At 59.0% G+C, this 54,142-nt stretch carries 43 protein-coding genes; 21 read left to right on the plus strand and 22 right to left on the minus strand.

Going from position 1 to position 54,142, the window contains the following annotated elements; genetic code table 11:
* Positions 1-97: 97 nt before the first annotated feature.
* From ACVWXE_RS06915 to ureC, 3 genes are read right to left on the minus strand one after another with little or no spacing between them, the layout of a single operon-like run.
* Positions 98-1,357, minus strand: coding sequence for an ABC transporter substrate-binding protein (locus ACVWXE_RS06915; protein WP_457489908.1), 1,260 nt, complete (start codon positions 1,355-1,357; stop codon positions 98-100).
* A 45-nt stretch (positions 1,358-1,402) separates the two neighbouring features.
* Positions 1,403-2,509, minus strand: coding sequence for an ABC transporter ATP-binding protein (locus tag ACVWXE_RS06920; RefSeq protein WP_457489909.1), 1,107 nt, complete (start codon positions 2,507-2,509; stop codon positions 1,403-1,405).
* 50 nt (positions 2,510-2,559) lie between these two features.
* Positions 2,560-4,278, minus strand: coding sequence for an urease subunit alpha (gene ureC / locus ACVWXE_RS06925; RefSeq protein WP_414357699.1), 1,719 nt, complete (start codon positions 4,276-4,278; stop codon positions 2,560-2,562).
* A 327-nt stretch (positions 4,279-4,605) separates the two neighbouring features.
* On the opposite strand from ureC, the gene psaA reads away from it, so the two are divergent.
* From psaA to ACVWXE_RS06945, 4 genes are all read left to right on the plus strand, one after another.
* Positions 4,606-6,873, plus strand: a complete 2,268-nt coding sequence (gene psaA / locus ACVWXE_RS06930) for a photosystem I core protein PsaA (protein ID WP_457489910.1) — start codon at positions 4,606-4,608, stop codon at positions 6,871-6,873.
* Between the two features lie 21 nt (positions 6,874-6,894).
* Entirely contained in the window at positions 6,895-9,129 is a 2,235-nt protein-coding gene (psaB, locus tag ACVWXE_RS06935) for a photosystem I core protein PsaB (RefSeq protein ID WP_457489911.1), read from the plus strand.
* 107 nt (positions 9,130-9,236) lie between these two features.
* Positions 9,237-9,818 carry a Uma2 family endonuclease gene (locus ACVWXE_RS06940; protein ID WP_457489912.1) on the plus strand — a complete coding sequence of 194 codons (582 nt, stop codon included), beginning with the start codon at positions 9,237-9,239 and terminating at the stop codon, positions 9,816-9,818.
* Positions 9,819-9,848: 30 nt separating this feature from the next.
* A complete protein-coding gene (locus ACVWXE_RS06945) occupies positions 9,849-11,456 on the plus strand; it encodes a phytoene desaturase family protein (RefSeq protein WP_457489913.1) in 1,608 nt (535 codons plus the stop codon).
* Positions 11,457-11,515: 59 nt separating this feature from the next.
* On the opposite strand, the gene ACVWXE_RS06950 is transcribed toward ACVWXE_RS06945, so the two are convergent.
* The gene (locus ACVWXE_RS06950; RefSeq protein ID WP_457489914.1) at positions 11,516-12,913 is read right to left on the minus strand and encodes a hypothetical protein; all 1,398 of its coding nucleotides are present in this window, start codon (positions 12,911-12,913) and stop codon (positions 11,516-11,518) included.
* Between the two features lie 322 nt (positions 12,914-13,235).
* Here ACVWXE_RS06950 and ACVWXE_RS06955 point away from each other — a divergent pair, with 322 nt between their 5' ends.
* Both ACVWXE_RS06955 and ACVWXE_RS06960 read left to right on the plus strand, forming a co-directional pair.
* Positions 13,236-13,862, plus strand: a complete 627-nt coding sequence (locus tag ACVWXE_RS06955) for a hypothetical protein (RefSeq protein WP_457489915.1) — start codon at positions 13,236-13,238, stop codon at positions 13,860-13,862.
* Between the two features lie 66 nt (positions 13,863-13,928).
* Positions 13,929-14,648, plus strand: a complete 720-nt coding sequence (locus ACVWXE_RS06960) for a DUF7933 domain-containing protein (RefSeq protein WP_457489916.1) — start codon at positions 13,929-13,931, stop codon at positions 14,646-14,648.
* Positions 14,649-14,869: 221 nt separating this feature from the next.
* Here ACVWXE_RS06960 and ACVWXE_RS06965 read toward each other — a convergent pair whose 3' ends face one another.
* Complete coding sequence (locus ACVWXE_RS06965) at positions 14,870-16,273, minus strand: phosphoglucomutase/phosphomannomutase family protein (protein WP_457489917.1); 1,404 nt, start codon at positions 16,271-16,273, stop codon at positions 14,870-14,872.
* Between the two features lie 198 nt (positions 16,274-16,471).
* On the opposite strand from ACVWXE_RS06965, the gene ACVWXE_RS06970 reads away from it, so the two are divergent.
* The gene (locus ACVWXE_RS06970; protein WP_457489918.1) at positions 16,472-18,997 is read left to right on the plus strand and encodes a DNA gyrase/topoisomerase IV subunit A; all 2,526 of its coding nucleotides are present in this window, start codon (positions 16,472-16,474) and stop codon (positions 18,995-18,997) included.
* A gap of 22 nt (positions 18,998-19,019) precedes the next feature.
* Here the strand turns inward: ACVWXE_RS06970 and ACVWXE_RS06975 are convergent, their stop codons facing one another.
* A complete protein-coding gene (locus tag ACVWXE_RS06975) occupies positions 19,020-19,607 on the minus strand; it encodes a hypothetical protein (RefSeq protein WP_457489919.1) in 588 nt (195 codons plus the stop codon).
* 226 nt (positions 19,608-19,833) lie between these two features.
* Between ACVWXE_RS06975 and ACVWXE_RS06980 the strand changes: the two genes are divergently transcribed.
* The 3 genes from ACVWXE_RS06980 (at position 19,834) to ACVWXE_RS06990 (ending at position 23,697) form a co-directional block, all read left to right on the plus strand.
* Positions 19,834-20,709: an SDR family NAD(P)-dependent oxidoreductase gene (locus tag ACVWXE_RS06980; RefSeq protein ID WP_457489920.1), complete on the plus strand. Its 876-nt coding sequence runs from the start codon at positions 19,834-19,836 to the stop codon at positions 20,707-20,709.
* Positions 20,710-20,845: 136 nt separating this feature from the next.
* A complete protein-coding gene (ftsH, locus tag ACVWXE_RS06985; RefSeq protein WP_414418620.1) occupies positions 20,846-22,768 on the plus strand; it encodes an ATP-dependent zinc metalloprotease FtsH in 1,923 nt (640 codons plus the stop codon).
* 107 nt (positions 22,769-22,875) lie between these two features.
* Positions 22,876-23,697: a class I SAM-dependent methyltransferase gene (locus ACVWXE_RS06990; RefSeq protein WP_457489921.1), complete on the plus strand. Its 822-nt coding sequence runs from the start codon at positions 22,876-22,878 to the stop codon at positions 23,695-23,697.
* Between the two features lie 122 nt (positions 23,698-23,819).
* Here ACVWXE_RS06990 and ACVWXE_RS06995 read toward each other — a convergent pair whose 3' ends face one another.
* Both ACVWXE_RS06995 and dnaA read right to left on the minus strand, forming a co-directional pair.
* On the minus strand, positions 23,820-24,503 hold the full coding sequence (locus tag ACVWXE_RS06995; protein WP_457489922.1) for a hypothetical protein: 684 nt from the start codon (positions 24,501-24,503) through the stop codon (positions 23,820-23,822).
* 155 nt (positions 24,504-24,658) lie between these two features.
* Positions 24,659-26,062 (minus strand): chromosomal replication initiator protein DnaA, encoded by a 1,404-nt coding sequence (gene dnaA / locus ACVWXE_RS07000; protein WP_457489923.1) that lies wholly within the window; start codon positions 26,060-26,062, stop codon positions 24,659-24,661.
* 226 nt (positions 26,063-26,288) lie between these two features.
* Between dnaA and rpmH the strand changes: the two genes are divergently transcribed.
* The 5 genes from rpmH to ACVWXE_RS07025 all read left to right on the plus strand — a co-directional run bounded on the left by rpmH (position 26,289) and on the right by ACVWXE_RS07025 (position 32,025).
* Positions 26,289-26,429, plus strand: coding sequence for a 50S ribosomal protein L34 (rpmH, locus tag ACVWXE_RS07005; RefSeq protein WP_011434477.1), 141 nt, complete (start codon positions 26,289-26,291; stop codon positions 26,427-26,429).
* Positions 26,430-26,522: 93 nt separating this feature from the next.
* The gene (gene rnpA / locus ACVWXE_RS07010; RefSeq protein WP_414355543.1) at positions 26,523-26,924 is read left to right on the plus strand and encodes a ribonuclease P protein component; all 402 of its coding nucleotides are present in this window, start codon (positions 26,523-26,525) and stop codon (positions 26,922-26,924) included.
* 83 nt (positions 26,925-27,007) lie between these two features.
* Positions 27,008-30,592, plus strand: a complete 3,585-nt coding sequence (smc, locus tag ACVWXE_RS07015) for a chromosome segregation protein SMC (RefSeq protein ID WP_457489924.1) — start codon at positions 27,008-27,010, stop codon at positions 30,590-30,592.
* Positions 30,593-30,680: 88 nt separating this feature from the next.
* Complete coding sequence (locus ACVWXE_RS07020; RefSeq protein ID WP_457489925.1) at positions 30,681-31,262, plus strand: Uma2 family endonuclease; 582 nt, start codon at positions 30,681-30,683, stop codon at positions 31,260-31,262.
* Between the two features lie 181 nt (positions 31,263-31,443).
* Entirely contained in the window at positions 31,444-32,025 is a 582-nt protein-coding gene (locus ACVWXE_RS07025) for a Uma2 family endonuclease (protein WP_457489926.1), read from the plus strand.
* A gap of 237 nt (positions 32,026-32,262) precedes the next feature.
* Here ACVWXE_RS07025 and rsgA read toward each other — a convergent pair whose 3' ends face one another.
* The 12 genes from rsgA to ACVWXE_RS07085 form a co-directional block, all read right to left on the minus strand.
* Positions 32,263-33,306 (minus strand): ribosome small subunit-dependent GTPase A, encoded by a 1,044-nt coding sequence (gene rsgA, locus ACVWXE_RS07030; protein ID WP_457489927.1) that lies wholly within the window; start codon positions 33,304-33,306, stop codon positions 32,263-32,265.
* Positions 33,303-33,572 carry a sulfurtransferase TusA family protein gene (locus ACVWXE_RS07035; RefSeq protein ID WP_457489928.1) on the minus strand — a complete coding sequence of 90 codons (270 nt, stop codon included), beginning with the start codon at positions 33,570-33,572 and terminating at the stop codon, positions 33,303-33,305. Before ACVWXE_RS07035 ends, rsgA begins: the two co-directional genes overlap by 4 nt.
* Entirely contained in the window at positions 33,569-34,753 is a 1,185-nt protein-coding gene (dnaJ, locus tag ACVWXE_RS07040; RefSeq protein ID WP_011434470.1) for a molecular chaperone DnaJ, read from the minus strand. Before dnaJ ends, ACVWXE_RS07035 begins: the two co-directional genes overlap by 4 nt.
* Positions 34,754-34,883: 130 nt before the next feature.
* Positions 34,884-36,692, minus strand: coding sequence for a molecular chaperone DnaK (gene dnaK, locus ACVWXE_RS07045; protein WP_414329166.1), 1,809 nt, complete (start codon positions 36,690-36,692; stop codon positions 34,884-34,886).
* 179 nt (positions 36,693-36,871) lie between these two features.
* Positions 36,872-37,609: a nucleotide exchange factor GrpE gene (gene grpE / locus ACVWXE_RS07050; RefSeq protein WP_414407151.1), complete on the minus strand. Its 738-nt coding sequence runs from the start codon at positions 37,607-37,609 to the stop codon at positions 36,872-36,874.
* Positions 37,610-37,765: 156 nt separating this feature from the next.
* The gene (locus ACVWXE_RS07055) at positions 37,766-39,427 is read right to left on the minus strand and encodes a bifunctional metallophosphatase/5'-nucleotidase (protein WP_457489929.1); all 1,662 of its coding nucleotides are present in this window, start codon (positions 39,425-39,427) and stop codon (positions 37,766-37,768) included.
* A gap of 40 nt (positions 39,428-39,467) precedes the next feature.
* A complete protein-coding gene (locus tag ACVWXE_RS07060) occupies positions 39,468-40,688 on the minus strand; it encodes a DUF445 domain-containing protein (RefSeq protein WP_011434466.1) in 1,221 nt (406 codons plus the stop codon).
* A gap of 66 nt (positions 40,689-40,754) precedes the next feature.
* Positions 40,755-41,681, minus strand: a complete 927-nt coding sequence (locus tag ACVWXE_RS07065) for a hypothetical protein (RefSeq protein ID WP_457440262.1) — start codon at positions 41,679-41,681, stop codon at positions 40,755-40,757.
* Between the two features lie 134 nt (positions 41,682-41,815).
* Positions 41,816-41,992 carry a hypothetical protein gene (locus ACVWXE_RS07070; RefSeq protein WP_414424808.1) on the minus strand — a complete coding sequence of 59 codons (177 nt, stop codon included), beginning with the start codon at positions 41,990-41,992 and terminating at the stop codon, positions 41,816-41,818.
* 276 nt (positions 41,993-42,268) lie between these two features.
* On the minus strand, positions 42,269-43,855 hold the full coding sequence (locus ACVWXE_RS07075) for an S-layer homology domain-containing protein (protein ID WP_457489930.1): 1,587 nt from the start codon (positions 43,853-43,855) through the stop codon (positions 42,269-42,271).
* A 172-nt stretch (positions 43,856-44,027) separates the two neighbouring features.
* Positions 44,028-45,068, minus strand: a complete 1,041-nt coding sequence (locus ACVWXE_RS07080; protein ID WP_457489931.1) for an NADP(H)-dependent aldo-keto reductase — start codon at positions 45,066-45,068, stop codon at positions 44,028-44,030.
* 85 nt (positions 45,069-45,153) lie between these two features.
* The gene (locus ACVWXE_RS07085; RefSeq protein ID WP_457403958.1) at positions 45,154-46,908 is read right to left on the minus strand and encodes a hypothetical protein; all 1,755 of its coding nucleotides are present in this window, start codon (positions 46,906-46,908) and stop codon (positions 45,154-45,156) included.
* 443 nt (positions 46,909-47,351) lie between these two features.
* Between ACVWXE_RS07085 and ACVWXE_RS07090 the strand changes: the two genes are divergently transcribed.
* The 5 genes from ACVWXE_RS07090 (at position 47,352) to ACVWXE_RS07110 (ending at position 50,795) form a co-directional block, all read left to right on the plus strand.
* On the plus strand, positions 47,352-48,473 hold the full coding sequence (locus ACVWXE_RS07090; protein WP_457403957.1) for a PP2C family protein-serine/threonine phosphatase: 1,122 nt from the start codon (positions 47,352-47,354) through the stop codon (positions 48,471-48,473).
* A gap of 180 nt (positions 48,474-48,653) precedes the next feature.
* Positions 48,654-49,991 carry an RNA-guided endonuclease InsQ/TnpB family protein gene (locus ACVWXE_RS07095; protein WP_457489932.1) on the plus strand — a complete coding sequence of 446 codons (1,338 nt, stop codon included), beginning with the start codon at positions 48,654-48,656 and terminating at the stop codon, positions 49,989-49,991.
* Positions 49,984-50,151, plus strand: coding sequence for a hypothetical protein (locus tag ACVWXE_RS07100; protein WP_457404261.1), 168 nt, complete (start codon positions 49,984-49,986; stop codon positions 50,149-50,151). Before ACVWXE_RS07095 ends, ACVWXE_RS07100 begins: the two co-directional genes overlap by 8 nt.
* Before the next feature lie 169 nt (positions 50,152-50,320).
* Positions 50,321-50,527: a hypothetical protein gene (locus ACVWXE_RS07105; RefSeq protein ID WP_011432020.1), complete on the plus strand. Its 207-nt coding sequence runs from the start codon at positions 50,321-50,323 to the stop codon at positions 50,525-50,527.
* A 40-nt stretch (positions 50,528-50,567) separates the two neighbouring features.
* The gene (locus ACVWXE_RS07110) at positions 50,568-50,795 is read left to right on the plus strand and encodes a hypothetical protein (RefSeq protein ID WP_457489933.1); all 228 of its coding nucleotides are present in this window, start codon (positions 50,568-50,570) and stop codon (positions 50,793-50,795) included.
* A 152-nt stretch (positions 50,796-50,947) separates the two neighbouring features.
* Here ACVWXE_RS07110 and fba read toward each other — a convergent pair whose 3' ends face one another.
* Positions 50,948-52,027 carry a class II fructose-bisphosphate aldolase gene (gene fba / locus ACVWXE_RS07115; RefSeq protein WP_011432022.1) on the minus strand — a complete coding sequence of 360 codons (1,080 nt, stop codon included), beginning with the start codon at positions 52,025-52,027 and terminating at the stop codon, positions 50,948-50,950.
* A gap of 407 nt (positions 52,028-52,434) precedes the next feature.
* Between fba and ACVWXE_RS07120 the strand changes: the two genes are divergently transcribed.
* Complete coding sequence (locus tag ACVWXE_RS07120; protein WP_414416955.1) at positions 52,435-53,010, plus strand: hypothetical protein; 576 nt, start codon at positions 52,435-52,437, stop codon at positions 53,008-53,010.
* Between the two features lie 36 nt (positions 53,011-53,046).
* Here ACVWXE_RS07120 and murI read toward each other — a convergent pair whose 3' ends face one another.
* A complete protein-coding gene (gene murI / locus ACVWXE_RS07125) occupies positions 53,047-53,925 on the minus strand; it encodes a glutamate racemase (protein WP_457445564.1) in 879 nt (292 codons plus the stop codon).
* Between the last annotated feature and the right edge of the window lie 217 nt (positions 53,926-54,142).

The following is a 54,142-nucleotide window of genomic DNA, read 5'->3' on the forward strand; positions in this document are numbered from 1 at the left end:
TCAGGACTTGGGTCATGGTTCTATCATAACTTCCGCATTCCTCCCGACACTGACCCTACGGGTACAGTGCGGGGCTCCTGCGATTTCTAGCTGACCCCTATCCCGGCAAGACTTGTTGCTGCCAGAGGGCCTCCAGTTGCACCGTGTATTCGGAGTTCACGATGGGCACTGCCCCAGCAATGGCCTCTTGAATGGGGATCCCGGCAGCAGCCTCCAGCTGGGCAAAAGCTGTTTGGTAGTCGGCAGACAACCGGCTGACATCAATGAGCGGCAGATCCCCCCAGACCTCCGGCTTGAACTTTTCCAGCTGCCCCTCCGGGCTGGCCAAGACCTCTGCCAGGACCATTGCCCCCCAAGGATTGGCCGCATTAATGGGAATGGCTGTAAACGAGGGATCGATCAAGCTGGTGCCCGGGATCCCATAGGGGGTGGTGCTGGGGGGAAATTGGCCGTTGCCCTTGCGTAAGATCACCTGATCGATAAAGGTGGGGATGAGCCACACTTCGCCGTTGGCAAAAAGCTCCGCCAGGCGGGCAAAGGTGGGCGGGTAGGTTTGGCCCTGTCTCCACAGGAAGGGATCCAGCTTTCTCAGGTATTCCACCAGGGCAGGGGATTGTCGCGACCAGAGATCGGCATCGAAGTCCGGCCCGCTGTACTGGGCATAGCCCCCGGTCACACCATAGAAGGCGCTCAACAAAAAGCGGCTGCCATGAAAATCCGGCGGGGCCACGTAGGTAAATCGCCCTGGATTGGCCTCTGCCCAAGCCAACAGTTCGGCGTAGCTCTGGGGGGGATTGGGTACCCGCTCGGCATCATAGGCCATTAAAAAGTAGTTGCCGGTGTAGGGTGCAGAATAGCCCTCGGTGGGCAGGCCAAAATCCGTTGCAATATCGGCGGGATCGTAGAAGGGCAAGCTGGGCAATTTCTCAGCAAAAGGGCCGAAGAGCAAATTCCCCTGCTTGAGGGTGCGGAAGTTGTTGCCGTTGATCCAGATGAGATCGATGCTGCCGCCGCTGAGCAGCCCGGCCTGTACCTCCCCAATCACTTTGTTGACTGCTTCAACGGTATCCGTGAGCGGGATCCGGTTCAAGCGAATGCCATAACGCTCCTGCAACTGGCTTTTCACCCAGCCATCCACGAAGCCGTTGATGGCCTCGCTGCCGCTCCACATGGCCCAGTTGACAGAGCTGCCCCGCGCCCGCTCCAGAATATCCGCCCAGCTCAAGGATCCCAGATCCACCATGTTCTGGGGGGCATTCTGGGCCAACGGAGAGCCTTGACCCAACACCCAAGCCCCCAGGGATCCCAGGCCGGCCAACACCTGCCGCCGCTTCCAGATAACGCTTTTGGGTTGCATAGCCTTGCCACCATCCCCATCCAACTTTCAGGTTCCAGATTCAACTTAAACTCTCCCCTCCTCCTTTGGGAAAAGGGCCGGGGGTGAGGGATCCCCGCCAATCTCCACAGGCCACAGAGCCTCTGTCGGCAAGTGGATCCACACCGTCTGCCCCGGCGCAAACACTTGGTGGGGAGCCACCCAAGCCTGCAGACTGCCCCAAGGGGTTTGTAAGGTCAGCCGTCGCTGGGTGCCCGCAAAGCGTTCCGCCATCACCTGGGCCAAGAAAACATTGTCGGCCAAGCCGGGCGGCTGGGGAAGCACCTGCACCTGTTCCGGACGCACCGTCAGCCGCACCTGACCTTGAAGTGGCACGGCGCTTTTCAAGCGGATCCCGTTGTTGAGGCGAAGTTGGTGACCCTCCGCCTGCGCATCGAAAAAATTGACCCCGCCAAAAAAGCGGGCAATGCGCTCGGAGCGCGGCTGCTGATAGAACTCCACAGGGGATCCCACCTGGTGTAGCTGCCCCTCAAACATCAGGCCGATGCGTTGGGCCATGGCTGTGGCTTCTGCTTGATCGTGGGTAACCAGCACCGTCGTCACCCCTGTTTCCGCCTGCAGCTCCAGGATGAGGGCCTGCATCTCTTGGCGCAGGTTGGCATCCAGGGCCGATAAAGGTTCATCCAACAGCAGCACCTTGGGCCGAATCACCAAAGCCCGCGCCAGGGCCACCCGCTGCGCTTGTCCGCCAGAGAGCTGGCTGGGCCGACGCTGAGCAAAGCCGGCCAATTGCACCCGCTCCAACATGCCCAAGGCGGCAGCCTCCCGCTCTGCCCGGGGAATACCCCGCATTTTCAGGCCAAAAGCGACATTCTCCCCCACGCTCAGGTGGGGAAACAGGCGGCTGTGTTGGGACAGCAAAGTCACGCCGCGCCGTTCCGGCGGCAGAGGGTTGAGGGGGGTCCCATCCAGCCAGATTTCCCCCGGATAGGGCAAGGGATCCGGCTCCAGCAGGCCGGCGATGAGATTGAGGGTGGTGGACTTGCCGCAGCCCGACGGCCCCAGCAGGGCGAAGATCTCCCCTGCCTCCACGCTCAAAGACAAATCCCTGAGGACAGGGATCCCTCCCTTGTGGAAGCGCTTGCTGAGGTGGCGGAGAACAAGGTGGCCCATGCTTGGGTTACCGATCAAACGCTTAATAGAGCTCTCAAACCCTCCCAAAACTAGAACAGAAAGTATCGTTGTGCCATGGGCAGCACCTCTGCCGGCTCGCAGGTGAGCAGCTCTCCATCGGCCCGCACTTCATAGGTCTCCGGGTTCACCTCAATGTGAGGAGTGGCGGTGTTAAGTTTCAAATCCGCTTTGCCGATCTCGCGGCAATTTTTCACCGCTACGGCCCGGCGCTGGATCCCCAATTTCTCAGGGATCCCCAGGTCTAGGGCAGCCTGGGAGACAAAGAGGAGGCTGGTCTCGGTCAAGGCGCGGCCAAAGCTGCCGAACATGGGGCGAGGGTACACCGGCTGCGGGGTCGGAATGGAAGCATTGGGATCCCCCATTTGGGCGTAGGCAATCAGGCCCCCCTTCAGGACAATTTCCGGCTTAACCCCAAAAAAGGCCGGCTTCCACAGACACAGATCCGCCAGTTTTCCCACCTCCACCGACCCGATGACGTGGCTGAGTCCTTGGGCGATGGCGGGGCAGATGGTGTACTTAGCCACGTAACGCTTGGCCCGGAAGTTGTCGTTGCGGCTGCTGTCCTGCGGCAGAGGCCCCCGCTGCACCTTCATCTTGTGAGCCGTCTGCCAAGTGCGGATGATCACCTCCCCCACCCGGCCCATGGCCTGGGAGTCGGAAGAGATGATGCTGAACACCCCCATGTCATGCAAGATGTCTTCGGCGGCAATGGTTTGGGGGCGAATGCGGCTTTCGGCAAAAGCAATATCCTCCGGCACATTCTTGCTCAGGTGGTGACACACCATCAGCATGTCCAGATGCTCTTCGATGGTGTTGCGGGTAAAGGGGCGGGTGGGATTGGTGGAGCTGGGCAGCACGTTGGGCTCGGAGGCAATGCGAATGATATCGGGGGCATGCCCACCCCCGGCCCCTTCGGTGTGGAAGGTGTGAATGGTGCGGCCATTGATGGCGGCGATGGTATCTTCCACAAAAGCCGATTCATTTAAAGTATCGGTGTGGATGAGGGTTTGGACGTCGTACTCATCCGAGACTTGCAAACAGCTGTCGATCACCGCCGGCGTGGATCCCCAATCTTCATGGATCTTGAGGCCGCAGGCCCCCGCTTCCACCTGTTCCCGCAAAGCTGCGGGAAAAGCCGCGTTTCCCTTGCCAAAGAAGCCCAAATTGACGGGGAACCCCTCCGCCGCCTGCAACATCTTGCCCAAGTTCCAAGCTCCAGGGGTGCAGGTGGTGGCGTTGCTGCCTGTGGCCGGCCCAGTTCCGCCCCCCAAAAGGGTGGTCACTCCCGAGGCGATGGCAAACTCGCACAGCTGCGGACAGATGAAATGCACATGGGCATCGATCCCGCCCGCTGTCAGGATCAGGTTTTCCCCGGCAATCACCTCGGTGCTGGGGCCAACCACCATGCCCGGCGTCACCCCCGCTTGGATGTTGGGGTTGCCGGCTTTGCCAATGCCGACAATGTAGCCATCGCGAATGCCCACATCCGCCTTGACAATGCCCCACCAGTCCAGGATCAGGGCGTTGGTGATCACCAGATCCAAGGCCCCGTTGGCGCGGGTGGCCGTCGGCGATTGCCCCATGCCATCGCGGATGGTTTTGCCGCCCCCAAACTTAATCTCCTCGCCGTAGGTGGTGAAATCCTCCTCCACCTCGATGATCAGTTCGGTATCCGCCAGGCGCACCCGATCCCCTACGGTGGGGCCGTAGTTGCTGACGTATTGGCGACGGGGAATCTCTAGGGTCATAGGGTGGTATCTGCAAAAGGGCTGCCAGGGTTTTACCACACATCCCCACCCAGGGGATCCCTTGCTGTCTATTGTTCAGTTCCAACCCTTCCTGAGAACGGATTGGGTTGGCTGAAAATTCGTTACATATATTTACATCTATGATCGAAAAAACAATTGCCAATCGACTCCAGCCTCGATGGGACAAGGGATCCCTCGTTTAATTATTGTGAAGCAACTGAGGGCTCACAAACCCTGACCTATAATGCCAGGTAAGTCCTGCCCTGAGGGAATCTTCTGCCAAGGGGTGGGGATGCTTCGTTCCTTGTCGCAAGAGAGGAGTTCTTGATGACAACTACGCCAAAGGAGCGAGAGCCGAAGGTCAAGGTGTCGGTTGATGTGGATCCGGTTCCCACCTCATTTGAGAAATGGGCTAAGCCGGGCCACTTCGATCGCAGCCTATCCCGTGGCCCCAAGACCACGACCTGGATCTGGAACCTCCATGCTCTTGCTCATGACTTCGACAGTCACACCAGCGACTTAGAAGACGTCTCTCGTAAGATCTTTTCCGCTCACTTCGGCCACTTGGCGGTGGTTTTCGTCTGGCTGAGCGGCATGTACTACCACGGAGCTCAGTTCTCCAACTATTCTGCTTGGCTGGCGGATCCGATCAACGTCAAGCCCAGCGCCCAAGTGGTCTGGCCCATCTTCGGCCAAGAGATCCTGAATGGGGATGTGGGCGGCGGCTTCGAAGGGATCCGCATTACTTCTGGTCTATTTCACCTCTGGCGAGCTGCCGGCATCACCAATGAGTTTCAACTCCTCTGCACCGCCATCGGTGGCTTGGTGATGGCCGGGTTGTGCCTGTTCGCCGGCTGGTTCCACTACCACAAGCGGGCTCCCAAGCTGGAGTGGTTCCAAAATGTGGAATCGATGCTCAACCACCACCTAGCGGGCCTGCTGGGGCTGGGTTCTTTGGCCTGGGCCGGTCACCAAATCCACGTGGCCATTCCCATCAACAAGATGTTGGATGCGGGCGTGCCGGCGGATCAGGTGCCCTTGCCCCACGAGTTCATCCTCAACCCGGCCCTGATGAAGGAGATGTTCCCCAGCGTGGATTGGGGCATCTTCAGCGGGGTGGTGCCCTTCTTTACCTTGGATTGGGGCAAGTACGCGGAGTTTCTCACCTTCAAGGGTGGCCTGGATCCGCAGAACGGTGCCCTCTGGCTGACCGACCAAGCCCACCACCACTTGGCCATTGCCGTGCTCTTCATCGTGGCCGGCCACATGTACCGCACCAACTGGGGCATTGGCCACTCCATTAAAGAGATCCTGGAAGCCCACAAAGGCCCCTTCACCGGCGAAGGCCACAAGGGCCTCTACGAAGTGCTCACCACCTCTTGGCATGCCCAGCTGGCCATCAACCTGGCCATGGTGGGATCCCTGAGCATCATCGTGGCCCAGCACATGTACGCCATGAACCCCTACCCCTACATGGGCATCGACTACGCCACCCAGATCTCCCTGTTTACCCACCACATGTGGATAGGCGGCTTCTTCGTGGTGGGGGGTGCTGCCCACGGGGCCATTTACATGGTGCGCGACTACGACCCGGCGGTGAACCGCAACAACGTCTTGGATCGGGTATTGCGCCACCGCGACGCCATCATCAGCCACCTCAACTGGGTGTGTCTGTTCTTGGGCTTCCACGCCTTTGGCTTCTACGTCCACAACGACACGATGCAAGCCCTGGGCCGTCCGCAGGACATGTTCTCGGACACCGGCATCCAACTGCAGCCCATCTTCGCCCAGTGGATTCAGTCGCTGCACACTTCGGCCATTGCCAGCACAGCTCCCTATGTGGGCGCGTCGGTTAGCCCCATCTTCGGCGGCGACGTGGTGGCCGTGGGCGGCAAGGTCTCCATGATGCCGATGGTGCTGGGCACGGCGGACTTCATGGTGCACCACATTCACGCCATGACCATCCACATCACGGTGCTGATCCTGCTCAAAGGGGTGCTGTTTGCCCGCTCTTCCCGGTTGATCCCGGACAAAGGCAAGCTGGGCTTCCGCTTCCCCTGCGATGGTCCGGGCCGCGGCGGCACCTGCCAAGTCTCCGGCTGGGATCACGTGTTCCTGGGGCTGTTCTGGATGTACAACTGCATTTCCATCGTGATCTTCCACTTCAGTTGGAAGATGCAGAGCGACATCTGGGGCACCGTCAACGCCGATGGCACGATTGAGCACATCACCGGCGGCAACTTTGCGGCCAGCGCCGTCAACATCAACGGCTGGTTGCGGGACTTCCTGTGGGCGCAATCGGTGCAGGTGATCAACTCCTACGGCTCGGCGCTGTCGGCCTATGGGCTGCTCTTCTTGGGCGCTCACTTTGTCTGGGCCTTCAGCCTGATGTTCCTGTTCAGCGGTCGCGGCTACTGGCAGGAGCTGATTGAGTCGATCGTTTGGGCCCACAACAAGCTAAAAGTCGCTCCGGCCATTCAACCCCGCGCTCTGAGCATCATTCAGGGTCGGGCGGTCGGTGTGGCCCACTACCTGTTGGGAGGGATCGTCACCACCTGGGCGTTCTTCCTGGCACGGTTCGGCGCACTCGGCTAAGGCAAGGAGGAAGAGAGAATCATGACAACTGCAACTCGTTTTCCCCAATTCAGCCAAGACCTGGCCAGCGATCCCACCACGCGTCGGCTGTGGTATGGCATTGCCACCGCCCACGACTTCGAGACCCACGATGGCATGACGGAGGAGCGGCTTTACCAAAAGCTGTTCGCCACCCACTTTGGCCATCTGGCAATCATCTTCCTGTGGGCCTCCGGCAACGTCTTCCACATTGCCTGGCAAGGCAACTATGAGCAATGGGTAGCCAACCCCACGGGTGTCACCCCCATCGCCCACGCCATCTGGGATCCCCACTTTGGCAAGGCAGCGGTGGAAGCCTTTACCCAACCGGGGGGCGGCGGCCCCGTCAACGCGGCCTACTCTGGCCTGTACTATTGGTTCAACACCATTGGCCTGCGCACCAACGGCGATCTCTACGCCGGTGCCATCGGCCTGTTGTTGTTGGCGGCGGTGTTTCTGTTTGCCGGCTGGCTGCACCTACAGCCCCGTTTTCGCCCCAGCCTGAGCTGGTTCAAGAACGCTGAAGCCCGTCTCAACCACCACCTGGCTGGCCTGTTCGGCGTCAGCTCCCTGGCTTGGACTGGCCACCTGGTGCATGTCGCCATCCCCGAGTCCCGCGGGCAGCACGTGGGTTGGGACAACTTCCTCACCACGCTGCCTCACCCGGCGGGCCTGAAGCCCTTCTTCACCCTCAACTGGGGGGTGTATGCCCAGAACCCGGACACGGCCAACCACGTCTGGGGCACCGCAGAAGGGGCGGGCACGGCCATCCTCACCTTCTTGGGTGGCTTTAACCCCAACACGCAGTCTCTGTGGCTGACGGACATGGCCCACCACCACCTGGCCATCGCGGTGATCTTCATCGTGGCCGGCCACATGTACCGCACCAACTGGGGCATTGGCCACTCTATGCGGGAGATCATGGCGGCTCACAACCCACCCAAGGGCACGCCGTTCGGGGGCTTGTTGGGCCGTGGACATGAGGGCATCTACGACACCTACAACGAGTCTCTACACTTCCAGTTGGGCTGGCACCTGGCCTGCTTGGGAGTGGTGACCTCGCTGGTGGCGCAGCACATGTACTCCCTCAACCCCTACGTGTTCATGTCCATGGATCACACCACGGAGGCGGCTCTCTACACCCATCACCAGTACATTGCTGGGTTCTTGATGGTGGGGGCCTTTGCCCATGGAGCCATTTTCCTGGTGCGGGATTACAATCCCGAAGCCAACAAGGACAACGTGCTGGCTCGGGTGCTGGATCACAAAGAGGCGATCATCTCCCACCTGAGCTGGGTGTCGCTCTTCTTGGGCTTCCACACCTTGGGGCTGTACGTCCATAACGATGTGATGCAGGCCTTCGGCACGCCGGAGAAGCAGATTCTGATCGAGCCGTTGTTTGCCCAGTTCATCCAGGCCTCCCACGGCAAGATGCTCTACGGCATGAACGTGCTGCTGTCGGATCCCAACAGCATCGCCTCTACGGCATGGCCCAACTACGGCAACGTGTGGCTGCCGGGCTGGCTGCAAGCCATCAACGACCCCAATGGGTTCCTCTTCCTGCCCGTTGGCCCTGGCGACTTCCTGGTGCACCATGCCATTGCCCTGGGCCTGCACACCACCACCTTGATCCTGGTGAAAGGTGCGTTGGATGCTCGCGGCTCTAAGCTGATGCCGGATAAAAAAGACTTCGGCTACAGCTTCCCCTGCGATGGCCCGGGTCGGGGCGGCACCTGCGACATCTCCGCCTGGGATGCCTTCTACCTGGCCATGTTCTGGATGCTGAACACCATCGGCTGGGTCACCTTCTACTGGCACTGGAAGCACCTGGGGATCTGGAGCGGCAACACTGCCCAGTTCAACGAGAACTCCACCTACCTGATGGGCTGGCTGCGGGATTACCTCTGGGCCAACTCCGCCCAGTTGATCAACGGCTACAACCCCTACGGGATGAATAACCTGGCGGTTTGGGCCTGGATGTTCCTGTTCGGCCACCTGGTGTGGGCAACTGGGTTCATGTTCTTGATCTCCTGGCGCGGCTACTGGCAAGAGCTGATCGAGACCTTGGTGTGGGCGCATGAGCGCACTCCCTTGGCCAAGCTGATCCGCTGGAAAGACAAGCCGGTGGCCATGTCGATTGTCCAAGGTCGTCTGGTGGGTCTGGCTCACTTCACGGTGGGTTACGTGTTGACCTACGCGGCCTTTGTTATCGCCTCGACAGCCTCTCAGTCGGGGTAGCAAGCCCATAACCTGCTGAATAGGGATCCCTCGGCTGGTCCAGGGATCCCTTTTTTGTGAGTTGGTAGAGTGGTGATATGAAGTTTAGGGTCTGATGAGTTTGGTCGATGACTCTAGCCGCCCGATTGGATCCCTATATCAGGCGATATACCTTTGAGGAGTTTCATCGGCTGATTGAGTCTGGACAGATTGAAGAGCCCAATCAGTTGGAGCTGATTGACGGGCTCCTGGTTCAAAAGATGACGAAAGGGGAGAGGCACGCCGCCTACTGTAGCCGCCTGTACCGACTGTTGGTGGGCCTTGTGCAGGAGCAAGCTATTGTGCGCACCCAGGATCCGGTGCAACTGCCCCCCAATCACGAGCCGGAGCCCGACTTTGCCATTGTGCGCTTTCAGCAGGATGAGTACCGCTCTCGGCATCCTCAGCCCGAAGACATCTATCTCATCATCGAAGTGGCTGATTCTTCCCTTACCTATGATCGGGAAGTCAAACTCGGACTCTACGCCAAAGCCGGGATCCCCAACTACTGGATCTTGAACTTGCAAGAGAACTGCCTAGAGGCTTACAGCTTGCCAATAGAGTCGGGAGTTTACCAGAAAAGAGAGGCTTACACCCCCGAGGAGAAAGTTGGGATCCCAGGGATCCTGGCTGGAGAGTTGAGTCTGGATCAGGTTTTTTCCATCGGTTAAGGCAGGGATCCCTTGCCGGCAGATCGAATCTTGGCTGGCAGGAGTATTGTGGGTGGAGAAGCGTTTGCAGAAGGATTGTTGATGAGCTACGACGCGGTGGTGATTGGGGCCGGCCACAACGGGCTGGTGAGCGCTTGCTATTTGGCCAAGGCCGGGCAAAAAGTGCTGGTGCTGGAGCGCTATCACACCGTTGGTGGTGCTGCCATTACGGAAGAAATTCACCCGGGCTTTCGCGTGTCGGTGGCTTCCTACTCCTGTAGTTTGCTGCGACCGGAGATCATCCGCGATTTGCGCCTGCCGGACTATGGCTTTGAGGTCTATGCCAAGCAACCTTCCTATTTCATGCCCTTCCCGGATGGGCAGCACCTCTTCCTGTATGCCGATAACCGCGCCAAGAGCAAAGCGGAAATTGCCAAGTTTTCCCGCAAAGATGCGGAAGCCTACGACCGCTGGGAGGAGTTTTGGGATCGGGTGAACGAGGTGGTGGAGCCAACCTTAATGCAGCCGCCGATTTCACTGGGCCAACTGGCGGATCGCTTTGCAGCTGCTGGCTATGAAGACGATTTCCGCCGCATCATGCTCCTCTCGACCACTGATCTCCTGGATGAGTTCTTCGAGTCGGAGCAGGTCAAGGCGGCGATGGCTCCCCAATCTTTGATCGGCACCTCAGCCGGGCCGATGACTCCAGGTACGCCCTACATTTGGCTAATCCATGCGGTGGGTCGGGCCATTGGCTCACGTGGGGTCTGGGGCTATGTGCGCGGTGGGATGGGATCCATTACCCAAGCGATGGCCAAGGCAGCTCTGGACTTAGGGGTGGAGATCCGCACGTCTGCTCCAGTGGCGGAGATCTTGATGGAGAGTGGGCAGGCCGCTGGGGTTATCCTCGAATCGGGGGAAACCGTGCGGGCGCGGGCGGTTCTCTCCAATGCCCATCCCCAAATCACCTTTTTGCGACTCTGCTCCTCTTTGCCCCCAGACTTGCGCGACCGACTAGAACGGCACTACCGCACCTCAGGCCCGGTGTACAAGCTCAATTTGGCCTTGGAAGAATTGCCTCGCTACACAGCAGCCCCTGCTGAAGTGCCCCCAGAAGTTGTCAGCTCTGCCACAGTGGATATTGCCCCCTCGGTGGCCTATCTGGAGCGGGCTTGGGATGACTGCAAGTACGGGATCCCTTCCCGGGATCCGTTTATCGAGATCTACAGCCAATCCCCCACCGACCCGACGATGGCTCCCCCAGGCAAGCACATTCTCTCCTGCTTCTGCCAGTTTGTGCCTTACCAACCCAAAGGGCGAGACTGGAACGATGGCCTACGGGAGGAATTTGCCGATCGGGTAATCGACAAAATTGCCCAATTTGCCCCCAACATTAAAAACGCCGTGATCGCACGGCAGATGTTGTCGCCCGTGGATCTGGAGGCCCGCTTCGGCCTTGTGGGGGGCAGCATTTTTCACGGGGAAATGACGCCGGATCAAAGCTACAACCTGCGGCCCATCTCCGGCCTGGCCGACTATCGATCCCCCATTCCCGGCCTTTACCTCTGCGGCTCAGGGGCGCACCCAGGAGGCGGAGTGACCGGGATCCCTGGCCACAACTGCGCACAGGTGGTGCTCAGCGATCTACCCAAGCTCTGACCGACGAAAAGGCCAAGCCAGAGCGGATCCCTGCTCTGGGATCAAACGGGTTGCCTGGGTTACAGCCGCACCTCAGTTCCCTCAAAGAACCCACGGATGATCAAAATGGCCCCTTCTCTAGCTTCAAGGTTGTTAGTAGGGAACTCCTGTTCTATGAACCACTGGCCGGAAATGCGCTCAGCAGAGGTCGTTGAATCGAAGACAAGGTTCAGATTTCCTCTTTGTGTTCCCCCACCAATATCAAGCCGGTTAAACGGCCCTGATAACTGTGCTCCGGCCAAGGTGCGGAAGACGAAATCCCCCGTTGCAGGCACGATGCCCTGCAAAACAACTGGAGTACCCCCGCCTTCTTCCCTTTCAGTTCGTAATGAGAAAAAGTAGTCAAAGGCTGTTGGAGCACCCGGTCCAGGAGTAGGGACAGGTAACTGAGGAATTGGGGTGGGGAAAGGTCGCGGTGGAGGGCTGACCTGCACAAAGTTGAGAACTGTGCTGGTGTTGGCCGGATCAAACTCCGCTTGAACACGACCGTTCAACAGGCGGCGGATGCGAACCAACTGATTGGGCAAGATGTTCAGTCGAGTCGGATCCGGAGCAAACAGCACCGACTGCGTACCCACCTGGGCAGGACGATAGACAATCTCCGCCTGGTTGGGACGGAAGTTCAGGCGTGCAAACAGGGCCAAGGCATCCTCAGGAGTGCCATCGCCCGCAACCCCCCGCTGCCGCACCACAAAGCTGGCGGAGAAACTACCTGTCTGGAGAATGGCAGATACTCCTTCTGTTGGGTTCACGAAGCTTCCTGCTGGCGGGTTGCCACCTGGGCCAGGATCTTCATAGAGTACCCCCGTGGTGCGGACAATGAGAGAAGAATCTCCCTCTAGGACAACTTGGTTGCCATTCCTATTCACCAAGATTCGGCGCACGGTGAGAGTCAAGACAGTACCTTCCCTGGCGGCTCTAAAGGTTGTGTTCACTCGAATGCGCTGATCATTAGGGTTTGTCGAAATTGCAACCAGCCCGGCGATACTAAATTGCGTAGATAGTCTGCCGTCGTTGGGTCCAAAGGCAGTGATATTCACCAGCGGTGTGGTTCGCCCAATTTGGATGGCCAGGGTGCTGGAGCGAAGGGTGGAGTCAATCGTCAAGTCACTGGCTGGGATCTCGTTCACAGGCAAGATGCGGGCTTCAACATTGGCGATGCGAGCTTCACCGCTGCCTTGGAGGGGGTTGGTGCGCACAGGGATCCCGTTGTCAAACCTCGGATTGACATAGTCCAGCCGCAGGCTGGTGGTCTCCAGCACCGAGCCGGGGGTAAAGCGATACTCCTGGGCCGAGACAAAGGCAGCCGGATCCACCTGGACGGGCCCAGGCAAGGTCGGAGACTCATTAACTTCTCCGCAGCCGCCTAGCAGCAAGACTCCACACAAAACCGCCAACGAGCGACCTTTGAAGTTCATACGGCACTTCCTCACACACCTTAAATCTGGGCAAATCCACACACAAAATGGGGAGAAGGCACTCAACCCCTAACGCTACAGGTAAGCTGGCCGCCCCTGCTCGAGGCTATGATACCCCATATCTAGGGGATGGGCCATTTCCAGAACAATTTCTTGCATTTGCTCTGCCGCTCGCTTGACAACGCTCTAGGATGCAGTAGAACTAACAGCAGGCATCCCCCTTGAAATTGTGCAGATGCATAAGACTTGAGCAAGCTCGGTGGATCCCCGCTGGACGCTGCCTAAGACATTTGATGTGGTGTGAGTGAGTGGAGATTTTTCGATGAGACGACGTTTTGGCTCAGCCCTTGGCCGTGGCGGCCTCTCTCTTTGGGCAACCTATGCTTCGGTTGCGCTAATTACCGGCTGCAGTAGCGAGACCACCAGCGGGGTGCCGCCTCTACTGGCTTCTAGCGGTGCCACGCCTCCTCCTGTGGCCGTTGCCCCCACGATTGCCCCCAATCTCACGCCCATCACCTTTCGCCCAGGGCCGGACTTTGCCCCCATCACCCCACCGCCGGTTCAACCCGACCTACCGGATCCGCCTAGCTTGGCAAACCCTTTTCAGATCGGCCTAGTGGGATCCGCCTTTGTAACTATCACCTTGAGCGGCTTATCTGCTCCAGGAGTGATCAGGAGCGTAGAGGTTCAGTTTTTCAACATCAGTCGCGGCACGGATATTACCAGCATCTTTTTGCCGACGGCAATTGAGCAGTTTAGAAATACGCTGATAGGCAGAGGCAATAGCTACGACGACCGAAACGGGATCAACCTCGGCTTCACCTTCCCGGCGGATCCAGCCGCCTACAACACCAACGTTGCTGCGGGAGAAACGGTTTTGGTAATCGTGGTCATTCGAGATTCATTTGGTCAAGCTCTGAGGCTGGAAGCGAGCGACCAAGCCCCCTAAGCTAGAGCTGAGTAAGGCTGTTTGGGTTTGTGCCACGAGAGAGTTGAATGGCAGGAGGATGAGGGAATGAAAACGGGAAAAGTAGCTGGGGTTTTGGCTTGCTTGTGCTTGGGCTTGCTAACAGCTTGTCAACAAACTAAAGAGGGGAATCCAATCAGCTCCCTTCCGGGGCCGATTATCGGCGTGCAAAACCCAAACACAGAACCCGGAGGAACGGGGGTAGGGCTGCCATCCACTCCTCCGATTGGATCTGTTCCCCCAGGTCAACCCAGCCCTCTTGTGCCCCCTCCTGTGTCGGCGCCGACGATCCCGCCCCTGCCCACTCCCAATCCCTCTCCTAGCATTATTGGCTTGCCCCCAGGCCCCTTGGCTGCTCCAACCTTCACTAAGGAGTTTGTTCCTAACTCGACTACAAACGGCAACGTCGTAACTGTTGTCTTCACAATTACGAACACTGCAACTGTTCCCATAACCGGCCTCAGTTTCATCGACATTTTGCCCAGCACTCCGGCTTCAGGGTTACAAATTACGAATCCAGCAGTTACCTCAAACACCTGCGATGGTACGCTTACGGCACCTGACGGTGGGGTCGCGATTTCTCTCGCGGGCGGAAGCCTAGCCGCAGGCGCCTCCTGCGTGGTTTCTGTATCGGTCCAGCAAGCTCTGCCCCTGCCTCCACCACCACCACTACCAGTGATGTACACCAACCCACCAGTTACTCTCTCTAGCAATGGCGCGCCGCCAGTTCAATCCAATCCCAATCCAGCATCTGTGACTTTCAACTGAGCCCCCTGCAAAATCCTGGCTATTGATTGGCCGATGTCTGAACAGGGTAGTCGAACTTTTCCGGGGAATTCAAAATCTGTGGGATCTTGTGCTAGCTGAAGGATTCCGGCTGAATTTTGAGTCAAGCGATCCAGCTTTGCCAAAGAAGCCGTACTTTGTCCGACTTTGCAAGATTTTGTGAACAAGTGGGATCCTTGCCCTGCAAGGGATCTGCATCAACCTCAATCAACCTGGCCGATCAAGCCGGCTGCCCAATCCAGCAGGCGATTCACTTCTTCCGGGGTTTTGGCTTCCGAGTACAGCCGCAGCAAAGGCTCGGTGCCGCTGCCGCGAATCATCACCCAACTGCCGTCGGCGAGGGTGAATTTGTGGCCATCTTTGTCGAAATGTTTGATCACCTTCTGCCCCAAAATCTCAGCCGGGGGATCCATCTGTAGCCGTTTGAATAACTCAGTTTGTTGATTTTGATCGGCGAGGTGGAGATCGCGGCGCAGGTAAACAGAGGTGAACCCTTCCCGTTCCTGCAAAGCCCGGTAGATGGTGCTGAGATCTTGGCCGGTTTCCGTAACCGCTTCGATGAGATACAGGGCCGAAAGCAGGGCATCCCGCTCGGGAATGTGGCCCAAGTAGCCGATGCCGCCCGATTCCTCTCCACCCAAGAGCACCTCTGTGCTCATCATGCGCTCGGCGATGTACTTAAAGCCCACCGGCATTTCCGTAACCGGTAGGCCATAGTGCTGTGCAACTTTAACAAACAGTTCGGAGCCGCTGATGGTTTTGACAATCTCGCCCCGCAAGCCGCGTCGCCCGGCCAGGTGGTCGATCAAGATGGGGATCAGGATCTGCGGGCTGAGGAAATGGCCTTGCCCATCGAGAGCCGCAATGCGGTCGGCATCCCCATCAAAGACCAGGCCCATTTTCAAGGGGGCGGGATCCGCCGCGATGATCTGAGCAGAAGCCTGCAGGTTTTGGGGCAAGGGCTCGGGGGGAAATCCCCCAAACAAGGGATCCCGATGCGCCTGCAACTCAATGACCTTCTCCCCCAAGAGGCGCTTGAGGCCGCCAGCGCCAGAGCCAAACATGACATCCACCCAAATCTTGGCCGGGGATCCCTTGAGCTTTTCCAGATCCACAAAGCGGCTGAGCTGAGCCAGGTAGCCGGGCCAGGGATCCCAGGTGTGGATGGGGGCCTTGTGGGATCCAAGAGGCTGGAGGCTTTGCAGCTCCTGCTCGATGGCGGCGGTAACTTCCGGCGGCACGGAGCCACCAAATCCTCCCTTGACCTTGAGGCCGGAATAGTGGGGGGGGTTGTGGCTGGCGGTGATCACCAAAGCGCCGTGACAGCCTCGCTCCTTGGCACCCCAGCTAAAGGCCGGCGTTGGGGCCACACAGGTGGAGAGGTAAACTGGGATCCCCAGGCGGGCCACCACCTCAGCAGTGTGGGCGGCAAAGCGTTCCGAGAGAAAGCGGTTGTCGTAGCCAATCAGGATCCCTTCGCCGGGGTAGGTGCGGGCCAACACTTGGGCGCTGGCCTGGGCTGCAACGGTCAAGTTTTGGAAAGTAAAGCCATCGGCAATCACGGCTCGCCAGCCGTCGGTGCCAAAACGGATCGGGGTATCGGCCATAGTGGTGTTGCGGTGGGTGCTGCCGCTTCAAGTCATAGCACGAGGCGGGAGTTGCGGGGTTCGGTCTGCTCTCAACTTCTTCGCTTCTTCTCTATCTCTATTGAGATGGGATGTGAGATGGGATGAGATGGGATCCCACCTCGCAAGAACCAGAGAAACGGCTACAGTAACCTGGAAAGCGTTCCGCTCCTTTGTGCCATGACTCAGCAACTGACTCTCGACGGACTGGGATCCGAATCGAACGGGGGGCCGCGTCAAGGGCGGGTGATTGTAACCGATTTGCAGGGGGAGATGCAGCGCTCCTACCTGGAATACGCCATGAGCGTGATCGTGGGGCGGGCCTTGCCGGATGTGCGGGATGGCCTCAAGCCGGTACACCGCCGCATCCTCTACGCCATGCACGAGCTGGGCCTGACGCCGGATCGCCCCTACCGCAAATGCGCACGGGTGGTGGGGGATGTGCTGGGGAAATATCACCCCCACGGGGATCAGGCAGTTTATGACGCGCTGGTGCGCATGGTGCAAGACTTTTCCAGCCGCTATCCCCTGGTGGCGGGGCACGGCAACTTCGGCTCTGTGGATGATGACCCACCGGCGGCCATGCGCTACACGGAGTGTCGGCTGGCGGAGCTGAGCCACACAGCGCTTCTGGAGCAGGTATCGGAAGCGATTGTCGATTTCATGCCCAATTTCGACGGATCCCAGGCGGAGCCCACCGTTCTCCCGGCCCGATTGCCCATTTTGCTGCTCAACGGCTCTGCCGGCATTGCTGTGGGCATGGCCACCAATATCCCACCCCACAACCTGGGGGAAGTGGTGGATGGCCTGTTGGCTTTGATCGACCATCCCGACCTCAGCCCTGAGGAACTGTTGCGGTGGATCCCAGGGCCGGATTTTCCCACCGGCGGCCAAATCTTAGACACCCAAGGGATCCGCGAAGCCTACCTCACCGGGCGCGGTTCCATCACCCTGCGGGGGGTAGCCCGATTTGAGGAGATCCAGCCGGGCAAAGGACGCCACCGGCGGCCTGCTCTAGTCATCAGCGAGTTTCCCTATCAGGTGAACAAAGCCGCCTGGATCGAAAAAGTGGCCGAGCTGGCCAACCAGGGCCGCATCAGCGGCATTGCCGATCTGCGCGATGAGTCGGATCGCAGCGGCATTCGCGTGGTGGTGGAGCTCAAGCGAGAGGCCAACCCACAGGCGGTTTTGCAGCAGTTGTATAAGCTCACCCCTTTGCAAAGCAACTTTGGATCCATCCTGCTGGCTTTGGTGAACGGGGAACCGCGGCAGCTGAGCCTCAAAGAGATCCTGCAGCACTTTTTGCAATTTCGCGAGGCCACCCTCAACCGGATGTTCCGTGCCGAGTTGCAGCAGGTGCAGCGCAAGGCGGAAGAGGTGGCAGGAATGTTGCTGGCGTTGGCGGATCTGGAGGGGGTGATCGAGCTGCTGCGGCAAGCGCCCGATGGCACCACGGCCAAAGCCCAATTGCAAACTCGCCTGGGCTGTACCCCCCAACAGGCAGAGACGATTTTGGCCATGCCTCTGCGTCGCCTGACGGGATTGGAGCGGGAACGGCTGCACCAGGAACACGCCCAGTTGCAGACCCGCATCGAAGAACTGCAGGGGCTACTCAGCGACCGCCGCAAGCTCTTGAACTACCTGAAAAAAGAGCTGCGACACCTGAAAAAGACCTTCGGGGATCCCCGGCGCACCCAGATCCTCTCGGCCTCGGAGCTGGAAGCGGAAGTGGCCCAAATCCCCAGCAGCGAAGAGACGGAAGAGACCCACTTCTTGCTGCAATTCACCCGCAAGGGCTATGTGCGCCGCCTGCCTCTGCCTAGCCGTCGCTCCCGCAGCAACCCGGCGCAACGGGAACTGGGGGAAGATGTGCTGGTCGGCCTGGAATGCGTCACGCTGGAGCAGGAAATCTTGGTGCTCACCGCCGGCGGCAAAGCTTTCACCCTGCCCATCGCAGGGATCCCCCTCAGCACTGGGTCCTCACGGGGGGTGCCTCTGGTTACCCTTCTCCCCAACCCCGAGCCGATGGTTGCCACCTTCACGTTGGCTCCGGATCCGGGCAAGGCAAGTTTGGTGGTGCTCAGCCGGCAGGGGCGGATCAAGCGGCTGGCCCTGGCAGAGTTGATGGGCCTTACCCAACGGGGATCCACTGTCCTAAAGCTAAAAGAGGGAGATGAGCTGGGCTGGGCAGCCCTTTGGGATCCCGGCCACCAAGGCTACAGCGTCGTCCTGGCTACTTCAGGGGGACGGGTGCTGCGGCTGGCTGCCGAAGGGATCCCTTTGATGGGTCGAGCGGCTATGGGATCGCCGGCCCTGCGTTTGGGGCGCGCCGAGCGAATAGTTGGTATGGCGCTGCTGCCCCCGCAAGGGATCCTGGTTCTGGCCAGCCGGTTGGGCCACCTGAAGGGCTTGCCCCTGAGCGAGATCCCCATCCTGGAGCGGGGTCAAGTGGGCGTGCCGGCCTTTCACTTCTCCGACCGAGGGGATGTGCTGGTGGGCTTGGTGGGTCTCCCCCCCGATTTGGAGCAGCATCCCCATCTGCAACTGGATGTGATCACAGAGTCTGAACAGGTGTACTCCTTCTCCCCTGCTGACATCCCGCTGCAAAGCCGATCCGGGGGCGGATCCCTCCTGGTCAAAGGGGAGCGGGTCAGGGAGTTGCGCCTGTTCTGGCCGCAGTGGCTGCCGGAAGGCGATGTGGGATAGCTCTTGGGGGAGCAGAAGATCCCTAGGACGAAGAGCCTTCCCCAGGCGAGGCCGAATCGGTCGGCTGAGAGCTGGGATCCGTCTCCGGCACTTCGGGATGGCGAACGGGCTTGGGTAGCGTGCCACCTGACCTGATAACCAAACAGCGCACGGTTTGGTGCAGCTCCTCCAGCAAAATGCTGATGGCAGAGCGGAAGTCTCGGTGGTCATCTCGCATTTGCTCCAGCATGGCGCGGATGACTTCCTGACAATCCTTCAGGATGTGCTGCTGCTGGGCAACAATCTGCACCAGTTCGCTTTGTTCCTTGAGCAGCTCCCGCAGACAAGAGCGCAGCTCTTCCACATGGCTCTGCCAAAGGGCCTGTCCTTCCCGCAGCTCCATCACGCTGGTGCGCAAATCGGCGGTCGAGTCTCTTAGGGCTTCGCTGTGGCGGCGCTCGGCTTCCAGTTGCTTTTGCTGCTCCTGCTGCTGTTGGCGCAACTCAGAATTGGCCCGCAAGTTGGCTTCCGCTGCCCTGAGCAATTGAGCCAATCGAACCTCAGTAACAACCCAACGCTCTTCCGGGGAGAGAGATCGACCTCGGCCAACTCGCCTGCAGAAGTACTTCACAGTCGCTGCACCCTATACACAACTCTCTACTTTAAATCAAAGCACCATAGGACTTCAGCCCAAGCAGAGACCTGTCTATCGGGCTTTGTCCCGGCTGTTTTCTGGGTTTACCCAATGTAGCCATGATAGCGGATGCCGAATCCAGAAGTTCGGAAGACGGAGCTGCCCCTCTCCAGGGATCCCGGTCGTTCTTCTAGGATGGTGGAGAGTTTGGATAAAAGAAACCATGCCTTCACTTGCCAATCAAGTGGTGCTGATTACTGGTGCCTCTGCTGGAATTGGGGAAGCAGTCGCTCTGGAGGCGGCCAAACGCGGGGCTCGCTTGGTGCTGGCGGCCCGCCGGGAAGGGCTGCTGCGAAACGTCAAAGACTTGGTGGAGAGTCGGGGAGCGGAGGCGCTGGTGGTGCCCACCGACATGGCCGATACGGCCCAGGTGGAGGCGCTGGCCCAAAAGGCTCTGGATCACTTTGGCCGGGTGGATATCCTGGTGAACAACGCCGGCTATGGCCAGATGGGGCCGGTGGAAGAGGTGGATGTGGCGGCCATGCGGCGCCAGTTTGAGGTGAATGTATTTGGCTTGCACGCCCTCACCCGTGCCCTCTTGCCCCAAATGCGGGAACGGGGCAGTGGCCGCATCCTCAACCTCAGCTCGGTGGCCGGCCAGCTGTCCATGCCTTTCAGCGGCGTTTACAGCGCCACCAAGTTTGCTGTGGAGGCCCTCAGCGACGCCCTGCGGGTGGAAGTGGCCCCCTTCGGCATCAAGGTTATCTTGATCGAGCCGGGGCCGGTAGCCACCGAGTTTGGCCGCGTGGCGGAAGAAACCTTTGCTGCCGTTGTCAACCCCAACGGCCCCTACAAAGCGATCTTGGACAAGACCGCCGATCTGGCCAGCTCGTTCAGCAAAATGGCCTGGCCAGTGGAGAAGGTGGTGGAGCCGATCCTGAGGGCGATGACGGATCCTCACCCTTCCGACCGCTACACTGCTTTCACAGGGGGCAAGGTGGCGTTGGGGCTGATGCGGCTGCTGCCGGCCTCTCTGGCCGACTCTATGTGGCGGCGCGTCTATGGGCTGGATGGTCTGGGATCCCCCGGCTCGGCCTAACTGCAGGCTTGTGGCGGGCATCGGATGGGGCAGGGATCCCTCAGGAGCTCATCCTTGCGGGGGTAGGGTTGTGCCTTCCAGGAGGGACAGGTTAAGTTTGTTAAAGGACTTTTAATAACCGAGCGTTCTCTTCCCTATGAACAAGCCTCTATCTCCCCAGCGCTGGCTGATCGCCCTCCTGCTGGGCTTTTGTCTCTGGCAGGGATCCGGCCTGGTGCTGCAGCCTGCACCCGCCCATGCAGCTTTGGCCTCGGCCCTCACCTACGATCGCTTTTTGCGCTACGTCGAGGAGGGGCGGGTTACGGATGTGCGCCTCACGGACAACAATCTGGTAGCTGAAGTTACGGCTGTGGATCCCCAGACCCAGCATTCCACCCGCTACCGAGTGAACCTGCTGCCCAACACCGTACCGCAACTGGTGGACCGCCTCACTGAGCAGGGGATCGAAGTGGCAGTGGTACCCACCCGCAATGGCAGCGCCTTTTGGGCGCTTCTGGGCAACCTGGTGATCCCGCTGTTGCTGTTGGGAGGGTTGTTCTTTTTCCTGCGGCGTGCCGGTGCTGGAGCGGGCGGCCCTGGGCAGGCAATGAACTTCGGCAAATCGCGGGCCCGCTTTCAGATGGAAGCCAAAACCGGTGTTAAGTTCGACGATGTGGCCGGGATTGAAGAAGCCAAAGAAGAATTGCAAGAGGTGGTCACCTTCTTGAAGAAGCCGGAGCGCTTCACCGCTGTTGGGGCCAAGATCCCCAAGGGTGTGTTGTTGGTGGGGCCGCCGGGGACGGGCAAAACCCTTCTGGCCAAGGCCATTGCCGGCGAGGCAGGAGTGCCCTTTTTCAGCCTTTCCGGCTCTGAGTTTGTGGAAATGTTTGTCGGGGTGGGTGCCTCTCGCGTACGGGATCTCTTCAAGAAGGCCAAGGAGAATGCGCCTTGCATCGTCTTCATCGACGAGATCGACGCGGTGGGCCGGCAGCGGGGGGCTGGCATCGGCGGTGGCAACGACGAACGCGAGCAAACCCTGAACCAGTTGCTCACGGAGATGGACGGCTTTGAGGGCAACACCGGCATTATCGTGATTGCCGCCACCAACCGCCCTGATGTGTTGGATGCGGCTCTCTTGCGTCCGGGCCGCTTCGACCGCCAGGTTACGGTGGATCGGCCCAGTTTCAAGGGGCGCTACGAGATCTTGCGGGTGCATGCCCGCAACAAGAAGCTGGCGGAAGAGGTCAGCCTAGAGGCGATTGCCCGCCGTACCCCCGGCTTTGCCGGTGCGGATCTGGCCAACCTGCTCAATGAAGCGGCCATTTTGGCGGCCCGCCGTCAGCGCATGGCCATCACCAACCAAGACATTGACGATGCCATCGACCGCATCACCATCGGCCTGACCAAGCCGCCGCTTCTGGACGGCAAGAGCAAGCGCCTGATCGCCTACCACGAGTGTGGCCATGCCCTGTTGATGACACTTTTGCCCCACGCGGATCCCTTGAACAAGGTGACCATCATCCCCCGTTCCGGCGGCGCAGGTGGCTTTGCCCAGCAACTGCCCAACGAGGAGCAGATCGACTCGGGTATGTATAGCCGCGCTTGGCTGCTGGATCGGGTGGTGGTGGGCTTTGGCGGTCGGGCGGCTGAAGAGATCGTCTTCGGCTACTCGGAAGTGACCACCGGAGCCAGCAACGACCTACAGCAGAACACGAATCTGGTGCGGCAGATGGTGACCCGCTTTGGCATGTCCGAGCTGGGGCCCTTGATGTTGGATCCCCCCAACAACGAGGTATTCTTGGGCGGCGGCTGGATGAACCGCGTCGAGTACTCGGAGGATGTGGCCGCCAAGATCGACCGCCAGGTGCGGCAGATCCTGGAGAGCTGTTACCAGAAAGCCAAGCAGATTTTGCTGGAGCACCGCCCTCTGCTGGATCGATTGGCCGATACCTTGGTGGAACGGGAAACCCTGGATGGCGACGAATTCCGGGCGATTGTCTCAGAGTATGTGCCCATCCCGGAGAAGGTCGGCCTACCCAGTCCACTTGCGGAAGCGGGACGGAGTCCAAAGCTGGTCTAGGGGATCCCATCTCCATTGCCAGATAGACAACTGGGGGGGTTGTTGGGGCTGGATCCCGGCAGCTGCCCCCTTTTCCTCGCGAGTTTTGGGTTGCGTTGGGCTGTCGCATGCTCTCTTCGCTCTCTGCTTTGCCGGTTCACCTTTATCGCTGCCTGAGCTGCGGTCGGGAAGGGTTGACCCAATCACCAGGGCGGGAACAGGGATCCGTGGCGGATCGGGTTTATTGTCCCAGTTGTGGCCAAATTTACCCCATCACCGCTTCTGGGGCTGTGGATTTTATCGGCAGCTCATCGGACCTGCATCTCACCCCGGCCCAAGCCATTGCCCATCTGCCTGGGTTCGCCTGGGGCTACGATCGCCTCTGGCGGCCCTGGGCTCTGTCGCTACTGACGGGGGAGAGCTTTGGCAGCGAGCGGGAGGGTCAACTGCTGGCCGAGTTGGTGGGGGAGGGGGATCCCATCTTGGATTTGGGCACTGCCGGGGGGTACTGGAGCCGCTTGCTCCTGGCCAAGGATCCACAACGGACGGTGATCGGCCTGGACAATGCAGCAGGGGTATTGGCGGAAGCCGCTCAACAAGCGCAGCCCCACTGGCAGCACTACAGCCTGATGCGGGCTCGGGCTGAACAGCTTCCCCTCGCCTCTGGAACTTTTGGGGCGGTGATCAGCGGGGCCACCTTGAACGAATTGCCTTTGGATCCCTGTTTGCGGGAAATTGCCCGTGTGTTGAGACCGGGAGGAGCCTTTGTCTCGATGCACAGCCAGCAGGTACAGGGATGGGGGCAGATGGTGCAGCAATGGCTGGAAGCCACCGGCCTTCATTTTTTCTCGGAAACCCAGTTGCGCGAGCACCTTCAACAGGTGGGGCTGCAGTTGGAGCGTTATCTCAGCTTGGGTTGGGTGGCCTTTGTGCGGGCAGTGCGCCTCTGATCTGGGCTGGGTTGAGGTGGCCATTCATTGAGTCCAGAGCGGAGCCATCACCCAAATCCAAGTCGCGTCGATCCCCAGCCCTCCTCTTCCACCAAGAGAGAGACTAGGAGTGAGGGCGCACTCTATGGGATCCACTCTAGCCCAACGCCAAAGCTAAACTCCCGATCCAAGGTCGAGTTGCGCAGGCTATAGCGAGCAGAAAGACGAAAAGAAGGGCTAATGGCATAGGCAGCGGTGATCTCCGCCAGGGTGGCCTGTCCTTCTTCCGGCTCCTGGGGGGCAACCCAACTGTAGCTACCGGTCAAATCTGCAGCTCCGGGAGCCAAGGCCAAAACAGCAAAAGCCCCATAGCTAACTCCACTGAGGCTGCGGTTCTTTTGTTCCAAAGCCCGATACCCCAGTTGTGGCGCCAGATTAAAACGGGATCCCATGGGGGCCAGAAAGTAACGCATCTCCGACCCGTACTGGCGCACTTCGGGATGTTCGGAAGATTGGCGATAGTCACCGCTGAGGGTGAGGCGATCTCCCAGGCGCAAATCCTGCAGGCTGATTCGCCAGTGCGAAGAGGACTCAAAGCCGGCCTGCAAGCGGGTGGGCAAGACAGGGGTGTTGCGGATTTCTTCCAGGAGATTGGGCGGGTTTTGCAGCCAGCGGCGCAACACGGGGCTGTCTTCCAAAAGTTGGCTATCCAAGCCCAAATCCAAAGCGGCTGAGAGGGTGGCCGGCACCGGATCTGGAATAGGGGCTTGCTGGGAATTGGCCCAAACCGGCCGCTCAGGCACCAGTCCAGCCCAGAGGAGCAGCATACCCAGGCGAAGCCCTTTGCCAGACTGTCTCACCGCCTGCAACCCCATGCATCGCGTCCCTACTGTAGCCGCTTTCCGAGGGATTCTCCACGCAGACGGGCAGAGCCAAAGGGCGGCAACAACACCTCAAAGACGGTTCAACGACAACAGAAAGCCTAGCTGCTCCGGCTGTTGGCAACCACCCGCAAGCGCTCGACCAATTTTTGCAGTTGCCGTTCAAATTGCAGACTTTGCCGCTGTAGCTGACTGACCTTTTCACAGCTATAGAGGACGGTGGTGTGATCTTTTCCCCCAAAGTAGTCGCCAATTTTGGGCAGGCTGAGGTTGGTGTAGTGGCGCATCAAGAACATGGCAATTTGCCGTGCTTGGCTGATGTCGCGCTTGCGGGAGGATCCCAGTAAACTGTCTCGGTCGATGCCGAATTCTTCACAGACCACATCGGTAATCATGTCGGCGGTGATCTCTTTCGGCTCGCTGGGGGGATTGAGGATGGGCTGAATCGTCTCTACACTCATCGGCAAGCCGGAAATGGAAACATAGGCGACGGCGCGGATCAGGGCGCCTTCCAGTTCGCGGATGTTGCTGGTGTAGGTGGTGGCAATGTACTCGATCACCTCTGCGGGCAAGTTCATTCCCTCGTACTCGGCTTTCTTCTTGAGAATGGCCATGCGGGTTTCGATATCGGGCGATTGAATTTCCGCAATCAAACCCATGGAGAAACGAGAACAAAGCCGCTCCTGCAGACGCGGGATCAGATGAGGAGAGCGGTCGGCGGCCAGTACGATCTGTTTGCCGGACTCGTGCAGCGTATTAAAGGTGTGAAAAAACTCCTCTTGGGTGTACTCTTTGCCTTCGATAAATTGAACGTCATCCACCAATAAAATATCCACATCCCGATAGTGCTCCCGGAAAGACTGCATGCTGTCTCGCCGGATGGCATCGATTAAATCGTTGGTAAACCGTTCGGTGGACACGTAGAAGACCTTGGCGCGTGAATTGGCCTCCAGTTGGTAGTGGCCAATGGCCTGCATCAGGTGGGTTTTGCCCAGACCCACCCCACCGCAGAGAAACAGGGGGTTGTAGGCGCGCCCAGGCTTGTCGGCCACAGCCAGAGCTGCAGCGTGAGCCATGCGGTTGTTGGGGCCGACCACAAACCGTGAGAAGGAATACTTGGGGTTGAGATCCGGCGCCCGCATCGGCAGGCTGCCGCCGACTTCCAGTCCTAGGGTGGTGGAGGCAGGTAAGCTGCCGGCTCTGCCCGATGTTGGGGAAATCGCCCTTGAAGGGGGTTCTGCCTCGACAGAAGCGTGGGGGGAAACGGAAAACTCCACCTGCAAAGGGATCCCGGCTACCCGCTGCACCACCTCGGTGATGGTGGAAGCGTAGTGCTTTTGCAGCCAGCCCCGTGCCCATTCGCTGGGGGTACAGATGGTGAGGCGGTTGTCCACCAACGATTCAGCCCGCGCCGTTTTGATCCAAGCCTCAAAGGTTGGGCGGCTGAGCTGCACCTGCAGATGACACAGGGCTTCATCCCAGAGCTGATCCAGGGAAATATCCACACCACACACTCAGAGCGACACAGCAGAAGCCCAGAGGAAACAGCGGCGGCTTCCTCGACAGGAGCTTCGGGATTCCCAATTTAACTGCTCGGCGCGGGGTGGCCAATCTAGCAATTTTCCATTGAGTCTGCTAAGATTAACCACCTGTGATCAGTTGCCAGCAGGCTGAATGGCAGTCTGGTCAGCTCTGGCAAATGATCTTGGCTTCATTGGTTGGCTTCTCACCATGACTCAGCGTACCCTTCGTGGCACCAATCGCAGACGCATTCGCGTCTCTGGGTTTCGGGCCAGAATGCGAACGGCAACTGGGCGTCAGGTCTTGCGGCGACGGCGGGCCAAGGGGCGTTATCGCCTGGCGGTTTCCTAAGCCCTTTGGTCAGAGATTTGATTTGTCTTGGTTTTTTGGAGCGTTGCAGCCCAAAACTCGCTGACTTCTGGGGCAGACTCTCCTCGGTGCCCAATGTTGCCGGCTCCTCATCGATTGCGGGATCGACGAGCTTTTCAGGCGCTCTACCAGGGGGGCCAACGTCGTTCCGGTGCAGGCTTAACCCTGTTGTTTCAGCCGATGCCCGCAGGGTGCGAAGGGATCCCTAGCCAAGTGGGGCTGGTGATCGGCAGAAAGGTGAGCAAATCTGCCGTAAAGCGGAATCGGCTGCGCCGCCAGTTGCGAGAAATCTTGCGCCCCCTGTGCCCAAACCTGAAACCCGGCTACCGGCTGCTGTTCATCTCCAAAGCAAACCTGCTGACCTACCGCTGGCCGGAGCTGAGGGCAGAGGTGCATCGTCTTTTACAAAAGGCCGATCTGCTCGTCGGCACAGATGTAGACTCAACAGGTGCAGACTCAGATGCCAAGCCGTCCTAAGAAACTTGAGCTGCACAGGTTTTTGCTACCCATGCTAGCCTGTTGCCATCATCTGCCGGTGGTCACGCTAGATATGGGGTGTCATGTACGTCAAGCGGATTGAGCTGACCCGATTTAAGTCCTTTGGTAGCACAACCTCGATACCCCTGCTGCCGGGCTTTACGGTCATTTCCGGCCCCAATGGCTCCGGTAAGTCCAACATCCTGGATGGGATCCTGTTCGCGCTGGGTTTATCGTCCTCGCGGGGGATGCGGGCAGAGAGGCTTTTGGATCTGGTGCATTCCGGCAGCCTCAACGGCAATCTGCAGGTGGAAACCCATGTTTCTGTCACCTTTGAGCTGGGGCCGGGAGAAGATGGTCAGCCCAGGGAATGGAAAGTCAGTCGCCGGCTGCGGGTCAAGCCCGGAAAGGCTGAGGATCCCACTCGCGATAGCGGGACGGATTCTCTCCCCTACACCAGCACTTTCTACATCAACGATGTGCCCTGTACCCTGAGCGAGCTGCACGAACAACTGGAGGCGATGCACATCTACCCCAACGGCTACAACGTCGTTTTACAGGGGGATGTCACCAGCATCATTTCCATGCACCCCAAGGAACGGCGGCAGATCATCGACGAATTGGCGGGGGTGGCCACCTTCGACCGCAAGATCGCCCAGGCCAACAGCAAGCTGGAGGCGGTACGGGAACAAATTGAGCGCTTTCGGCTCATCGAACAGGAATGGCAAGCTCAAGGAGAGCGGCTGCTCAGAGAGAGCGAAAAGGCCCAACACTATCAGCAACTGCGGCTGCAGTTGCAAACGCTGGAGCAGCAGCAACAGGTGTTGCTTTGGCGGCATTTGCAAGTCCAAGTGGAAGAAACCCAGGCGGCCATTCAGCAGCTTCTGGAGGCTCAGGAGCAGACCACCGCTCAGGTGCAGACCTTGAGCGAGCATTTGCAGCAAGCCGAAGCCGCCCTGACCGAGTTGCAAAGCCGCATCCATGCTCTTGGAGAGGAGGAATACCTGCACCTGCAAGCCCAAATCGCCGCCGCCGAAGCACAGCGGCAACAGGTCAGCCAACAGATCGCAGCCTGGCAGGAGGAGATCCAGCAAGCGCAGCGCCTACATCAGGAGTGCCAAGCCCAACAGCAGCATCTGCAGGCGGAGCTGGAACACCTGCACAGCCAACAAGAGCAACTGGCCCAAGCCCAGGGATCCCTGCAGGCCCAGGTTCGGAAAGCCCAAACCAGCCTGGAACAGAGCCGCGAACAACTGCGCGCCCTAGCCCAATCCGCCGATGCCTGGGTGAAACAGCAGCGCTACCTCACCCGCCACATTGAGGAACTTCGCGCCGAACAGGAGCCTCTCCAACAGGAGCAAATTCGCTTGCAAGAGCGACAACGGCAACTGGAACGGCAAAGCCAAGAGATCCAGGCGGAGATTGCCCAGATCGAGGCGTGGCTGGGATCCCACCTGGCCCTCACCGCCGAGTTGGAACACACTTGCCGACAGTCGGAAGCTCAGGTTCAGACCCTGGCCCAAGAGCTGGCGCAACTGCAGGCCAGCCTGGAGCTGGATCGCGCCACCCACGAGCGCCTCACCGTCGAGCTGCACGCCAAGCAGCGGCAACTGGACAAATGGGAAACCCGTCGCCAAGTGTTGCAAGAATCCCAGGGATCCCGGGCGACCCAAGCCATCCTGAGTGCCCGTCTGCCGGGGGTTTTGGGGTTGGTGGCCCAGTTGGGGCAGGTGGATCCCCAGTATCAACTGGCGCTGGAGGTTGCAGCAGGCAACCGGCTGCACTTTGTGGTGGTGGAAGATGACACCGTGGCCGTGAGCGCCGTCAACTTTTTGAAACGGGAAAAAGCCGGACGCGCCACCTTTTTGCCCTTGAACAAGCTCCAGCCCACCCGCCCCCCCAGCCCCCTGAAATTGGACGGCCTGATCGACTATGCCATTCGTTTGGTGCGTTTTGAAGAGCGCTACCGGGATGTTTTCGGCTTTGTGTTCGGCTCCACCCTGGTTTTCCAAAGCCTAGAGCTGGCCCAGCCCCACATCGGCAAGCACCGTATGGTCACCCTGGAAGGGGAATTGCTGGAAACCTCAGGAGCCATCACCGGCGGCAGCGGCCCACAGCGAGCTGGGATCCACTTTTCTGCCGGCGGACACAAGGGCTCCGTCTCGCTATCGCCATCGGAAGAAGAAGCCTTGCGCTCCCGCTTGGCCGAGCTGGAGGAACTGCTGGCCGCCCTCACCCTGCGCCTACAAGCAGCCCAAGCCCGCGAAAAACAACTGGCCCAAGCCCTGCTCCTGGCTCGCCAAGACGCCCTGCAAGCCCAGCAATATCTGGAGCGTCACCAAGCCGATTGCCAAAAGCAACAGGCCCGCCTGCAACACCTGCAGGGATCCCTGGCGCAAAGGCAAAGCGAAAGCCACCAGATCCAGCAGCGGCTCCAGCAGATTCAACTGCGTTGGGATCCCTTGCAACAGCGCCTAGCCGATCTCGCCCTCAAGCTCAGCCAACTGGAGGGATCCCCGGTGAACCAGCATTGGCAGCAACTGCAGCAGGCGGTGCAGCAGCAAGAAAGTCGCTTGGCAGAGCTGCAGCAGCAACTGACCCAACTGGAGCGGCAACAGCAGGAGAACTCCGGCCAACAACACCTGAAACAGGCCCAAATCCAGCACCACCAGGAGCGCCTGCAGGAGAGCAAACAGCGCCAAGCCTATCTGCAGGAGCAAATCGTCCAAGCCCAAGCCACCCTTGGCCAAATCCAGCAACACCTTGCCGAGCAACGGCAACAGATGAGCCAGATCGAGGCCCGACTTTCCCACCTGCGCCAAGAGCGAGATCGGCAGGAATTTCAACTGCGGGCCCAACAACAGCAGATCCAACGCCTGGAGTGGGAACGCTACAACGCCCTCACCCAACAACAGGAAAAAGAGGCCCTGCTGGCCCAACTGCAAACCCAACTGCAAGCGGTGGTTCAAGAGCTGCCGGATCCGCTGCCCGACTTGCCCGCCACCCTGACCTTAGACGAGCTGCAGCGGCAAAAACGCAAAATCGAAGAGCAATTGCGATCCCTGGAGCCGGTAAACATGCTGGCCATTGCCGAATACGAACAGACCCAAGCTCGCCTGCGGGATCTCAGCGCCAAACTGGAAACCCTGCACCAAGAGCGCACCGAGTTGTTGCTGCGCATCGAGAACTTTTCCACCCTGCGTCGGCAAGCCTTCTTGGATGCCTTTCATGCCGTCAACGGCCATTTTCAAACCATCTTTGCCCAACTTTCCGATGGGGATGGTCATTTGGAATTGGAAAACCCAGAGGATCCCTTCGCAGGCGGTCTAACCTTGGTGGCCCACCCCAAAGGTAAGCCGGTGCGCCGTCTCAGCGCCATGTCGGGAGGAGAAAAATCCTTGACAGCCCTCAGCTTTATTTTTGCTCTGCAGCGATTCCGCCCTTCCAGCTTTTACGCCTTTGATGAAGTAGATATGTTTTTGGACGGGGCCAATGTGGAAAAATTGGCCAATATGATCTGGCAGCAATCTCGTCAGGCGCAGTTTTTGGTGGTCAGTTTACGCCGCCCCATGATCGAAAAAGCTGAGCACACCATTGGTGTAACCCAAGCCCGCGGTGCATACACTCAGGTGATCGGCCTGACCAAACCCGCCCCTCACCCCAGTTAAGATGTAGCTTGGTTAAGAGCAGAGGGCAAATCCTGAGGTCCCATTAGACTCATTCTAAGAATGGTTTAGGAGTGTCCAAACGCCTGCCATGGTTGCTCTGACTCTGAATCTATCCCCCCTGACAACCCTGAGCCGAGCAGATTTTATTCGGCTTTGTGCCGCCAATCCTGACCTGAAGCTGGAGCGTACCGCTCAAGGAGAATTGGTTATCATGTCTCCAACCGGCGGGGAAACCGGCCACTGGAATGCCGAAATCACCACAGACTTAACCCTTTGGAATCGGCAATCGGGCCGAGGGAAAAGCTTTGATTCTTCCACCGGATTTTCCTTGCCTTCAGGCAGCGACCGCTCCCCTGATTTGGCCTGGATCCCGATTGAAAAGTGGGAAGCTTTGGATCCGGAAACCCGCCAAGGATTTTTGCCCTTGTGCCCCGATTTTGTGGTGGAGATCCTCTCGCCCACCGATTCTTGGATCCAAACTCAGGCCAAGATGCAAGAATACATGGACAACGGCTGCAGGCTGGGGTGGCTGCTGGATCCCAAGGCCAAGCGGGTGATGATCTACCGACAAGGGCAAGCGCCGCAATTGGTCGAAGATCCGGAAACCCTATCCGGAGAGGACGTGCTGCCGGGCTTCACCTTGCCCATCCGCAACATCTGGTCTGCCTAACGTTAGTAACTTTCACGGATTCACAATCCCTGATACAGATTTTTTCCACACCCTTAACCCAGCTAACTCAGATGGATCTCTTGCATGACAGGGATCGGAATTGCAGAACTCTCCCAACGTTGGAAGAAGCCGCAGTAAAAATGTTGAGCGATAGGCTAAAAACAGGCGAAGCCATACTGCCATGACTGCTCTGAAGCTGGATTTAACTCCTTTGATGAAGTTGACTCGGACGGATTTTATCCGGCTTTGTGCGGCCAATCCTGAGCTGAAGCTGGAGCGTACTGCCCAAGGAGAACTGGTCATCATGTCTCCAACCGGTGGGGAAACGGGCAACCTCAACTTCGAAATTGCCGGGGAAGTTTATGTTTGGAACCGGCAATCGGGCAGAGGGAAAAGTTTCGATTCTTCCACCGGATTTTCCTTGCCTTCAGGCAGCGACCGCTCCCCTGACCTGGCCTGGATCCCGATTGAAAAGTGGGAAGCTTTGGATCCGGAAACTCGCCAAGGATTTTTGCCCTTGTGCCCCGATTTTGTGGTGGAGATCCTCTCGCCCACCGACTCTTGGATTCAAACTCAGGCCAAGATGCAAGAATACATGGATAACGGCTGTCGGCTGGGGTGGCTGCTGGATCCCAAGGCCAAGCGGGTGATGATCTACCGACAAGGGCAAGCGCCGGAATTGGTCGAAGATCCGGAAACCTTATCGGGAGAGGACGTGCTGCCGGGCTTCACCTTGCCCATCCGCAAGATCTGGTCTGCTTGACAGGGTGATTTTCTAAGATTGGCAATTCCTTATTCCTGTATATTGATACTCTTCATCGAACCGGCAAGCCGGAGCAGCAAGGATTGCAACGTTGGTTGCGTCGTCGCGTCAGCGTTTTCGATTCAAACCAAGACACTTTGCCTATACTTGAAACGTTGGATGCAGGACGCCAGAAGGCTTTTCTCAGTGGCCCAGGCGTCTCACCGTAACCTGAAACGACTATAGTCCTTATAGTCCTCAGATTGGGGTCTTTCGCGCAATTCTGGCGAGACTGGGATCTTGGCCAGGCTGGATAAGGCCCACCGATGCCTTTTGCACCTGCTGGACTTCTTGCAAAAGCTGCAAGTAAAAAGTCCGTCGTTCCCAATCCAGATCTCGGAGCCCACAGCCCGGCTCTCGATGGTGCAGGCAATCGCGAAACTGACAGGTACCTAAGCGATCCCTTACTTCGGGGAAGCACCGTATCAACTGCAAAGGATGCACCAGCGGGATCCCTTCGCCAGCATTGAATCCCGGCGAATCGGCGATCCAACCGCCTTCCGGCAAAGGAAACAGCTCCACATGGCGGGTGGTGTGCCGACCATAGCCCAAACGTCTGGAGACGGCCTGAGTAGCCAGCCGAACGTCCGGCAGCAGCCGATTGAGCAAGCTGGATTTGCCCACCCCGGAAGGGCCCATCACCACCGAGATCTGATCTCGACAGCACTGTTGCAACTGGGGGATCCCAGCTTGGGTGTGGGCACTGACCAACAGAGGCTCATATCCCCACCTCTGCAGACGCTCCACCCAAGTTGTCGCCACTTCTGGATCCACGCAGTCGCATTTGTTCAACACCACCTGAACCCGCAGTTGGCTGGCCTCGGCTTGCACCAGCAGACGACTGAGGGCGTTGGGCTCAGGGTCGGGCTCGGCCAGGGCCACCACCACCAGAACTTGGGTCGCGTTGGCAATAGCGGGTCGAGGCAGCTGAGTGCGCCGCGGCAGGATCGCCTCGATCACCCCCCGCTCCGGCCAGAGGTCGGCGGCAGCAGGCGGCAAGCGCACCTCCACCCAGTCCCCCACCATCACCTGCTGACCCATTTTTTTCAGCTTGGCCCGACTGGTACAGAGAATCTCTGCCGGCGTGGGCTTTTCAACCGGAAACCGAGCCGGGATCTCGGGAAAAAGGGCGGCCAAACTCGGATCGATCCGCACGCGATAAAAGTTGGCCTGCGCTGCACGCACCCAGCCGGTACAGCTGGATCGCGGATCCCCCTTTCCTTCTGGTTTCACCGGGCTCATGGCGACGCAGGCGTGCCACGACGCACCCAGAGAATGTAATGGCCTTCGGGGGCAGCTGCCTGTCCCTCAATCCGATGCCCGGCCATGGCTAGACTGTTGGGCACCTGCTCCAGAGGTTCTCCCGCATCCAGCCATAGCTCCAGCAGTTCTCCAGGAGCCATGCGCTCCAGGCGCAGCTTCGCCCGCACGTAGTTAAGTGGGCAAGGGATCCCGCGCTGGTCAAGGATAAACTTGACCTCTTCCGACGAAACAGCCTCTGCAGTCATTCTTCCTCACGCTCCCGGTTGCCAGGCATCTGGGCCAGCCCCCGCAACAACCCGCCCAAGAAACCATCCCGCTTGTTGATGCGTTCTCCGTGCAGCTCAGCCAGGCGCATGAGCAATTCCCGCTCTTCCGAGCTGATGCGGGTGGGGATCTCCACCACCAAGGTGATTTGGTGGTCGCCCCGAGACATCGGGTTGCCAATGCGAGGTACCCCCTTGCCCTCCAGGGTCAGCACTGTACCCGGCTGGGATCCGGCTGGGATGGTCAGCTCCACCTCCTCCTCCAGGCCGGCTTTCGAGTCCACGGTGGGCACAGAGACCTTGGCCCCCAAGATGGCCTGCAAATAGCTCACCCGCACCTCCGAGAGAATGGTCAGGCCATCTCGCTGGAAGTCGGGATCCGGTTCCACGAATAGGTAGACGTAGAGATCCCCGGGCGGGCCACCGCGTCGACCGGCATCGCCTTCCCCGGAAACCCGCAAACGGGTGCCACTATCCACGCCGGCTGGGATGTTAATGCGCAGTTTCTTCGTGGTTTGGGCCAAGCCCTCGCCATTGCAGTTGTAGCAGGGCTCCTCCAACACCTGACCGCTGCCACCACAGGTGGGACAAACCGAGACCTGGGTAAAGTTGCCAAACGGCGTGCGGGTTGCCCGCCGCACCTGACCACTGCCCCCGCAGGTGGGGCAAGTTTTCACCTCCGTACCGGGCTTAGCCCCGCTGCCTCCACAGACGTTGCAGACTTCCAAGTGGCTGATGCGAATCTGCTTTTCGCCGCCGAAGATGGCTTCCAGAAACTCCAGTTTTAGGTCAAAGCGCAGATCATCGCCCCGTACCGGCCCCTGGCGACTGCGGGCATAGCTGGCTCCTGCCCCTGCAAAGTTGGTGAAAAAGCTCTCGAAAATGTCGGCAAAGCCACCCATCCCCGCAAAATCCTGGAATCCACTTGCTGCCGCAGCAGCTCCACTCAAACCCGCTTCTCCAAAGCGATCGTAGCGGGCTTTCAGCTCATTATCAGAGAGCACCTCATAGGCACGGTTGATCTCTTTGAAGCGCTCCTCGGCGCCTGGCTCCTTGTTGACATCCGGGTGGTACTTACGAGCCAACCGTCGATAGGCGCGCTTGATCTCCTCTTTGGAGCTATCGCGGCTAACCCCCAAGATTTCATAGTAGTCGCGAGCCATAGAAGCGCTTCAGAAGAGGTTAAAGATCAAAACATCAGACACACTTGATATGCAACTTGTCAGGCAGCACAACCGAAGTAGACCTACAAGGCACCGGAGCTGGGGGAGAGCAAGCAGTTGCCTAAAATCCTCAGCGAGCTCCATAGATCTCGCTACCCATCTCCAGCAGGACAGCCCGCAGTTCTTCCATTGCGTTCCGTAAAGTTGCTAAGTCTACGTTATCATTTGCCAGCAATGCCCTCAATGTGCCCGCCACTTGAGCCCCCCGCTGGATTCGAGCTTCGCTGAGGCGATTGCCATGCTCCTGCAGGGTTTTGTCGTAGTTGTAGAGCAGGCTATCTGACTGGTTGCGGGCTTCCACCAACTGCCGCCGGCGCTGATCTTCTTCGGCATAGGCCTCCGCTTCCCGACGCATTCGCTCGATCTCGCTGCTGCTCAAGCCACCGTTGTTGGTGATCTTGACGCTCTGCTCGATTCCTGTCCCCTTTTCCCGAGCCGAGACTTTCAAGATCCCGTTGGCATCGATGTCAAAAGAAACCTCGATCTGGGGCACCCCACGGGGAGCCGGCGGGATCCCGGTCAGCTGAAAGCGGCCCAAGGTTTTGTTGTCTTTGGCCATGGCCCGCTCTCCCTGCAGGACGTGAATCTCCACCACACTCTGGCCATCGGTGGCAGTGGAGAAAATCTGGGTTTTACTGGTGGGAATGGTGGTGTTGCGCTCGATGATGCGGGTGAAGACTCCCCCCAGCGTTTCCACCCCAATCGAGAGAGGGATCACGTCCAGCAGCAGTAGATCTTTCACTTCTCCACCCACCACGCCTGCCTGGATGGCAGCGCCAAGGGCCACCGCCTCGTCCGGGTTGACGGAGCGATCTGGGTTTTTTTTGAAGATTTGCCGAATTTTCTCCTGGACAGCGGGAATACGAGTAGAGCCGCCCACCAGCAGCACGCGGTCGATGTCTGCAGGGGAGAGGCCAGCATCCCGCAGCGCCTGTTCTGTAGGCTCCACGGTGGCCTCCACCAGATCCCGCACCAACTCCTCAAACTTGCCGCGGGTCAGCTCCACTTCCAGGTGCTTGGGCCCCGAATCGTCGGCGGTGATAAAAGGCAGGTTAATGAGTGTAACCTGGGTGCTGGACAGCTCAATTTTGGCCTTCTCAGCAGCCTCCCGCATCCGCTGCAGGGCCATGCGATCCCGCGAGAGGTCGATCCCTTCCGTCTCCAAAAACTGACGGATGAGCCAATCGACAATTCTTTGGTCGAAATCATCCCCCCCCAGGTGGTTGTTGCCGGCAGTCGCTTGCACCTCAAACACGCCGCTGCCCAGTTGCAGCACCGAGACATCGAAGGTGCCGCCACCCAAATCGAAAACCAGAATGCGTAGGTCTTGATCTTGTTTGTCTAGGCCATAGGCCAGGGCGGCTGCTGTCGGCTCGTTGATGATGCGCAGCACCTCCAGGCCGGCAATGGTGCCCGCATCTTTGGTGGCCTGCCGCTGGGCATCGGTGAAGTAGGCGGGAACGGTGATCACGGCTTGGGTCACCGGCTCCCCCAGATAGGCCTCCGCATCGGCCTTCAGCTTTTGCAGGATCATGGCGGAGATCTCCTGCGGAGTGTAGGCGCGATCTTGCACCGCCACTTCCACCATGTTGTCTCGACCGGGGATGACTTTGTAGGGAACCCGCCTCCGCTCATCTTCGGTCTCGGCAAAGGTGCGGCCAATGAAGCGTTTGATGCTGAAGATGGTGTTTTCAGCATTGGTAACCGCCTGGCGCTTGGCCAGTTGGCCCACCAAGCGGGTGTTGTTCTTGGCGAAGCCGACAATGCTGGGGGTGGTGCGCCCTCCCTCGGCGTTGGTGATCACAACGGGCTGACCACCTTCCAAAACCGCCACGCAACTGTTGGTGGTTCCCAGGTCAATCCCGATGACTTTACCCATAGCCCCCTCTTCCCGTGCGCCAAGTCTCAACTCAAGAACGCAATTCCACGGATCTTAAAAGCATTCTGCCCAGAATCCCGCAGAAACCTTCAGACGTTGCTTTCGTCTCCGTAGCTTTACTGTAGCGTTTCTGAGACTGCTCTGGCTCTGTTTGTCAAGGTTCAAGTGAGCAAGTTCGGCTAGGAAGGTTGGGGGTTTTGGGGAGAGGCGGGCGTGTTTTCCGGACCAGCTTCGATGGTGGCTTGGGCTGGGGGGGATGGTTCAGAGCTGGGGCTGCCCGCCGAGACGGCCACCATGGCATGACGGATCACCAAGTCCCCCAACTTGTAACCCGGCTGATATTCGATGGCTACCACATCCTCGGGATAGTCTGGGCTGGGCTGACGGGCTATGGCTTCGTGCAGGTTGGGGTCGAAGGGCTGGCCCACCGATTTCATGCGGGAGACGCCCATCTTCTTCAGGCATTCCACCAGCAGGCGGTAGACGCTCTGGTAGCTGTTGTGCAACTCCCGCTCGCGGTCGGTTTCCAGCTTCAGCTGCTGCTGAGCCCGCTCAAAGCTGTCCACAACAGGCAAGATCTCCAGCACAAATTTCTGCCGTTCTTTTTGGCTGAACTCTTCTTTTTCCCGCTGGGTACGCCGCCGGTAGTTTTCAAAATCGGCGTAGAGGCGCAGGTAGGCGTCTTCTTTCTCTTTGAGTTGCTGGCGGACAACTTCCAACTCGTGCTGGAGCTGCTTGAGAGCTTCACCGGGATCTGGAGAAGGCTCAGCTGCGGTTTCTCCGGAGGAGGTACCGGCTTCTGCTTCGCTATCTTCCAAAATCAGCTTCTCCAGCTCTGCCTCTACGTCGATCTCTTCTTCCTGTAGTTCAGGATAGGTATCTTCTGGGGCCATCGGTTGCTTCTCTTCGGCAGTCATGGGCGATGTCGGCAAGTGTTAGCAATGAGCAGTGACTCGGATATCCCCAGTTTGGCAGTTTCAAAACCGCCGCTGCACTCAGCCAAACCAGGCTCTGTGTTGATCGTATTCTACCGGGTTCTCTTTCAGCCAGTTGAAGTCAATATCTTTTCTTTCCTAGCCGACCAGCAGATGTTCCCGTGGCCGGCTCAGGCAATCGGGGAAGTAGATCTTGGCCAAGTCGGGGATTAGGCGCCAGTTGGGGCTGTAGATGGGTTGAATGGGGGAGTGGGTGTGAATATAGTAGACCAGAAAGTCGCGGATGCTATCGGCTGAGATCCACAGGGTTTGGGCTTCTTGGAACATGCTGTAACCGCCGCCGCCGCCGGCTCGGTAGTGGTTAATGGCCAGGCGAAAGGTCTGTGCTGGTTCCACCGGCTGTCCGCGGAATTGTAAGGTCACCAGGCGCTTTCCTACGGGGCGGGTGAGATCGAAGCAGTAGTCGATGCCGTGGTAGAGGTCGAAGGTGTAGCCGCGGGCTTCGGGGGCCACGACGGCAGCAGGATCGGCGGGAAGGTGATTGGGATCCAACTGGCGAAAATAGCCGGCAGTCTGTTCCAGGGCGCGCCGCAGAATATCTCCGGTGATCTCCAAAACGCAGAGGGTGTTGTCGTAGACGGTGAGGCTGTAGGCATCTTGCAGGGAGATGGGGCCTGCTGACAGGCCGGCGCTGCTGCAGATGTTGACCAGGGAGAGCTCTGCGGGGAATCCTGCCTCCCGCACTGCTTGCAATTGGGCCTGATGGAGCAGCTCTGCCAGAGGGTTGGCCCCCAGACGGGCTGCCAGACCGCCGCTATAGGCAGAACGGGCTTGGCCAATGGGCTGACGGATGTAGCGCAGGGTGGCTTGATGATAGGGCTCTGTCAAGGCCAAGAGTTCGGGATCGGGAGGGATCCCTTCGGCGGAGAGGAGCTGTGCGCTTTTGCTGATGATTTGCCAGCGGCTGCCCTGGCGCTCCAGCTCCAGGGATACCTGGGAGAGGTGGCTGCCCCAATAGCCGGGCTGCACCACTAGAGCTGGGGATCCCCCCAGACCGGCGATGGTCTGGTGGGTATGGCCGGAGAGGATGACGTCAATGCCGTCCAGCTCGGCCAGGGCCAACAGTTCGTTTTCCCCTGCCAGGCTTTTGTTGCTGCACCAGCCGGAGCGATCCGGGTTGTGCCAATGCTCAGGGGTGCGCAGGGGGGGCAATTGGTTGGGGCCGCTGTGCAGGATCAAGATCAAAACATCCACCTGAGGTCGCAGCAGCGACAGGTAGTGGCGGGCAGTCTCCAGCAGGGGGGCAAAGCGTAGGCCCAAGATGTAGTCCGGGCGCTCCCAGGTGTCGATGCGGGGGGTGGTCAGCCCCAACAGGCCGACGCGAACCCCGGCCAATTCCCGGATCAGGTAGGGCTGGAAGAGGGGATCCCCATTCTGGCGGAGGATGTTGGCACAGAGCACCGGACAGCGGAGATCGCCGACAAAATCCCGGAGAACCTGCAGCCCAAAGTTAAAGTCGTGGTTGCCAGGGGTAAAGGCGTCGTAGCCCAAGGCGTTGAGAGCATGAGCCAAGGGGTGAGGGGAGACGCGCTCCACTTGCGCATAGTAGGTGCCCAAGGGGGATCCCTGAATGGTGTCGCCGCTGTCGATGAGCAGGACGGGATCCTCACTGGCTGCTCGCACGCGCTTGATGAGGGTGGCCAGCTTGGCTAGACCGTGCTCCGCAGGGATCCCGGTGAAGTAGTTCCAGGGATGTAGATTGGCATGGAGATCCGAAGTGTGGAGAATTGTTAATCGCATTCTTATATCATAGCCAAAGTCAAAGCCCAACCCAAACTCGTCAGCCCAGCAAGAACAGCACCTGCACACAGCCCACCAAAAAGCCGAGGAGGCCGCCTAAGTTGACGATGGCCTGGAGTTCTTGGCGCACGATCTGCTGGATGGCCTGCTCCAGGTCGGCAGGGGAGGTGGCGTTGACTTTATCGGCAATGACCTGATCCAGGTTCAACACCGGGATCACCTGCATCATCAGGGATTCGAGATCCCGTTCTAGGTAGCGCTCCAAGACCAAAGCCAGGTCGGCGCTGATCTGATCGATGGAGGTGATCAACGCCTTGGAGTTGCGCAGGCGTCCCAACACCAGGCTGGCCACTTTTTCCCAATCGATGGTCTCCCCCAGCCCTTTGATAACCTCTGGCCCTTGGCTGCGCAGGTAATCTTGGATCCCGTCGCGGAGGGCACGGCGCAACTGACGCACGGCGGAAACCGGCAGGTTTTGCAGCGAGAGGTTCTGCAGGATCTCGGTCAGGCGGCGGGAGGCGTTGATGTCTTTGAGCAGATCTTCCAAGATGGCTTCTGCCCCTTCCGGCTCTTCTAGACAATAGGTGCGCAGGCGCAACAGGGCATTTTTCAGGCCGAACAAGTTGGCCACCACCCAGTAGGAGCCGGTCGCTCGTTCACGAAACTCCTCGTCAAGGGATTCGATGTTGCGATCGGTGAGAAAGTCCACCAAGTTCTGCCGCAACACCTTTGGGGGCAGCGCCTGCTTCAAGATCCACTCCGAGAGCTGCTTAGCCTGCTCGCTGCTGAGGCGCAGCTCCAGCAACACTTGGTCGAACAGTTGGTTAATGGGCCCTTCCAAAAAGGTTTCTTGGCGGGCCAGCACCTTCACCAGGCGGGGCAACGACTCGTTAAACAGGTCGGCTAAAATGCGCGCCAACACCTGAGCAGTTTGCTGCTGTTGCTCAGGGTTTTGCAGCCGATCCAGGGCTACCCCCAGCAGCCAGCGGATCCCTGCTTGCATGCGCTCGGTTTGCAGCAGCTTACGGGCCAGATTGTGCAGTTCCTCCGGCGTGAGCAGGGATCCCATGATGGTCTTGGCGATCTGCTTGGCCAGACGAGGCTGGTTCTGCGGGATCAGGCCGGGGGTAAAGGGGATGCGCCAGCCGAAAACCCGATAGGGGCGGTAGGGCCGGAACAGCATTTTGATGGCAATGTCGTTGGTGAAATAGCCGATCACCAGCCCGGCCAGCGGGGGCACAACGTAGATCCAGAAGGCCATGGAAGCAATTGAGGGTGCTCTCTTCTACTCTACTGACCTGCCCCAGCGCAAGAGAGCGTTGACCAGTTATTGGATGATCAGGCTATCGGTCAGTTCCAGCTCCACCAACGTATTGGGCTGCAGCGTCACCACCCGGTCAATATTGGTACTGCCTGCCGCAGCGCCGGCCAAGCTGCCGGCCAAGATCGGCAAAAAGCCCCATCCCCCCGTGAGGATCCCCAAGGCCAACCCACCTGCTGCCCCATAGCCTGCCCCGCGGGCTACAGTTGTGCCGACGTCGGCGTTGCGATCCAACCCGACTGGTAGCGGCGCAGATTGGCCTCTCACCAAGTAGGTGGAAGAGCCGATGGTGAGGCGGTTGGCCACAAAGCGGCTGCCGACGACCCGCTCTTGGGGATCGGCGCTCTCCGCCTCCCGGCCAGACAACTTCAGTTCTCGGTAAACCGGCTCAAAAGTGCCCCACACTACACTCCCTGCCGGGATCACCACCTGGCCAAAGCGATCCACCACCGGCTCGGAGACTTCCAGGTGGCCGTTAATGGCCTGGTAGGGCTGGAAAGTGATGGGGCGGTAGACCGTGAGGAGAATACGGGTGCCGGCAGGCAGCTCGCCCCGCGTGGCTCCAGGGAGATCCCCACCTGGGCTGAGGTCGGGCCGACGTTGATAGGAATAGGCCTCGCCTTGGGGGAGTTGTCCACCTGGGGCCACTGGAACGGGCACCACCGGGATCGGATCCAAAACCGGAGCCGTGGGATCCAGCGGCATTTGCGGCACCTGAGGTACAGGCGGTAGGGCCGGTGGGGCGGCAGAGCTGGGGGAGGGCGGAGCACTCAGCAAGGGCAAGGTAGGGACGGGATCCCCCCTGGGGGGCACCGGCTGAGGGGTGAACTCGAACTGCTGAGCAGCAACCGGGGTAACGGCACCGGCTATCAACACCCCCCAAAAGGAACTCCTCTGCAACAAATGCAGGAACGGCTGCAAGGTTGAGCTCATGGATCCCATCCGGTCACAACTGGCAGTAGCTTAACATCCTGCCCCGCTTGTGCCCACTAGATTTAGTAGGTATTAAGGGATCGGAAGCTCTTAAAACACTATTGAGCCTGTTCGGGGTCTGGATCGAGTTTTCCCTAGGGGCTGGGGGAAGGAGAAGGAGTCGGTCCGCCGGGATCCCCTGGCTGGGGGGCTGGGGATTCTGGCTTAGGAGACTCTGTAGCCTCACTCTCCTGAGCCTCGGGGCTGGACTCCGGCTTGGGTTCTGCAGGAGACCGTCCTTCTGGAGAAGGAGAAGGTGAAGGCTGATACATTTACGCTGAACACTGCTGAACATCACTGTTCAACTATGCAGCGATAGCATTCTGTTTGTTTCCATTCGCGTTAGCGGGACGGAGTCCAAACAGAATGGCGGTATCCCGCAAAGCTTTGAGTAGAATACCCAAAGCGCAGTTTCCGTGTCGTCTTACTACCAATTTTCTGCTTTGCTTTGGCTACCATGTTGGCAGACTCGAAAGTAAACAGAAAGATCAACTGGTAGTAATCCGTACTGAACATATTATACATTATTTTCAGTATAGTTGAGCTTATTATTGACTAGAGTCATGCTCCCCGCCAGGCTGTGGAGTGGGAGTGGGTGTAGCTTCCGGCGTGGGTGTGGGAGTAGGCGTAGCTACCGGTGTTGGGGTTGGCGTTGGGGTCAGAGCTGGAGTCGGCGTTGGGGTCGGTGTGGGCGTGGCTGTCGGTGTTGGGGTTGGGGTTGGTGCGGGTGTTGGGGTCGGTGTGGCAGTGGGCTGGGCGGCCTGCACCTGGAAAGACCACTGCTGGATGGTGGTGTTGCCGCTGGTATCGGCAATTTGGACGGCGATCAAGGTCGGTCGATCGGTGGGCAGCGGCTCGGCTGGGGTGTAGGCGAAGCCGGTGCGGGTGAGCTGGGCTTGGGCGGTGACATCCACATTGTTCACCAGCAAGGTAAAGCTATTCAGGTCAATTCCTTGGTCATCTTGGAAACGGGCTGAGATGGAGGGGCGAGGGTTGTCTGTTAGGGATCCGTTGGGAGGGACCAGTTCGCTGATGGTGGGGAAGGTGGTGTCGGTCACCCGCCCGATGGTGATGGTCTTATCCGGCAGCTGCACCAGGGTTACCAGTCCATCCCGCTCCAAGCGGGCAAAAACAGGCGCTTCTGAGGCCCGGTCTTGGCTGCGGAAGGTGTAGCTGCCCTCGTATTGCCCTGGGCGGGTTTCCTGCAGTGGCAGGTTGTAGGCAATGCCGGGGATGGAAAACGATCCCTGCGCCCCTGGGGATCCCAGCAAAAACACGGTAACGGTATCCCCTGGGTTTACGGATCCCAGCTCTTCGCGGGCAAAGAAGGTTCTCACCTCTGGAGCGGCGGGCAGCGTTTCCACCAGAGGCTCAATGGGAATGTCCGGCGTGGCCAGGGGTTCGGGCGTAGGGGTGACCTGGGCAAGGAGCTCGGTACGGATCCCAGGGCCGGGAATGGCAGCCCCCACCGGCGGATCCAAATTGGGCACCCGGCCCACCTTGGCCAGCGCTTGGTAGGTAAGAGCAGCCACTTCCCCCCGCGTGGCCACCGCCTGGGCATTCAATTGGGTGGGGTTGGGGTAGAGCACCAACAGCCCTTCCTGAACTGCTGTCGCGATGGGGGCGCGGGCAAAGTTGGGAACCAAATTGGCATCGCCGAACGCGGATAGGATCGCGTCAATTTGGCCGGCATCTTCGATGAGCCTGCCGTTGGTGGCTGCACGGGTCAGGACAGTGATGGCCTGCGCACGGGTGAGCACATCGTTGGGGCGAAAGGTGCCGTCCGGAAAGCCGGAAACAAACCCTGCCGCTGCCGCCGCGCCGATGGAGGGAGCCGCCCAACTGGGAATCGGATCGGCAAAGGAGCGCACAGGAACGTTGGTATCTAGGCCAAAAGCTTTGGTGACAATGACGGCAAATTGGGCACGGGTGATGGATTCATTGGGACGAAAGGTGCCATCCGGGAAGCCGCCGATGATCTGCCGTTCATTCAACCCAGCAATGTACTGGGCACCCCAATAGGTGCTGATATCAGAAAGTTGGGCCCAAGCGGGATCCCCAAGCCAGGCCAAGCTGCTGCAACTGATCACCAGAGCGGCGGTTTTCCAGCCCTGCCAAAGGCAAAGCTCACGCATCGTTCACACCTCAGGTTCTGGGTACAGGATTCAGGTCTCGGATCCCCACTCTTGGCTGGGAGAGGCCATAGAAACTGGCCGGACAGAAGAGTTGGAGAGGATATCCAAACCGCACATCCAGACGAGGAAACCTTCTGAAAAGTTCTGTCTGGCCACCGGTTTCGCCAACCTTTCAGGGGGCAGGATTGGGGTAGCGCTGGTGCACCGCCTCGATCTCCGCCAGGATCTGCGGGGACAGCTCCACATCCAGGCAACTGAGGTTCTCTTTGAGTTGGGTCAGGCTGGTGGCCCCAATGATGGTGCTGGTGACAAACCAGCGGCTGCGCACAAAGGCCAAAGCCAACTGGGCCGGTGTCAGGCCGTGCCGGCGGGCAATTTGCACATAGGCGGCCACTGCTTCTTCCACATTGGGCTTGCGGTACCGCTGGCCAAAGCCTTCAAACAAGGCCAAACGGGATCCCGGCGGCTTCACACCCCCCAGATATTTGCCCGTCAGCAGCCCAAATCCGAGCGGGCTGTAGGCCAGCAAGCCCACCTGCTCGTGGCGGCAGACTTCCGCCAGGCCCATTTCAAACGTGCGGTTGATGAGGCTGTAGGCATTCTGAATCGAGACCACCTTGGGCAACCCCAGTTGCTCGGCCACCTGGCAGAACTTGCTCACCCCCCAAGGGGTTTCGTTGCTCAGGCCGATGTAGCGCACCAGGCCTTCCTGGACCAGCTCCGCCAGGCCCTGCAACTGCTCGGCGATGGGAACGGTGGGCCGCTCTTGGCTGGGATCGTAGGCAACGCCCCCAAACAGGGGCACATAGCGATCCGGCCAGTGGATCTGGTAGAGGTCGATGTAGTCGGTCTTCAGGCGCTTGAGGCTGCCGGCCACCGCCTGCCTGAGGTTGTCGCGGGTAATGGACAGGGATCCGCCGCGAATCCAATGCCAGGGCCGACCAGGGCCGGTGATCTTGGTGGCCAGGATCAGGCGATGCCGCGGTTGGTGTTGCAGCCACTCGCCGATGTAGCGCTCGGTGGATCCCTGGGTTTCCGCCCGCGCCGGCACCGGATACATCTCGGCGGTATCGATGAAGTTGATCCCGTGCTCCACCGCGTAGTCGAGCTGTTCGAAAGCCTCAGACAAAGTATTCTGCTGCCCAAAGGTCATGGTGCCCAGGCAGATCTCGGAAACTTGCAAAGGGCTGTGGCCAAGCTGGCGGTAGCGCATGGGGAATCTCCATCTAGACAGCGCGCCAGTCCCCATTGTGCCCAAAACCTGTCGGCCTACGGGATCCCCCGCTATGCCCCCGTTCCTATTTCGGTGCGGATCCCAGCAGGGGAACGTACTCGCGGTAGAGCTGACCCAAAATTTCCAGACCAATGCGGGTGCGGCTATCGGGGGGGCGAGCCTCAATGGCCGCCTTGACTTGTAAAATCGTGCCCACCGGATAGGGGGAGCGCAGCTCCTCCCGCTTGCCCAAAAACACATCCGTAAAGTAGTCGATCAGCCGCTTGACTTCCCCCACGTCTTTGCGGGAAATGTCCATATCCAAAACGGTGGTCAACTTGGCCCGCATAGCCTGAAAACTTTGCTGGCCGGTGTTGAGGGCCACCCGCTTGGCCAGGCTATCCACCACAATTTGGGTGATCTTCTCCACATTTTGGGTGACGATTTCTCGGTGGCGGGCGGCAAAGCGCAACTGAACCTCATCCAGGAATCGTTCTCGTTCCAGAATCTGGATGCCCTGTTGCTCCAGATCCACTCCATAGCTTTGCAACTGCTTGTACTGATTCAAAACCCATTGGTTGTAGAAGGAATCGGCCAAAACTCGCCAATAGCCGATGAGGGTGGCCTCGGCAGAGGGAACGCTGACCAAATAGGCCTCGCTGGTGATCAGGCGCAAATGCTCTGTCAGCTCATCTCGCTCCTTCTCATCCAAGTAGGAGGTGCGCGGCACCCAAACTGCCCCGTACTCGCTTTTCACTTCTCCGGGCAGGGATCCGAAGAGGGTGTCAAAAAACTGATGAATGCTGAAGAGGAGAAACTTTCCCGGATCCTGAAGGCGGTTGAGCAGTTCCTGTTTTTTCTCCTCCTGATATTGGGCCACCAATTGCTGGGCCTCGGCGATCTGGCCGCGGGCCACCTCCACATCTTGCCGCAGCTTTTCAATCTCTTCTGAGCTCACCATCTCAACGCCGGCAGGCTCCCGTTCCCCGCTGAAATAGCTGCCCCCCAGCCCGCTGCCCCCAATGCCCACCAGGGGAGCGTCGCTGTCGTTGTCCAGGGTTAGAAGGCGAGCAAGAGCCTGGAGTCGAGCCTGCCGATTGGAGGAGCGCAGGGATCCCAGCTCCACCGGATCCCCACTTTCCCAACCGTCCAGCCCGCCGATGCGGTAGAGCGTGTAAAAATACTTGCTGAGCAGAAGCGCCAGCAGATGCCTGTTCTTGACCTCGTTGTACTCCAGGTAGGCTCGCAGACACAGTTGGAAGGCGATGTTGGGCAAGCTGCGACACACCTTCATAATCTGGGTGTAGACCCTTTGCAGGTGAGGCCGAAAGCTGCGTGGGATCGCCTCGGGCCGTAGGCCGCGCAACAAGAACTCCTGCTGGCGCAGATCTTGAGGGGTAAAGTAAAAACTTTCTTGCCAAAGCAGCTCATCCAAGTCACGGGCAAAAATCGGTTTCAAATGGTCGATGATTTGCACCACAACCGACTCGGTGAAGACCGGTATAATCTTTTCGATGTGAAGCTGATCGTAAACGGAGCGCAGCCGCTCGCTGCGGAAGTCTTCGATGGAGATCAGCCCCTTCATGGTTCCGATCCGACCATCGCTCAGCAGGAACTTATAGACCACTTCGGCAGTGGCCCCTGGGGAGAGAACAAGAGTTCCCGTCAAGTCAGGGCAGATTTGCAGGGGGCGTAGCAGGCGACTGGTTTCACTGACGCTGAAGCAACTCCAAGCTGCCGGGTTTAACACCACCGACGATAGGGAGGCCAACAATTGCTTCTCGTCCAAGTCCTCCAGCCGAATTTCTCCCCTGTGAGCTTCGCTAGGTCCCGGAGGCAAGCTCGCCCGCGAATCCTGAACGGCGGAAGGAGATAAGGATGGGGGAGATGTGCTCATGCGGTAAAGGCTATTGAATCTTAACGTTCACTCTAAGTCGGCGAAGGATGGATGAGTGTGATCTGTATCTCTGTATCCAATGAAAGTCTCTCAAGAAGAATCTGCCCAGAATCTGCCTCGAATTGTCTCCCGCCACCAGTATCTGGAAACGGTTAGCTTTTGGGTAGCGTGCAACCACGGTTTTGAGGATCCACAAATCGATACGTACCTTCAGCTCTGATGGATGAGGCTGCTGAGGCTTCACCCCTTTGTCGTGGACTGCTTGCCGAGCTGGTTTTCCTGACGCAACGCCTAAGCTACGATAAAAGGTCTGCCTACCAGTATGGGGTATTGGGCTGGAGTTGGGTTTGGATGCGTTTTGACTTTGGGATTGGGGTGCAGCGGTCATGGCGGCCATTTTGATTGTCGACGACGATCCGACGATTCGGCTGGTGTTGAAGCGATCCCTGGAACGACAGGGCTACACCGTGGAGATGGCCAGCAACGGTTCCGAGGGGCTGGAGCAAGCCCACCTGCTGGTGCCGGGGCTGATCATCTGTGACTGGATGATGCCGGACATGGATGGGCTGGAGGTTTGCCGACGCATCAAAGCCGATCCCAAGTTTTCCACGACGTTTTTTATTTTGCTCACCGCCCGCACTGAGGTGGAAGACCGCATCCAGGGCCTGGATGCCGGAGCAGATGAGTTTCTAAGCAAGCCCATCGACCCCAATGAGTTGCGGGCACGTGTGCGAGCCGGATTACGCTTACACCAGCTCAGCTATGACCTGCAGCAGCAAACGGCCAGGTTACGGGCAGAATTGGCAGAGGCGGCCAGCTATGTGCGTTCCCTCCTGCCGGAGCCAGCCTATTTCCCCGACTGCAAAGTGGCTCTCGAGTGGCGCTTTTTGCCCTCCCAGGAATTGGGGGGAGATTCGTTTAACTATCATTGGCTGGATGAGGAGCACCTGGCCATCTATCTGCTGGATGTGTCGGGGCATGGGGTGGGATCCGCTCTGTTGTCGGTGTCGGTGATGAACCAGTTGCGCACTCAAGGCTTGGCCGATGCCGATCCCCGCCAGCCGGACGCGGTCTTGCGCGCCCTCAACCACTCTTTTCAAATGGGATCCCACCATGAGATGTACTTCACCCTTTGGTATGGGGTTTATCAGCCGGGATCCCGTCTGCTCTCTTTTGCCAGTGCCGGCCACCCACCTGCCCTGCTCATCCAGGGTCAGGATTCGCTCCTGCTGAAGACTGCCAACTTGCCCATTGGCATTTTGCCCGACCTCACTTTTCAAAGGGATCAGGTGCGGATCCCGGAGAACAGCCATCTCTACCTGTTCAGCGATGGAGTTTACGAAGTCATAAACCCGCAGAGAGAACTCTGGGGGCTGGACAATTTGATAGCCCTGCTGAGCAAGAGCGCTGACGGTGGCCTGGATCAGGTGATCCATGAGGCCCAATCCTTTCAGGGGCGGACGGACTTTGAGGATGATTTCTCCCTGCTCCGGATCAGCTTTGGTTAGAGGTGGGTTGTGGCTGTTTCAAGCTGCTTTGAGGCGATCCCCTGACCAAAAGGCGCGGCAAGCCCCGTCCTTCAGGGCGGGGAAGGATAGCGCCGACCGTAGCCGACGCCCTTTAAAAACGCAGTGCCGGCCATGTGAATATCGTTGTCATCACGCATAGGCCAAGAATACGATTGAGCGGTGCAACGACTTCAAGCCTTCAAGTACGAATTGCTGCCCAACAGCCAGCAGGAACGGCAGATGCGCCGCTTTGCTGGCTCCTGCCGGTTCGTCTACAACAAAGCACTGGCGTTGCAGAAGGAGCGTCACGAGCAAGGTCAGAAAAAGCTAGGCTATGCGGGCCTGTGCCAGCTGCTCACCGCGTGGCGCCACAGCGCAGATACAGCGTGGCTGGCGGATGCGCCGGTGCATCCGCTGCAACAGGCGCTCCAGGATTTGGAGCGAGCCTACAGCCACTTCTTCGCCCAGCGCGCCGGCTTCCCGAAGTTCAAGAAGAAGGGCCGGTCGGACAGTTTCCGTTATCCCGCGCCCAAGCAAATCCAGCTGGACCAGGCCAACAGCCGCATCTTTCTGCCCAAACTTGGCTGGCTGCGTTATCGCAACAGCCGCGACGTGGTGGGCAAGGTCAAGAGCGTCACCGTATCCAAGCACGCTGGCAAGTGGTTCGTGTCGATTCAGACCGAGCGGGAGGTTAATTGGCCTATTCCGCAGGGGGGCGCAGTGGGCATGGACATGGGCATTGCCCGCTTGGCTACCCTCTCGGACGGCACGTTCTACGCGCCCCTCAACAGCTTCAAGCGGCACGAGGCGCGCTTGCGCAAGGCACAGCAAGCGCTCTCCCGCAAAGTCCAGTTCAGCAACAACTGGAAGAAGGCGAAAGCCCGCCTCCAGCGTATTCATTCTCAGATGGCCAACGCCCGCCGCGACTTCCTGCACAAGGTCTCGACCGCGATTTGCAAAAGCCAGGCAATCGTGTGCATCGAGGACTTGCGGGTGCGGAATATGTCCAAGTTGGCGGCAGGGACAGCAGATGCTCCTGGGAAGAACGTCCGCGCCAAGTCAGCGTTAAACAAAGCCATTCTCGACCAGGGGTGGTATGAGTTCCGCTGCATGCTGGAGTACAAGCTGGCCTGGAAAGGTGGCAGGCTCATTGTCGTGCCGCCGCAGAACCCGAGCCGCACCTGTCCATGTTGCGGCCATGTTTCATCAGACAACCGCCAGACCCAAGCCTGGTTCGAGTGCGTGGCGTGCGGCTATGAGAATAACGCCGATCGCGGCAGCGGGCCGGAGGCCTTTCGCGGCAGCGGGCCGGAGGTCTTTCTGGTCGGTGCCATCAACATCCTTGCTTGCGGGATACAGCTGTTGCGAGACGAAGGGCAGGACACGACCGACGCTGCGGTCGGGATGCGGGTGGGTGAACCACCCGTGTCAGCCCGGATGGCCTGTGGATCGAACCGCACGGGCGGTCGGAAGCAGGAACCCGCCGAGACGACTGCGCAAGGAGCCATCCATGCGTAGCGTGGTAGGAATCTCCAGCCTTCAGGCCGGGGAGGATGTCAATTTCCCAGTTTCACCCTCCTCTCTGGCTCAGCTTGGAGCCAATGGCCTCATCGGCAAACCCTTCAACGCCGCCACCCTGGCTGCGGACATCTGTGCTCTGCTGGGCTGGGATCCCTGACTCAACCCTGAACCCGCCCCAAAGACCCCTGGGATCCCACCGATATCCGCCAAATCGCGTAGAAGAAACGTACAAATTGCCTACGCAAATCCTCGATGTTTCTCTGTACTTCCACTGATCTCGAGGCTATGATAGGGGCATGAACGTTAGAAATACGGAGGAAACACAGATGCAAGTCAGTGAAGATCTAACCCTGGACTACCGTACTTACCGCATAGCAGCCCTATTGAGCGAGAGCTTCTCTTTGGGAGCACTGCTGGGAGTATCCCTCAAGTGGCAGAACGATGTCTCCTCCGTGAATGAGCCGCGGCCCAGGGCTTCCCATCTTTCCCTGCAGGACATCGAGCAGCGCTACCTCACCTCTTGGCAAAGATAGTCTTCTCCCTTCAAAAACCATCTCTCAAACAGAACCAGACATGAATACAAGTCTTGACTCTGTTACTCTGCCCTCCAGCATCCAAGAAATCGTGGAGCAGGTGTTCCGCAGCAGCTTCCTCAGCTTGGACCAAGAGAACCGCATCAATGAGCTGCTCTTTCAGCGGCGCTACTCTGAGGCCGACCTGGAACTGTTGGATCGCCTGAGCTTGGCCTTGCTGAACCATCAAATTGAGACGGAAAAACGTTCTGCGGCAAAAGCTGCCTGACCCCCAAAACGCATCAAGTTCCTCCAAAGCAAAAGGGGATCCCAGCTGGATCCCCTTATTTGTCCAATCTGAGTCCAGTGACTAGCTGATCTCCAAGGAAAACCCTGGAAGCGCCCCGGCAAGCATTCCAGAGTTCTTGCAGGATGTGGGGACTAGACCGCAACGGTCTTCTTCACCTGAGCCGCCAAAGCTCCAGAAGCATACTTGGCTGCCATCTCATCCAAGGTAACCACCGGAACTTTGGTGCCATGGCCAGCACAGCCGAAGGCAATGTAGCGCTCAGCACAGACTTTTTGCATTTCCTTGATGGAAGGCTTGAGGAAGTGGCGGGGATCAAACTCTTTCGGATTCTCGGCCAGGGCGCGGCGCACGGCAGCCGTGATGGCCAGGCGGTTGTCGGTGTCGATGTTTACTTTGCGCACTCCATTTTGGATGCCCCGCTGAATTTCTTCCAGCGGCACACCGTAAGTCTCGGGAATGGAGCCGCCGTATTCGTTGATGATGTCGATCAGCTCCTTGGGCACCGAGGAGGAACCGTGCATCACCAGGTGAGTGTTGGGCAGGCGGCGGTGGATCTCGGCGATACGCTCCATGTCCAGAATGTCGCCGGTGGGCTTCCGGGAGAACTTGTAGGCGCCATGGCTGGTACCAATGGCTACGGCCAGCGCATCCACCTGAGTTCGCTCCACAAAGTCCACCGCTTGGTCGGGGTCGGTGAGGAGTTGGTCATGGCTGAGCGCCTCTTCCGCACCGTGGCCATCTTCCGCTTCCCCACGGCCCGTCTCCAGGGATCCCAGGCAGCCCAGTTCTCCTTCCACGCTTACCCCAATTGCGTGGGCCACTTTCACCACCTCGGAGGTCACGGCCACGTTGTACTCGTAGCTGGCCGGGGTCTTGGCATCTTCCTTGAGGGATCCATCCATCATGACGCTGGTGAAGCCGTTGCGGATGGCGGAATAGCAGGTAGCCGGGCTATTGCCGTGGTCTTGGTGCATGGCGACGGGGATGTGGGGGTAGGTCTCCACTGCCGCCAGGATCAGGTGCCGCAGAAAGTTCTCGCCCGCATACTTGCGTGCCCCTCGAGAGGCTTGCAGGATAACGGGGCTGTTGGTTTCATGGGCTGCCTGCATGATTGCTTGGATCTGCTCCATGTTGTTGACGTTGAAGGCAGGAATGCCGTAGCCATGTTCGGCGGCATGATCCAGCAGCGTCCGCATTGCAACGAGAGCCATCGGTTACCTCCTGAGGTGCTGACCTAGTGCGTATGAGATTTGCTTACCGTTGATCTTAAGATACTTTTTACGTTTTGGCGGATAAGCCGCCGGGGATCTGCGCATCTTGCCGAGGGATCCTTGCAGCTATTGGCCGTGATGCTCGCGCTCAGGCGCAACAGGCGCACCGACATCTTCAGATACAGTGGGGAGGGGCAAGACTGTTGGGCGCTTGCATCGAGGATGGTTCTGCCCATGCCCGCCTAATTGATCTCTTACCTCAATTGATCTCTTTCAGTTTTGTGTTGTTCGCCCGGAGGAATGGGAACGTGCGTTGCGATCGCTGGCCGGTCTTGGGTGTAAAGCCAACAAGGGCTCTGTCCTGCTGGGGCAAAAGGCTGCGCTGGGTGCGAGGAACCGGTTTGGCAATGGCCTGCTGGGCAGTGGCGGGCCTTCGGTCGGCAGCTTGGGGGATCCCCGGGCAATCTCCGGATCAGGTGGCGGCCTGGGTGAGGGACAATCCTGTGCTGCGGCCCCGTCCGGGCGAAACCCTGAACATCAACCGAGTGGAGCCGGATGGATCCCGTTTTACGTTCTTGGCTTCGGTGGCTCCGCCGGGACGGATCATCAACCCGCTGGATCGGGAGACGATTCGCTCGGAACGGATGACGTTCTTTCGCCCCCAAGGACTGACAGCAGAGGATCTCTTTCAAGCCATTCGCGATGTCTATGGGCCGGAGATCGCCGCCGATCTGGATCAGGCGGTGGAGGTGATTCGCTACCCGTCCCCAGAAGCTCTGGCAGGCAGTCCGGGCTATACCTTGGCCCTTGCCATCCAAGGGGTGGTGCTGCGGGGAAACCAATTTGTGTACTGGCTGGAGCTGACGCAAAACCCCGATGGCCGTGTACAGCAGGGGCAGGTGTGGGTGTTCCAAGAGGAATGGCTACCCAAGGTGGAAGGGGAGTTGGCGGAACGTTTCCCCTTGCAGGTGATGACCCGTTGAGGGGCCCCCAATCTTTATCCCCGAGGAGAAGGGCGCTCAGGGGCGGAGGGAGTTGCTGACATCCAAAGCCGGCAATTCCACCCGTTCTACCTGGGGCCGAAAGCCCAACCAAGGAGTGGCCAACTGGGCAAATCGCTCTGGATCCCCGCTCACACAGAAACGGTGGGGTTCTCCCCAAGCAGCGGTCAAGGGGCGACGCAAGTCCCACAAACTCAATTCGCGGGCCAGGGATCCCACCAGCGCCATCCCTGGATCTACCCGTTTGACCGAGGACGGCAGCAAAGGCTTCAGGATTGGATCCAGCAGGGGGTAGTGAGTACAGCCATAGACAAGAGTATCGATCCCCTGTTGCAACAGCGGTTGCAGGTAGCGTTCAGCCGCCTGTCGCAGAGCAGGGCTATCCAGCCATCCGGCTTCAATGAGAGGGACGAACTCAGGGCAGGCCTGCTCCCAACAGTAAACGGGGTACGGAAAACGTTTGGGATCCAGAGCGCTGTACTCTTGAATGGCTCTTGAGTAAGCGCGACTCTTGACCGTGGCCATCGTGGCGAGCACCCCAATGCGGGATCCCTGGGCCAGTGCTGCCTGGGCGCCGGGTAGGATCAACCCCAGAACGGGCAGGGCAAACTCCTGCCGCACGTGGTCCAGAGCCAAGGCCGAGCTGGTATTGCAGGCCATCACCACCAGCTTCACCGGCTGTGCCTGCATCCATGTCAGAATTTGCCGCACAAAGGCCAGGATCTCCTCTGGCGAGCGTTCCCCATAGGGCAACCGCGCTGTGTCGCCGAAGTAGATGAGCCGTTCCTGGGGGAGTCGGCGGCGTAAGGCTCGCCAAACCGTCAGCCCGCCCAAGCCGCTGTCAAACACCCCAATTGGCCAACTGGGATCTGGCTCTGATTTCCACTCCCACTGCATGCTCCGTTCTCCTCAACACCTTGGCCTAAGCTGCTGTATCCTACCCTGCTTTCGAGAATCTCGGCGACAGATTCCCTGCCTTCCCTCTGAGATCAACTGGGCCAACTGGATCGTCAATTCGATCAGCTAGAAATCGCAGGAGCCCCGCACTGTACCCGTAGGGTCAGTGCCGGGAGGAATGCGAGGTTACAATAGAACCATGACCCAAGTCCTGACC

The organism is Thermostichus sp. MS-CIW-41 (assembly GCF_054058915.1).

Excerpts from the sequence above, each read along its gene's own strand:
- ACVWXE_RS06915 (WP_457489908.1), bottom strand. The coding sequence starts at position 1,357 with ATGCAACCCAAAAGCGTTATCTGGAAGCGGCGGCAGGTGTTGGCCGGC.
- ACVWXE_RS06920 (WP_457489909.1), bottom strand. The coding sequence starts at position 2,509 with ATGGGCCACCTTGTTCTCCGCCACCTCAGCAAGCGCTTCCACAAGGGA.
- ureC (WP_414357699.1), bottom strand. The coding sequence starts at position 4,278 with ATGACCCTAGAGATTCCCCGTCGCCAATACGTCAGCAACTACGGCCCC.
- psaA (WP_457489910.1), top strand. The coding sequence starts at position 4,606 with ATGACAACTACGCCAAAGGAGCGAGAGCCGAAGGTCAAGGTGTCGGTT.
- psaB (WP_457489911.1), top strand. The coding sequence starts at position 6,895 with ATGACAACTGCAACTCGTTTTCCCCAATTCAGCCAAGACCTGGCCAGC.
- ACVWXE_RS06940 (WP_457489912.1), top strand. The coding sequence starts at position 9,237 with ATGACTCTAGCCGCCCGATTGGATCCCTATATCAGGCGATATACCTTT.
- ACVWXE_RS06950 (WP_457489914.1), bottom strand. The coding sequence starts at position 12,913 with ATGAACTTCAAAGGTCGCTCGTTGGCGGTTTTGTGTGGAGTCTTGCTG.
- ACVWXE_RS06955 (WP_457489915.1), top strand. The coding sequence starts at position 13,236 with ATGAGACGACGTTTTGGCTCAGCCCTTGGCCGTGGCGGCCTCTCTCTT.
- ACVWXE_RS06960 (WP_457489916.1), top strand. The coding sequence starts at position 13,929 with ATGAAAACGGGAAAAGTAGCTGGGGTTTTGGCTTGCTTGTGCTTGGGC.
- ACVWXE_RS06965 (WP_457489917.1), bottom strand. The coding sequence starts at position 16,273 with ATGGCCGATACCCCGATCCGTTTTGGCACCGACGGCTGGCGAGCCGTG.
- ACVWXE_RS06970 (WP_457489918.1), top strand. The coding sequence starts at position 16,472 with ATGACTCAGCAACTGACTCTCGACGGACTGGGATCCGAATCGAACGGG.
- ACVWXE_RS06980 (WP_457489920.1), top strand. The coding sequence starts at position 19,834 with ATGCCTTCACTTGCCAATCAAGTGGTGCTGATTACTGGTGCCTCTGCT.
- ftsH (WP_414418620.1), top strand. The coding sequence starts at position 20,846 with ATGAACAAGCCTCTATCTCCCCAGCGCTGGCTGATCGCCCTCCTGCTG.
- ACVWXE_RS06990 (WP_457489921.1), top strand. The coding sequence starts at position 22,876 with ATGCTCTCTTCGCTCTCTGCTTTGCCGGTTCACCTTTATCGCTGCCTG.
- ACVWXE_RS06995 (WP_457489922.1), bottom strand. The coding sequence starts at position 24,503 with ATGCTGCTCCTCTGGGCTGGACTGGTGCCTGAGCGGCCGGTTTGGGCC.
- rpmH (WP_011434477.1), top strand. The coding sequence starts at position 26,289 with ATGACTCAGCGTACCCTTCGTGGCACCAATCGCAGACGCATTCGCGTC.
- rnpA (WP_414355543.1), top strand. The coding sequence starts at position 26,523 with ATGTTGCCGGCTCCTCATCGATTGCGGGATCGACGAGCTTTTCAGGCG.
- smc (WP_457489924.1), top strand. The coding sequence starts at position 27,008 with ATGTACGTCAAGCGGATTGAGCTGACCCGATTTAAGTCCTTTGGTAGC.
- ACVWXE_RS07020 (WP_457489925.1), top strand. The coding sequence starts at position 30,681 with ATGGTTGCTCTGACTCTGAATCTATCCCCCCTGACAACCCTGAGCCGA.
- ACVWXE_RS07025 (WP_457489926.1), top strand. The coding sequence starts at position 31,444 with ATGACTGCTCTGAAGCTGGATTTAACTCCTTTGATGAAGTTGACTCGG.
- rsgA (WP_457489927.1), bottom strand. The coding sequence starts at position 33,306 with ATGAGCCCGGTGAAACCAGAAGGAAAGGGGGATCCGCGATCCAGCTGT.
- ACVWXE_RS07035 (WP_457489928.1), bottom strand. The coding sequence starts at position 33,572 with ATGACTGCAGAGGCTGTTTCGTCGGAAGAGGTCAAGTTTATCCTTGAC.
- dnaJ (WP_011434470.1), bottom strand. The coding sequence starts at position 34,753 with ATGGCTCGCGACTACTATGAAATCTTGGGGGTTAGCCGCGATAGCTCC.
- dnaK (WP_414329166.1), bottom strand. The coding sequence starts at position 36,692 with ATGGGTAAAGTCATCGGGATTGACCTGGGAACCACCAACAGTTGCGTG.
- grpE (WP_414407151.1), bottom strand. The coding sequence starts at position 37,609 with ATGACTGCCGAAGAGAAGCAACCGATGGCCCCAGAAGATACCTATCCT.
- ACVWXE_RS07055 (WP_457489929.1), bottom strand. The coding sequence starts at position 39,427 with ATGCGATTAACAATTCTCCACACTTCGGATCTCCATGCCAATCTACAT.
- ACVWXE_RS07060 (WP_011434466.1), bottom strand. The coding sequence starts at position 40,688 with ATGGCCTTCTGGATCTACGTTGTGCCCCCGCTGGCCGGGCTGGTGATC.
- ACVWXE_RS07065 (WP_457440262.1), bottom strand. The coding sequence starts at position 41,681 with ATGAGCTCAACCTTGCAGCCGTTCCTGCATTTGTTGCAGAGGAGTTCC.
- ACVWXE_RS07070 (WP_414424808.1), bottom strand. The coding sequence starts at position 41,992 with ATGTATCAGCCTTCACCTTCTCCTTCTCCAGAAGGACGGTCTCCTGCA.
- ACVWXE_RS07075 (WP_457489930.1), bottom strand. The coding sequence starts at position 43,855 with ATGCGTGAGCTTTGCCTTTGGCAGGGCTGGAAAACCGCCGCTCTGGTG.
- ACVWXE_RS07080 (WP_457489931.1), bottom strand. The coding sequence starts at position 45,068 with ATGCGCTACCGCCAGCTTGGCCACAGCCCTTTGCAAGTTTCCGAGATC.
- ACVWXE_RS07090 (WP_457403957.1), top strand. The coding sequence starts at position 47,352 with ATGGCGGCCATTTTGATTGTCGACGACGATCCGACGATTCGGCTGGTG.
- ACVWXE_RS07100 (WP_457404261.1), top strand. The coding sequence starts at position 49,984 with ATGCGTAGCGTGGTAGGAATCTCCAGCCTTCAGGCCGGGGAGGATGTC.
- ACVWXE_RS07105 (WP_011432020.1), top strand. The coding sequence starts at position 50,321 with ATGCAAGTCAGTGAAGATCTAACCCTGGACTACCGTACTTACCGCATA.
- ACVWXE_RS07110 (WP_457489933.1), top strand. The coding sequence starts at position 50,568 with ATGAATACAAGTCTTGACTCTGTTACTCTGCCCTCCAGCATCCAAGAA.
- fba (WP_011432022.1), bottom strand. The coding sequence starts at position 52,027 with ATGGCTCTCGTTGCAATGCGGACGCTGCTGGATCATGCCGCCGAACAT.
- ACVWXE_RS07120 (WP_414416955.1), top strand. The coding sequence starts at position 52,435 with ATGGCCTGCTGGGCAGTGGCGGGCCTTCGGTCGGCAGCTTGGGGGATC.
- murI (WP_457445564.1), bottom strand. The coding sequence starts at position 53,925 with ATGCAGTGGGAGTGGAAATCAGAGCCAGATCCCAGTTGGCCAATTGGG.